Below are 56119 nucleotides of genomic sequence, written 5' to 3'. Positions count from 1 at the left end.
CATCCCGACCGCGGTGCCGAGGATGCCGGACTCGGCCAGCGGCGAGTCCATCACGCGGCGCGGGCCGAACTCCGTCTGGAGCCCGTCGGTGACCCGGAAGACGCCGCCGAGCGTCCCGATGTCCTCCCCCATCAGCACCACCTTGTCGTCCTCGGCGAGGGCGCGGCGGAGGCCCGCGTTGATCGCCTTGGCCATCGTCAGCGAGGTCATCGGTCGTCACCCCCGACGAAGGTGCGCAGGTAGCGCGAGTAGTGGTCGCGCTGGCGCGTGAGGCCGGTGTGCGGCTCGGCGTACACGTTGTCGAACACGCTGAGCGGCTCCGGGTCCTGCAGCGCGACGATGCCGGAGCGCATCTCCGCCGCCACCCTGTCCGCCTTCTCCTGGATGCGCGTGAGCCGCTCCTGGGTGAGCATCCCCAGCGCGCCGAGGTGCGCCTCCACCCGGCTGACCGGATCCTTGCCGCGCCAGGCCTCGACCTCGGCCGGGTCGCGATAGCGGCTCGGGTCGTCCGCTGTCGTGTGCGGCCCGACGCGGTAGGTCACCGCCTCGATGAAGGTGGGACCGCCGCCGGAGCGGGCGCGGTCCAGGGCCGAGCGCATCACGGCCATCACCGCGAGCACGTCGTTGCCGTCGACGCGGACGCTCGGGATGCCGAACCCGGGCGCGCGCTCGGCGATCGGGCGCTGCGCCTGCAGGCCGACCGGCTCCGAGATCGCGTACTGGTTGTTCTGGCAGAAGAAGATCACCGGGGCGGCGTACGTGGCGGCGAAGATCATCGCCTCCGTCACATCCCCCTCGCTTGTCGCCCCATCGCCGAAGTACGCGACGGCGACCGCGTCCGTGCCGTCGGCCTGGATGCCGAGCGCGTAGCCGGTGGCGTGCAGGGTCTGCGCGCCGATGATCACCTGCGGCGTCGCCATGTTGATGTCGTACGGGTTCCAGCCGCTCTGCGTGGTGCCGCGCCAGACGCGCAGCAGGTCGACGAGGCCCGCGCCGCGGCAGTAGGCCACGCCGTGCTCGCGGTAGCTGGAGAACACGAAGTCGTCGGAGCGGAGCGCACGGCCGGAGCCGATCTGCGACGCCTCCTGGCCGAGCAGCGGCGGCCACAGGCCGAGCTCGCCCTGGCGCTGCAGCGCGGTGGCTTCGGAGTCGATGCGACGGATGACGAGCATGTCCTCGTAGAGTCCGAGCAGTTGCTCGGGACCGATGTCGGAGACCCAGGCGTCGAAGCGGACGTCGCTGAGACGGTCGCCGTTCTCGGTCAGGAGCTGGACGGTGTCGGCACCGGCTGCAAGGTGCAGGTCGTTCAGGCGCACGTCGTCCAGGCGCATGTCAGGCTGATTGTCGATCGTCACGGTTCACGCAACCTTCACTCTCGCGTCCGGCCGGGTGCTTGTGGCGCCACGGACCGGCTTCCGGCCTCCTTGCCGGAATTACTCGGAAGGCTACGCTTCGGGATCAGCGCGCACAACCAACGGCGTGTCGACCGTGCACCCTGCACTATCGGACGACGCCGCGCGGTGCTAGCTTTCACACTATGCGCACGTTCGACAGCACCGACCGACGCATCCTCGTCGCACTCTCCGAGGATCCGCGATCGACCAACGTCTCCCTCGCCGACCGCCTCGGTCTCAGCCGGAACACCGTGCAGGCGAGGATGGCGGAACTCGAGCGCAGCGGAGCGTTCCTGTCGTTCGAGCGCCGCATCTCCGAGCAGGCCGCCGGCTTCCCGCTGGCGGCGTTCGTGACCGTGCACGTGCAGCAGCAGAAGCTCGCCGCGATCGTGGGGCGGCTGGCGGAGATCCCGGAGATCGTGCAGGCCTACGGGCTCTCCGGCCCGTCCGACCTGCTGCTGCGCGTCGTGTGCACGGACGCCCAGGACCTCTTCCGGATCACCGGCGCCATCCAGTCCACCGAGGGTGTCGTGCGCGCCGAGACCTCGCTCGACATGGGCGAACTCATCCCCTACCGGCTCCGACCCCTCCTCACCCGCGACTAGCGGCCGCGCGGGGCCGCGGATACGCGAGAGGCCCGCGCCGAACGAGTCGGCGCGGGCCTCCGCGAGGGGCGGGGCTCAGCCCTCCGCGGGCTCCACGGGGCCCTCGGACGCGGCGTCGCGGCCGTGCGTGTCGGCCTCGTCCGCGAGCACCGGGGCGAGCGACAGCTTGCCACGGTCGTCGATCTTGGTGATCTCCACCAGGATCTTCTGGCCGACGCCAAGCACGTCCTCGACGTTCTCCACGCGCTTGCCGCCGGCGAGCTTGCGCACCTCGGAGATGTGCAGCAGGCCGTCCTTGCCCGGGAGCAGCGAGACGAACGCACCGAACGCGGCGATCTTGACGACGGTTCCGAGGAACTGCTCGCCGACCTCCGGGTTGGTGGGGTTCGCGATCGCGTTCACCTGGGCGCGGGCCGCCTCGGCAGACGGGCCGTCGGTGGCGCCGATGTAGACGGTGCCGTCCTCCTCGATGGAGATCTCGGCGCCGGTCTCGTCCTGGATCGCGTTGATCGTCTTGCCCTTCGGGCCGATCAGCTCACCGATCTTGTCCACCGGGATCTGGACCGAGATCACGCGCGGCGCGGTCGGGGCCATCTCGTCCGGGGTGTCGATCGCGGCGTTCAGCACGCTGAGGATGGTCGTACGAGCGTCCTTGGCCTGCTTCAGCGCGCCGGCGAGCACCGACGACGGGATGCCGTCGAGCTTCGTGTCGAGCTGGATCGCGGTGACGAACTCGCTGGTGCCTGCGACCTTGAAGTCCATGTCGCCGAGCGCGTCCTCCGCGCCCAGGATGTCGGTCAGGGCCGCGTAGCGGGTCTCACCGTCGACGACGTCGGAGATGAGGCCCATCGCGATGCCGGCGACGGGGGCGCGCAGCGGCACACCCGCGTTCAGCAGCGACAGCGTGGAGGCGCAGACGGAGCCCATCGAGGTGGAGCCGTTGGACCCGAGGGCCTCGGACACCTGACGGATCGCGTACGGGAACTCCTCGCGGGTCGGCAGCACCGGCACGAGCGCGCGCTCGGCGAGGAAGCCGTGCCCGATCTCGCGACGCTTCGGCGAGCCGACGCGGCCGGTCTCACCGGTCGAGTACGGCGGGAAGTTGTAGTGGTGCAGGTAGCGCTTCTTGGTGACCGGCGACAGCGAGTCGATCTGCTGCTCCATCTTGAGCATGTTCAGCGTGGTGACGCCCAGGATCTGGGTCTCGCCGCGCTGGAAGATCGCCGAGCCGTGGACGCGCGGGATGACCTGCACCTCGGCGTCGAGCGGACGGATGTCGGTCAGGCCACGGCCGTCGATGCGGATGCCCTCGCGCAGCACACGACCGCGCATGACCACCTTCGACACCGACTTGTACGCCGCCGAGAACTGCGTGAGGACCTCGGGGTCGAGGACGCCCGCCTCCACCTTCTCGGTGAGGGCGACCTTGACGCGCTCCTTGAGGGCGTCGTCGGCGTTCTGGCGCTCGATCTTGTCGGCGATCTGGTACACGTTCACCAGCTCGTCGTAGGCGAGGCCGGCGACGTTGTCGTAGGTCTCCTGCGAGTAGGGCAAGAACACCGGGTAGTCGGCGATCGCCTTCGCGGCCTGCTCGGCGATGACGTTCTGCGCGGCGACGAGCTGGCGGATGAACGGCTTGGCCGCCTCCAGACCCTGCGCGACGACCTCCTCGTTCGGCTTCACGGCGCCGCCCTGGATGAGGTTCCAGCTGCCCTCGGTGGCCTCCGCCTCGACCATCATGATCGCGACGTCGCCCTCGGAGCCGTCCTCGTTGGTGAGGACGCGGCCGGCGACGACGAGGTCGAACACGGCCTCCTCGAGCTGCGAAGCCTTCGGGAACGCGATCCACTGGTCCTCGTGCTGGCCGTTGCCGGGGATGAGCGCGAGGCGCACACCGGCGATGGGGCCGGAGAACGGCAGACCGGAGATCTGGGTGGATGCGCTTGCCGCGTTGATCGCCAGGGCGTCGTAGAACTCGTCGGGAGCGATGCTCAGGACGGTGATGACGATCTGGACCTCGTTGCGCAGGCCGTCGACGAACGACGGGCGCAGGGGGCGGTCGATCAGGCGGCAGACCAGGATCGCCTCGGTGGAGGGGCGGCCCTCGCGGCGGAAGAACGAGCCGGGGATCTTGCCGGCGGCGTAGGAGCGCTCCTCCACGTCGACGGTCAGCGGGAAGAAGTCGAAGTTGTCCTTCGGGTGCTTGCTGGCGCTGGTGGCGCTCAGCAGCATGGTCTCCTCGTCGAGGTACGCCGCGACGGCGCCCTGCGCCTGCTGCGCGAGTCGTCCGGTCTCGAACCGGACGGTGCGGGTGCCGAAGCGGCCGTTGTCGAGAACGGCTTCGGCGAATTTGATTTCAGGACCTTCCAAGAGGTCTTTCTCCTTTGTTTAACGTCGCCACCCCGTCTGGGCGCGACTCTCCAAGGAGCGAGCAGGCAGTTCGACACGTCTGTGTACGCGGCATCCCATGCGGGTGCGTGGGCTGAGCCCGTCTGGCCATCAGTAGAAATACACGGTTGCCGCCCACTCGCGCGGGATGCATCCGGATACCACCACCGAGGACCAGCTCCTGCCAGCCTGCTCCGGCGGTCGGCGTACAACCGACCACCAGCATCCTATCAGCCGGCCTGCGTTCGAGGGCGAACGGGGCCCTCTTCCAGCTCGAGCGTCGCCCGCGCGGCCTCGGCGAGCGCGATGCCGTACGACGGTCCGTGGCCCGCCGCGTGCACGGCGAGCGGGTGCAGCTGGTGCAGCGGGATGCGTGCGCGCCAGCCGTCGCGCAGCGGATGGGTGTCGTTGTAGCCAGCGGCGATCTCCTCGAAGAACGGCACCCCGAACAGGTCGAGCATCGCGAGGTCGGTCTCGCGGTGGCCGCCGTGCGCGGCCGGGTCGATCAGCACGGCACCGCCCTCCGACCACAGCACGTTCCCCGTCCAGAGGTCGCCGTGGATGCGCGCAGGCGGCTCGTCGTCGTCGAACGCGCCCGCCTCGATCCGCTCGATTGCCCGCTCGATGACGGGCAGCTGACCGGCCGTGACCGTCCCGGCCTCGACCGCGATGTCGACGTACGGGCGAACGCGATCCCGCGCGTAGAACCGGCCCCACGATCCCTCGTGCGCGATCGGCAACGGACGTCGGCCGATGAAGATCGGCCCGTCCCAGCCGTCCGGTGCCGATCCGAAGGCCGCGGCGCCCGCGGCGTGCGTGCGAGCCAGCCCGGCCCCGAACGCGCGCGCCGCCTCGGCCGTCGGCCGCGCCTCCCGGATCCGCTCGAGCTCGATGTGCCCCGGCCCGACGCCGGCCACCCGCACGATGCGCGCTCCCCCATCCGCCTCCGCCTCGGCGAGCCAGGCGAGCCCGGCCGCCTCCGCCTCGAAGAACAGCGGCGGCGCGTCCGCGCCGTGCTTGGAGAGGGTGTCCATGGGCCTTACCATACCGACTCATATAAATGAGAATTCCTCTTTTGTCAACCATGCGGCCCGCAGTAGCCTGTGCGCCATAACGGCAGCGGAGGGGCGTTCGAGGGAGGGGTACCATGGCGACCAGCGAAGCGGCTCCCGGCGCACGAGGGCCGCGCGACCGCGCAGAGCCTGGCGACAGGACCGTGTTCGAGCTGGACCTCGGCGGGGCTTTCCCGAACAGCCTCGCGCCCGGCTCCGATCGTCCGACGCGGCCGCCACTGCGGCGGCAGGTTCCCGACCTCGACGCCCAGGCGCCGCGGGGTGACCGAGAACGCGAATTCGAGCCGGCGCACCAGCGGACGCTGAGGCTCGCGCTGGCGATGCGCGGCGGCGTCAGCCTGGCCGTCTGGATCGGCGGAGCGGTCGCCGAGATCGACCTGTGGCGCCGGCTGCGCATCCGCAGGCGCACCTCCGACGGGACGGTGGTCGCGCTCTACATCCCACCGGGCGCGGACGACGCCGAGTTGGACGAGGACGTCTACCATCGCGTGCTGATGTACGCGCGGCTGCTCGACTCCGCCCAATTCGACTCCGTCGAGGTGGATGTGCAGGCAGGCGCGAGCGCCGGCGGCCTGAACGCGGTCATGTATGCGTGCGCGCAACGAGCGGGCGCCGACGTCGACCAGCTGCTTGACACCTGGGTCGACGTCGGCGGGATCTGGAGCCTGATGCAGCGTCCGGGCTTCCATTCGGTCTCCTCGGTGCTTCGCGGCGACACCTACTTCTTCCCGAAGGTGCTCGGCGCATTGCATGACTTCTACGCCGGTCCACGGAACCCGCTCCACCGAGCCGACCGCCTTACCGTCGACCTCTCCGCCACCGTCGCCGACAGCGAGGACGCCGTCGACCGCGGGACCAAGGAGGGACGCGGCCACTTCCACTTCGTCGCGAGCCCTGACCAGCCGTCCGTGCGCGAACGGGGTCGCGCGATCCCCGCGCCCGGCAGCGCGACCCGCGATGCCGATCTGGCCCGACTGGCGCTTGCGGCGAGGACGACCTCGTCGTTCCCCGGCGCATTCGAGCCGGCACTGATCTTCTCCCGGGAGACGGGACAGCGGGAGTCGAAGATCCGCGGTGGTGACGACTCCGTGGACATGACCTACGCCTTCCACGCCCATCGCACAGGCTGGGCGCACCCGTTCCGGGTCGTCGACGGCGGTGTGCTCGACAACATCCCGATCGACAGGGCATTCCGAGCGATCAGGAACACGGCATCGGAGGTCAACACCTCCCGGGCCATGCTCTATCTCGACCCCGACCCGCCGGCGCAGCCGCTGCGCTCCGTGCGGGCGCTCCGCTACGGGCCCATCACCCAGGACGAGCCACGCGGCCCGCGCTCGCTGATGGTGCGCAGGTACACGGACCGGCAGTCCACGTTCTTCGCCGCCATTTCGGCCGGACGCGGCAAGCGCGGGATCAGCGAGTCTGGCGCCGACGAGGAGGACGCGATCGAGCAGTACCGCCTCGACCTGCTGTTGGACCGCGCTCGCACCCAGGCGCTGACCCCGATGTCCACCATGAGGCCGGGACGGTACCCGCAGGCCGCTGCGCGCAGCGCGTACCTGCAATACCGGGCGAGTTCGGATCCCCAGGTGCTCTCCGCTGTCCTGATCAACCCTTCGCTCTGGCAGCTGAGCACCAACCTGCCGACCCGCGAGGTCTGGCGAGGATGGAACGAGGAGGAACGTTCGGCGCTGCCCGACTGCTTCGCTCGCGGCTACCAACGGCTCGAGAGCCCGGCGAGCCTGTTCCCTCCCGCCGGCAGTGCGTCGCATGACACGCCTCAGGAAGGGGCGCGCGCCATCCTCATTGGTCCGCAGGCGCTCCTCGACGCCGCTCGGAGCGGCCTGGCCTGGGTCCGATCGTTGGAGGAACTCACGGGAGCCCTGAACGAGGCGCCCTTGCGGAGGCAGAGGCTCGACCGACTGTCGAAGGGAGACCCACTGCGCAGCCTCGCGGCACTCCGCCGGCGTCTCTACTCCGTCCTCTCGGCCGCCGTCGACGCACGCGACCGCTGTTTCCGCGCTGCGCTCACCGCTGCAGACCAGGTTCGCGGCACGGCCACCGAGTCGCGTCGGTCGCTGGATCGAGCGGCGGAGCATCTGCGCGACGGCTGGCTCGCCGCGTCGGTGGCGGAGGCCCCCCTGCTGCGCGCGCGATGGTCCGACCTCGATGACGCCGTCGCCGCCCTGCGCGTGCTCTCCGGGGCGAGGAAGAAGGGAGCCGCGGCCGTCGAGTGGTCGCGCCAGCCGTGGAGCGGCGTCCCTCAGCGCTACTCGGGCTTCACCGCTGTCGATCTCGCGCCGTTCGCCGCCGCCATGGGCATCCCCGAGGCGGTCCCGCAGTTGACGTACTGGAAGATCACGGCCGACGAACGTCCCGCGCACCCCGAGCGCTACGGCACACTGCACAGCCGCCGCCTGCGGCTGGCCACCTCGGCGGCGCTGACGCTGCGCAAGGAAGATCTGGATCGCGAGGTGACGGCGATGCTGTTCAGCGACCAGTCGCTGACGGCCGACGACAAGCTCGCGGGCACCTCCCTGTTCCACTTCGCCGGCTTCCTCTCCGAGGCGTGGCGGGCCAACGACTGGTGGTGGGGGCGGCTTGACGCTGCGGCAGGGATGATCCGCTTCATCTCCTCGATGATCCCGCCCGCGACCGAGGAGACACCGAGTCCCGGCTCGGACAGGACGCGGATCCGCCCCGAGCCGCGCGTCGCCTACGCGCAGGATTCCGTGCTCTGCCAAGCCGCGAACGCAACGAAGGTGCGACCATTCCGCACCAGCCTGCCGACCAACCCATCCCCCGACCGGATCCGGGAGGCGTTCACGCTCGGAGCCGACACGATGGCCGACATGCGGCCGGGCTACGTCTTCGCTGTCCTCTCGCGCGGCATCAGGGTGACGAGCCGCGCGCTCGCCGGTTCCCTCGGCTTCTGGGAGAGGGCGATCATCGTCCTACTGCGACCCCTGCTGCTCTTCGCCGCCGTCGTGCTGAACCCATTGCGCGAGGCGTTGATCGCGGCCGTGCTCGGAGTGAGCATCGCCCTGATCGGCGGGACGCTCGTGGCGACGGGGAGCGGCCCCGACGGTGCGGCGATCACAGTCGGTCTGGCACTGGTGGTGGTCGGCGCGCTGCTGCTGTTGCGCGGCGTCGTGCGTCCGATCCGCAGCTGGCGGCGTGTGAGCGGCGCGGTCGGCGACCTGGAGGACATGCCGGACGAGGCCAGGCGGGAGTTCGCGAAGTACCGGCGCTCGGCACTGACCCAGGGTTGGGCATACGCCGTCGCCTCGCTCGTCACGCTCGGCATCGCGGCCGGAGCTCTCGTCGTGGTGCCGCATCTGGAGTTGTGGAGGGCGAGTTGGAATCACGGAAGAGCAGGGATGAGCGTGTCGTTCTGGATCCTGCTCGTCTCGGGGATCGTGCTCGCATTCCGGGCGGGCGTGCGCTTCCACGCGCCCAACGAGAGCCCGCACCGCAAGGCCCTGTACTGGTGGGGGTTCGTCATCTACCTGGCGTGGATCGTCTTGGTGCTCGAGCTGCCGTGGCTCCACCCTGGTGCAGCGGCACCGGAACAATCAGTACCGGTGGACATCCGCGATGCTGGACTGCCCGTCGCGGTGATGATCGGCGCTGCGGGCGTGGCCGTCGCATTGCTGCTCACCTGGGGCTGGCTGGGGTTCCGTGGCGGGTGGAGGCCGCTGCTCATCAACAGCATCACCGTCTCACTGTTGGCAGGGGCAGGGGCGTTCCTGTCGTCATGGTTGCTGATCGACAGCGGTCTGACACACGCCGGCACTCTCGTCGCGACGCTCGTGATCGTCCTCGTCACCCTGTTCGTCTGGGGCACGCTGTTGTGGTGGATCCCGGAGATCCCGGAGGGTCGATCGCCCACCTGGCGGATCCCGGGCGCCGGCTCGGAGCTACGGAAGGGCATCGCCGACCAGGCGACGGCGGACTGACGGGCCCCTCACCCCCCGGCGCGCCGCGCTACGGCCCCCGCCCAGAGCGCGACGACACCGATGCCGACGGCCGTGCCGAGCGTGTTCGCGATGAGGTCGCTCGGGTCGCTGAACCGGGCGGGCAGGAAGAGCTGGACGAACTCGATGACGAGCGTCGTCGCGGCGCCGAGCACGAGCACCAGCCACCAGCGCCAACGGCCGAGCAGGAGCATCCCGAGCACGCCGAGCGGGACGAACATGAGCACGTTGCCGGTGAACTCCGCGACCCGGAAGTCGATCCATGCCAGTGCCGGAATGGAGGCGCACGTCTCCAGCAGCCACTCCAGCACCGGGTTCAGGCGCGGGTCGGGCGGAGCCGGGTTCAGGGTGATCCACGCCACGGCGAGCAGGTAGAGCGCGGTGGCGATGCGTAAGAGCGGGCGGCGCATCCTCCTATGCTGGCGCACATGAGCATCGCCTTCCGCATCCCGATGTCCGGACGGTCGTCCGACGAGAAGCACCGCGTCTCCAGCCCGCTGGAGCTGCTGTTCGATCTGACGTTCGTCGTCGCGATCGCCCAGGTGGCGGCCCAGCTCGCCCACGCCGGCGAGCAGGGCGACGCACTCGGGAAGCTCGGGCCGTACTTGATGGTCTTCTTCGCGATCTGGTGGGCGTGGATGAACTTCACCTGGTTCGCCTCGGCGTACGACACGGACGACGTCCCCTACCGCCTGATGACGCTGCTGCAGATGGGCGGCGTCCTCGTGCTCGCCGCCGGGGTGCCCGCCGCGTTCGACGGCACCGACTTCACGGCGATCATCATCGGCTACATCGTGATGCGGCTGGCCCAGGTCGGGCAGTGGACGCGCGCGGCGATCGAGCATCCAGACGGACGGGCCACGGCGACGCGGTATGCGATCGGCGTCGCCGTTGTGCAGGTGGTGTGGGTCGCGTGGGGGTTCCTGCCGCCGGGGGTGCGGACCTGGACGTTCATCGTCGCCGCCGTGCTGGAGCTGCTGGTCCCGGTGTGGGCGGAGCGGCCGGGGATGACGTCGTGGCACCCGCACCACATCGCGGAGCGCTACGGGCTCTTCACGATCATCCTGCTGGGCGAGTCCGTGTCGGCCTCCGCGATCGGCGTGCAGAGCGGGCTGGAGGCGCACGGCGTCTCCCCCGCCCTCGTCGTGATCGCCGCGGCCGGGCTGGTGCTGCTCTTCGCGCTGTGGTGGCTGTACTTCCTCGAGCCCGCAGGCGAGGGGCTGGCGAACCGGCGCGAGCGGTCCTTCTACTGGGGCTACGGCCACTACTTCGTGTTCGCCTCGCTCGCCGCCATCGGCGCCGGGCTCGAGGTCGCGGTGCAGCGCGGCGCCGCGCACGCGAACGCGCCCGACACCGCGGTCGAGTACGCGATCGCGATCCCGGTAGCGGTCTTCCTGCTGATGCTGTACATCCTGCACGCGCCGCTCGTTCCCGAGGTCGTCATCCGGCCGCTGAAGACCGGCATCGCGATCGTGCTGGTGCTCGTGGCGCCCCTCGCCTCCCCGCTGATCGGGCTCGTCGGGGTGACGATCGCGATCGCGCTGGTCGCGTCCGCCCTCGTCGCCGCGACGCTGATCGACCGCGCGGTCGCGGCGCGGCGCGGTGACTCAGGCGAGTGACGGCACCCGGGCGACGGCGCGCGCCCGGCGCACGACACCCCAGCAGATGATGCCCTGCGCGAGGATGTAGGTGAGCATGATCGCCGCGTCCGCCTGGGTCAGCGCGAAGCCGGGCAGGAAGCGGTCGAGGCCGAGCAGGCTGTCCGAGACCACGAAGAGGGCGGCCCCGGTCGCGATCCACGGCGAACAGGCCGACGCGGTGATGCCGAGCACCGCGAGTGTCAGGCCGTACAGCGCCAGCGGGACGAGCATCCCGCCGGCGTGCGGAGCGAGAACCGCCAGCAGGCCCGCGTACCAGAGCACGTACACCGCCGACCACCAGCGCGGTCGGCGCACCCGTAGCCTCCGCCAGAACAGCACGATGTAGGCGAGGTGGCCGAGCAGGAAGAACGCGAGCCCGATGACGAAGCCGGGACCCACATCCATCAGCGAGAGATCCCCCAGCCAGCCGAACAGGATGCCGAGCCCGGCCAGCAGCGCCGTCTCGCCCCGGCGGACGGGCAGTGCGAGCAGCAGCGCCAGCAGCAGGGCGGGCATCAGCAGCGGCTTGGTCAGCGCGACGAGCGCGTCCGCGCCGGCGAGGACAGCGATCAGGTGGACGATGCCGACGACGATGTACGGCAGGAACGGGAGTGCCACGGCGACGACACTAGCGCAGCGGGAGCGCTCCCCCGCTTGTCCTCGGGGCCGCATCGCGGGAGTGTGGTGCTGTGACAGGGAAACGCGACGACCGAGACGACCGCGCCGACCAGCTGACCACCGCGCCCAAGGCGACGGAGAAGGATGCGGCGCCGAGGATCGAGACCTCCGAGGGTGACGACGGCCGGACCCGCATCGACATCCGCGACGACGCCGAGGTGCGACCCGGCGCCGATCCCGCTGACCGCTGAGACGCGGAACGGGCCGCCACCCGAAGGTGACGGCCCGTCCGTAAGAAGATCGCGTTGTCGATCGACAAGCTGCCTTATCGACGCAGACCGAGGCGCTCGATGAGCGAGCGGTAACGGTTGATGTCGATGTCCGCCAGGTAGCCCAGCAGACGGCGACGCTGACCGACCAGCAGCAGCAGGCCACGACGCGAGTGGTGGTCGTGCTTGTGCTCCTTGAGGTGCTCGGTGAGGTCCTTGATCCGCTTGGTCAGGATCGCGACCTGAACCTCGGGGGATCCGGTGTCACCGGGGTGGGTAGCGTACTCGTCGATGATCGCCTTCTTGATGTCAGCATCCAGTGCCATAGAGGGGATCCCCTTTCTCTTCGTTGCGCGGTGCCCGGGGCCTCGTGCCTGGGCTCTCTTTGTCCGCGGCCGTTCGACGGCAACCTGAAGAGTCTACCAGACCCGCGGAGGCCGGATCGGCGCCGGGACGACCCGCTCGGGCGGTCGACGACGGGTCTTCTGCGGCCCCTCCCCCGGCGGTAGCCTCGGCCGCATGAAGGCACTCCAGTATCGCGAGATCGGTTCACGTCCCGAGGTCGTCGAGGTCCCCGACCCCGAGGTCGGCCCCGGCCAGGTCCTCCTGAAAGTCACCGCCGCCGGGGTCTGCCACTCCGACGAGTTCGTCATGAGCCTGCCCGCCGACCAGTACATCTACGGCCTCCCGCTCACGCTCGGTCACGAGGGGGCCGGCATCGTCGAGGCGGTCGGCGACGGCGTCACCGGCGTGAAGCCCGGGGATGCGGTCGCCGTGTACGGCCCGTGGGGCTGCGGCCGCTGTCTCATGTGCGCCCAGGGCAAGGAGAACTACTGCCTGAACGCCGTCGCTGAGCACATCCAGCCGCCGGGGCTCGGCGCACCAGGGTCGATGGCCGAGTACATGATCGTGGACAGCGAGCGGCACCTCGTCCCGCTCGACGGCCTGGATCCGGTGCAGAACGTGTCGCTGACCGACGCCGGACTCACGCCGTACCACGCAATCAAGAACTCGCTCCCGAAGCTCGGCGCCGGCACGACGGCCGTCGTCATCGGGACGGGCGGGCTCGGGCACGTCGGCATCCAGATCCTGCGGGCGATCAGCGGCGCGACCGTCGTGGCGCTTGACGTCAATGAGGAGAAGCTGTCCCTCGCCCGCGAGGTCGGGGCGCAGCACGCCATGCTGTCGAACCCGGACGCGGTGGATGCGGTGCGCGAGCTGACCGGCGGCCGCGGCGCGAACGCGGTGTTCGACTTCGTCGGAGTGCAGCCGACCGTCGACCTCGCCGGAGCGATGGCCGGCAGCGAGGGCGACGTCACGATCGTCGGGATCGGCGGGGGCGCGCTCCCCGTCGGCTTCGGCCGGATCGCGTACGACGTGGCTGTGCGCACGCCGTACTGGGGCTCGCGCTCGGAGCTGATCGAGGTGCTCGACCTGGCGCGCGCGGGCTCCGTGAAGGTGGAGATCGAGACGTACTCGCTGGACGAGGCGCCGAAGGCGTACGAGCGGCTGCACGAGGGCCGCATCCGCGGCCGCGCGGTCATCGTCCCGAACGCCTGACCGGAGCCGCCGAGGGGCGCTACGGGGCGAGACCGCGCAGGAGCTCGTCGATGGCGGCCACGGCCACCGCGGCCGGGTCGCCATCGTCGGTGCGCGCCCACCAGAGGAGCGACGAGAAGTTCGCCGAACTGAGGGCGTCGGCGAGCACGTGCGCACGCAGGCCGTCCGCGGGGATGGCGAGCCGCCGCGCGAGGAACTCGGCGAGGATGTCGCGGTTCAGCGCCAGGCGCGAGACCCCGAAGGCGATGAGGGCGGCGTCCGACCCCATCAGCCGCAGGCGAAGCCGCGTCGCCTCCACCGCGTCCGCATCCAGGTCCAGCGCCTCGGTCATCGCCCGCGCCAGAACGTCGCGCACCGGCTCGCTCTCCGGCGCCGCGTCGAGGACGGCGTGCATCCGCTCGACCACCGGCTCGATCCCGCCCCAGACCAGGTCCGGCTTGCTGGGGAAGTACCGGAACAGCGTCCGTCTGCCCACGCCCGCGAGCGCTGCGATGTCGTCCATCGTCACCGCGTCGTAGCCGTTCTCGGCGAAGTGGCGCAGGGCGAGCAGGGCGACGCGCTCGGGGTCGACGTCGGCGGGCCTGCCACGACGGCGGGGGGCGGATTCAGCTGGCGGCGGATTCACATCCACGATTATGGCACTGAGTGCTATAAATGCCTCGACGCCCCACATCGAGCGCCGAAGAAGTCATCGACATCAGTCAGGAGACAGCAGTATGAGCAGCACCGACTCCGCCCGTTTCGCCGGCAAGACCGCGATCGTCACGGGCGCAGGCTCCGGTATCGGCAAGGCCACCGCGCTACGGCTCGCGTCCGAGGGGGCGCGCGTCGTCGGCAGCGACATCTCGGAGGAGCGCCTCGCCGCCCTCGTCGAGGAGAACCCCGGCCTCGACATCGTCACCGTGGCCGGCGACGTGTCCAGCGAGGAGACGATCGCGAAGCTCCTCGAGGCGGCGGGCGGGCGCGTGGATGCGCTGGCCAACGTCGCGGGCATCATGGACGGCTTCCTGCCGCCCGCCGAGGTCGACGACGCCACCTGGGACCGCGTGTTCACCGTCAACGTGACCGCGATCATGCGCCTCAGCCGCGCCGTGCTCCCGCTGATGATTCAGGCGGGCAGCGGTGCGATCGTCAACGTCGCGTCCGAGGCGGGCCTCCGCGGTTCCGCCGCCGGCGCCGCCTACACCGCGTCGAAGCACGCCGTCATCGGCCTCACCAAGAGCACGAGCGTGTTCTACAGCCCGAACGGCGTCCGCACGAACGCCGTTGCCCCCGGCGGCGTCGTCACCAACGTCGACGGCGCCTTCAAGTCCCAGCTGGCGGGCGAGCGCCTCGGCCCGATCATGGGGACCACCGTCCCGCCGGTGGCGCAGCCGGAGCAGCTGGCCGCGTCGATCGCCTGGCTGCTGAGCGACGACTCCGCCAACGTCAGCGGCATCGTCCTCGCCTCGGACGGCGGCTGGTCCGCGATCTGACCCGGATCAGCCCGCCTGCTCGCGGGCGACCGCGTCCGCGAGCAGGCGCAGTCCGTCGGGGATGTTCTCCGTCGCGATCGCCCCGAAGCCGAGCAGCAGCCCCTCCCGGGGCTCGCCGTACGAGAACCGGCTGAGCGGCTGGACCGCGACGCCCGCCACGGCCGCACGTTCCGCCACGCGCGCGGATCCGAACGGCACACCGGCGGACGGGCGCAGCGCGAGGTGCAACCCCGCAGCGGACGGGACGACGTCGAGGCGCCCCGCGAGCAGCTCCGCCGCCTCCCGCTCGATGACGGTGCGACGCTCCTCGTACACCCGCGTCGCCTGGCGCACGTGCCGGGCGAACGCGCCGGAGTCGAGGAACCGCGCCATCGCCGACTGGGTGACGGCGTCGTTGTGCCAGTCCGTGAGCCGCTTGGCGCTGCGGAGGGCGGGGAGCAGCGACGGCGGCGCCACGAGGAAGCCGAGGCGGATCGTCGGCAGCATGGTCTTCGAGAAGGTGCCGACGTAGACGACGCGACCCTCCGCATCCAGCCGCTGCAGCGGATCCAGCGGCCGCGCGCCGAAGCGGTACTCGCTGTCGTAGTCGTCCTCGATGACGACGGCGTCGTTGCGGGACGCCCAGTCCAGCAGGGCCACGCGGCGCTCGAGCGGGAGCACTCCGCCGAGCGGGAACTGGTGGGACGGCGTCACGTACACCAGCCGTGCGGGAGGCAGCAGGTCGACCCGCAGCCCGTGCTCGTCAACAGGCACGGGCAGCACCCGCGCCCCCAGCAGTTCGAACAGCTGGCGCACCGGAGGGTATCCCGGGTCCTCGACGGCGACGGTGTCCCCGGGCCGAAGCAGCACCCGCCCGAGCAGGTCGAAGGCCTGCTGGGCGCCGCTGGTCACCAGCACGTCCTCGGCCAGCGCCTCCACGGAGCGCGCGAGTCCGAGGTGCCGCGCGATCCCGTCCCTCAGCCGCTCTGAGCCCGCCGGGTCCGCGTAGTGGGCGGTGCGCAGCAACCGGCCGCGCAGCTCCGAGGTCACGTAGCGGCGCCACGCATCGAGCGGGAAGAGGGCCGGGTCCGGCGTCCCGACGCTGAAGTCGTACGCGATGGGATGCGGCTCCGCCCACAGCGGGTCGTGCAGGTCACGCCAGGCGGGAGCCGGTCGGGCTGCTCGACGCGAACCGCGCCGCGGCGAGGTGATCCGCTGCGCGGTCGGCGCGGCGACGAAGGTGCCGGAGCCGACGCGGGCCACGAGGTAACCCTCGGCGATCAGTCGCTCGTACGCGGTCGTCACCGTGCTGCGGGAGACGCCGAGGTCGGCCGCGAGCTCGCGCGTCGCCGGAAGCCGCTCGCCCCTGCGCAGCCGGCCGTCGAGCACCGCGTCCCTCAGGTGCCGGTACACCCGCTCTGCGCGATCGCCGCGCCCCTCGATCGGCACATGGATGTCCACATCCACCACCTCGAATCGGTCTGTTCGGAATCGTTGGAATTGGATCTTACAACCTGCCAATACCGCACCTAGCGTTGGTGCCATGACAGACACCATGGAACGCGTTCAGATCTCCTCCCTCGTCCCCGACGGCTACCGGAAGGTCATCAACCTCGACGGCTACGTCGGCTCCGCGGTCGAGGAGCCGCTCGGCGACCTCATCAAGCTGCGCGCCTCCCAGATCAACGGCTGCACCTACTGCGTCGACATGCACTCGGTCGACCTGCAGGGTCGCGGCTTCCCCCTGCGCAAGGTCTTCGCGGTCGCCGCGTGGCGCGAGTCGCCCTGGTTCGACGAGCGCGAGCGGATCGCGCTGGAACTGACGGAGGCGGTCACCCTCATCCACCAGGGCGGCGTCGGCGACGAGCTCTACGAGCGCGCGATCGCGGAGTTCGGCGAGAAGGGCTTCGCCGACCTCATCCTCGCCATCGGCACGATCAACATCTGGAACCGCATCGCCATCCCGACCCACATGCGGCCGCCCGCGCTCTGAGCACCGTGACGACGAGAGGCGCGCCGGCAGTGCCGGCGCGCCTCTCGCGTCTGAAGGAGTGCCGCTCAGCTGACGCCGAGCAGGTCGATCACGAAGATCAGGGTCTTGCCCGAGAGCGGGTGACCGCCGCCGGCGGGACCGTACGCGAGCGCGGGCGGGACGGTGAGCTTGCGGCGACCGCCGACCTTCATGCCGGGGATGCCCTCCTGCCAGCCCTTGATCAGGTTGTTGAGCGGGAAGTTGATCGACTGCCCGCGGCTCCACGAGGAGTCGAACTCCTCACCGGACTCGTACTCGACGCCGAGGTAGTGGACCTCGACCTTGGCGCCCGGGGTCGCCTCCGGGCCGCTGCCCTCGACGACGTCGACGATCTCGAGGGTCTCGGGAGCCGGACCCTCCGGCGCGTCGACCTCGGGCTTCTGGTTGGTGTTCTCTGCCATGACTCCATCCAACCCGGCCGCGGCGGTCGGCGTCAAAGGTCTTGCGTTCCGCGCGTGGCTGAGGCACCCTAGATGCATAACTCGACGACCCGGGAGCGTTGCAGGCATCGCCGCACCACCGGGCGTCGAGTCTTTTAACGCCCGGGATCACGGACGCCCGGATCACGGACGCCCGGATCACGCCCTTCCCGGATTTCCCTACCTTCGCTCGGTTTTTGTGGCAGGCTGGCGCTGAGCACGCCAGCGAAGCGAAGGAGCCGCCGATGTCACAGGCCACCATCCCACCCGAGGTCAGCACCCGCTCCGGACGGGTGCGCGGCGTGTGGAGGGACGGATCGGCCGCCTTCCTCGGCATCCCGTTCGCGGAACCGCCCGTCGGCGCGCTGCGCTTCGCTGCCCCGGTGCCGCACCGGCCGTGGGAGGACGTGCGGGACGCCACCGCGTACGGCGCCACACCGCAGCGCACCCCGATGGCGGAGGTGACCGCCATCCCCGAGCCGAGCATCCCGGGCGCGTCGACGCTGAACGTCAACGTGTTCACCCCCGCGCCCGGCGACGCCGCCGCGCGACTGCCGGTGCTCGTCTACATCCACGGCGGCGGGTTCGTCGCCGGGTCGCCCGCGAGTCCCTGGTACGACGGGGCGGCGTTCAACCACGACGGGATCGTGACCGTCTCGGTCTCCTACCGTCTCGGCTTCGACGGCTTCGGCTGGATCGAGGACGCGCCCGCCAACCGCGCTGTGCTCGACTGGCTGCTCGCGCTCGAGTGGGTGCGCGACAACATCGCGGCGTTCGGCGGCGACCCGTCCGACGTCACCATCGCCGGACAGTCGGCGGGCGGCGGTGCGGTGCTCACGCTGCTCGGCGTTCCGCGCGCCCAGCCGCTGTTCCGGCGCGTGCTCAGCATCTCCGGTGCGACGGCGGACCTCTCGCTCGCGGACTCGGAGGCGCTCGGCCGGCGCCTCGCGGCCCTGGCCGGTGTCGAGCCGACGCGCGCCGGCCTGTCCGTGCTCGACGAGGACACCGTGCTCGCCCTGCAGGCGAAGGCGCTCGCGCCCGACGAGGCGTCCGCCGATCCGCTGGCCGGACTCGGCCAGTTGGTCACCACGGGGATGGGCTGGGGGCCGGTCATCGACGGCGACCTGGTCCCGTTCCGGGCGGTCGACGCCGTGCGCGCGGGGATCGGGGCGGACAAGCCGCTCGTGCTCGGCGCAACGGACCACGAGTTCAACGCCGTGCTGCACGGCTACCGCACGGCGTTGGCGGCCGTTCCCGCCGCGGGCATCCTCGGCGCCTTCGGCGTGCCCGGGGCGACGATCGACGCGTACGTGCGGGCGCACGCCGGCGCGGACACGGTGGACGTCGTCGGCCAGTACGTCACCGACACGCTCTTCCGCACCCCCGCGATCGACATCGCCCTGGCGCGCGTTACGTCCGGGGCGTCGACCTGGCTCTACCGGTTCGCGTGGCGGTCGCCGGTGAGCGGTACGGCGTCGCACTGCCTCGACGTGCCGTTCTGGTTCGATGGGCTCGGCCTCGAGGCGGTCGCCGCGCTCGCGGGCGAGCACCCGCCGCAGTCGCTCGCGGACGACGCACACGGCGCCGCGGTCGCGTTCATCCGCACCGGCGACCCCGGCTGGACTCCGTTCGACGCAACCGCGCGGACGGCCCGCGTCTTCGACGCGCCGTCGACGGAGGCGACGGACGCGTACGCGGACGCCGCCGTGCTGCTCCACGCGCCGGTCGCCTGACGCGGACCCCGCGCGCACCGGGCCGCGATCAGCCGAACACCTTGCCGGGGTTCAGGATGCCCAGCGGGTCGAACACCGACTTGAGCTTCACCTGCAGTTCGTAGGAATCGGGGCCGAGCTCCTCCGCGAGCCAGCGCCGCTTGAGCACGCCGACGCCGTGCTCGCCTGTGAGCGTGCCGCCGAGCTCGACCGCGACGCGGAAGAGGTCGCTCGCCGCGTCCCAGACGGTGGAGGCGACCTCCTCGCCGTCGTAGACGAAGTTCGGATGCAGGTTGCCGTCGCCCGCGTGGGCCACGGTCGGGATGGGGATGCCGTACCGCTCCGAGATCCGCTCGATCGCGTCGAACATCTCCGGCATCCTCGAGCGCGGAACCGCGACGTCCTCGATCAGGACGGTGCCGGTCGCCTCAAGCGCGGGGTGGAAGGCGCGGCGGATGGCGAGCAGCCGGTCACCCTCGTCCGCGTCGGCCGCGACGCGCACCGCTCCCCCGGTCTCCTCGATGAGCCGGCCGGCGGTCTCCGCGTCGGCGCCGGCGGTGGCTCCGTCGAACTGGACGAGCAGGTAGGCGGCGCCCTCGGACGCGCCGAACGCCTCCCGGATCGTCTCCTCCCCGAGGTAGGCCGCGATGCGCGCGAGCGCGCCCTCGTCGACGAGCTCCATGACAGCGGGCCTCAGCCGGGCGGCGGTCAGGCGGGCGGCGGCGGCCGCGCCGGCGCGAACGTCCGGGAACAGCGCGCCCAGCGTGCGCGGCTCCCCGGGCGGGATCGGCAGCGCGCGGACGGTGGCGCCGACGACGACGCCCAGCGTGCCCTCCGAGCCGACAAACAGCGCGGTGATGTCGTAGCCGGTCACACCCTTGACCGTGCGGTGCCCGGTGCTGATGAGCCGGCCGTCCGCCAGGACGACGTCGAGGGCGAGCACCGCCTCCCTCGTCACGCCGTACTTCGCGCACAGCAGGCCGCCCGCGTTGGTCGCGATGTTGCCGCCGATGGTCGAGATCGCCTTGCTGGCCGGATCCGGCGCGAAGAACAGGCCATACGGCTCCAGTGCCGCGTTCAGGTCGCCGTTCAGGACGCCGGGCTCGACGACCGCGAGCTGGTCCTCGGCGGAGATCTCGCGGATGCGGTCCATCCGGCTCAGGTCGAGCACGATGTCGCCGCCGGTGCCGTTCGCGCCGCCGGCCAGCCCGGTGCCCGCACCGCGCGGCACGACGCCCACCCGGAACTCGCTGGCCGCACGCATCGTCGCCTGGACGTGGCCGACGGTCGTCGCGTAGACGATGGCGAGCGGGACGCCGTCGGCGACCCAGCCCGACTTGTCGCCCCGCGCCGCGTCGAGCAGCTCCGGATCGGTGACGATGACCTCCGCCGCGGCCTCCGCGCCGCCCAGTGCCGCCGTGAGCCAGTCGATGACGTCCATGCTGTCACTCTGTCAGTCGCGGCCGATTCCGGGCAATCGGCCACGCCCGCGGTCATGTCCGTTTTCCGCTATCGGATGTCGGTGGCCGGTGTCAGGCTGGACGCATGACGAGCACCACCGACAAGCTGGCCGACCCGGTCTTCGCGGAGCGCTACCGGGCGATGAGCGCCCGCGACGCCCGGTTCGACGGCCAGTTCATCACCGGCGTTCACTCCACCGGCATCTACTGCCGGCCGAGCTGCCCCGCAGTGACACCGAAGCCGGGCAACGTCACGTTCTACCTGACCGCGGCGGCCGCGCACGAGGCGGGACTCCGCGCGTGCAAGCGCTGCCTGCCGGACGCCGTGCCGGGTTCCCCCGAGTGGAACGTGCGGGACGACCTGGCCGCGCGCGCCATGCGGCTGATCGCCGACGGCGAGGTCGAGCGCGAGGGCGTCCCCGGGCTCGCGAAGCGACTCGGCTACACCCCACGGCACCTCGGCCGGGTGCTCACCGCGGAACTCGGCGCGGGGCCGCTCGCGCTCGCCCGCGCGCACCGCGCGCAGACCGCCCGGCTGCTGCTGGCCGGCACCGACCTCCCGATCACCGATGTCGCGTTCGCCGCCGGGTTCACGAGCGTTCGCCAGTTCAACGAGACGATGGCGGAGGTGTACCACGTGACGCCCGGGGCCATCCGCGCCTCTGCACGCCGCCGACCCGCCGCGGCGCACGTCGAGGCGGGAGGCGCCGCGCTCACCCTGCGGCTGCCCGCGCGCGCCCCGTTCGATGGCGCATCGCTGCTCGGCTTCCTCTCGGCGCGCGCCGTGCCCGGCATGGAGACGGCGGGCGACGGAAGGACGTACTCCCGCGCCCTGCGACTCCCGCACGGTCCGGCGGTGGTGAGGCTCGCACTCTCCGGGACGCCGGAGGCCCCCGCGGTGGAGTGCGAGGCGGTGCTCGCCGACGTCGCCGACCTCGCGCCGCTCGTCGCGCGCGTCCGGCGTCTTCTGGACCTTGACGCGGACGCCACGGCGATCGACGAGGCGCTTGCGGCCGACCCGGCGCTCGCCCCCCTCGTCGCCGCGCGGCCGGGGCTCCGCGTCCCCGGCGCGGTGGACGCGGAGGAGATCGTCTTCCGAGCGCTGATCGGCCAGCAGATCTCCGTCGCCGCCGCCCGCACGGCGCTGTCACGGCTCACCGAGCAGCTCGGCGACCCGATCGACCTCGGCGGGTTCACCCGGCTGTTCCCCACCGCTGCGGCGATCGCCGAACACGGCAGGGAGGTGCTGCGCGGGCCCGCCAAGCGGATCGACGCGATCGTCGGCGTCGCCCAGGCGCTCGCCGACGGCAGCCTCGCCATCGACGTCGGCGAGTCCAGGGACGACCTGGAGAAGCGGCTGGTCGCACTGCCCGGCATCGGACCGTGGACGGCGGGGTACGTCGCCCTCCGTGTGCTCGGAAGCCCCGACATCCTGCTCACCGGCGATCTGGCGCTCCGGCAGGGCGCAGCGCGGCTGGGGCTCCCCGCGGAACCGCGCGCCCTCGCGGCGTACGGGGCGCGCTGGGCGCCGTGGCGCAGCTACGCCGGGATGCACTTGTGGAACGCCGTGGCAGCGTAGGATCGCAGTCGTGCCAACGATCACCGTCGTCATCCCCGCTCTCGACGACGCGGAGATGCTGCGGGCCTGCCTCGGCGATCTCGCCGCACAGCTGCGCCCGGCCGACGAGATCATCGTGGTCGACAACGGCAGCACGGACGACACCGCAGCGGTCGCGCGGGCCGCGGGCGCGACGGTGATCGAGCAGCCCGTCCGCGGCATCTGGCCGGCCGCCGCTACGGGGTACGACGCCGCATCCGGGGACATCATCGCCCGGCTGGATGCGGACTCCCGCCCACCGGTCGACTGGCTGCTGCACCTCGAAGCCGAGTTCGTCGACGATCCGGACATGGGCGTGCTCACCGGTCCCGGCGTCTTCTACGACGGCAACACCGTGATCGCCGGCCTCGGCCAGGTGCTGTACATCGGCGGCTACTTCTGGGCCATGGAGATCTGGCTCGGGCATCCGCCGATCTTCGGCTCGAACTTCGCCATGCGGCGCGCGGTGTGGCATGGCGTCCGCGACCGTGTGCACAGCGGGATGCGCGAGGTGCACGACGACCTCGACCTCGCATTCCACCTCGACCCCGGTGTCGTCGTCCGTTACGACGAGCGGCTCACGGTCGGGATCTCTGCCCGGCCGTTCTCGACCTGGCGCGGCTTCGGCCGGCGCCTGCGCTGGGCGTACACCACCCTGCGCATGCACCTGCCCGAGGAGTCGCCGTGGCGCCGCCGCGCCGCCCGCCGGCGCTGGGACGAGGAGCACTCCGCGGAGGCACCGGGCGTCGCCTAGCGGCTGTCCCTCGCGAAATCACGGACGGGAACGGAGGACACCTGCCTCGATGCGCTGCGGTCACTCCTCTCCCTTCCGACATTAGGCGGCGCGTCGCACGGTCGCGTCCTCCCTTCCCGCCCGCGCCGGCAACGGAGGAGTTTCGACCCCGAGACCCGCGGCTCGTCGGAAACGGAGGACATCGCGACCCGATGTACCGCGGATCTCCTCCCTCACCGTCATGGGACCGGCTCACGGGAATCAGCATCCCGGCCCGTTCACGATGGGACGAGGAAGGGGGCCTAGCGGCGGGCGTCGCCCGTGCGGAACAGGGCGACCATGTCACGACCGAGCTGGTGCGGGGCCGTCTCGCACGGGCTGTGCCCGGTGCGGTACACGGCCAGCCGGGCGCCGAGGCTCTCCGCGTTCGCCGCGTGCAGGTGGGTCGGCCACAGGTCGTGGTCGCCGGTGGCGACGAGGATCGGGATGCCGCTGGCGGCGACCGCCTCGCGCACGTCCGGCACGCGCCGCATGAGCCCGACGATGTCGTCCACGCTGGAACGGCGGGTCTTCTCGAACCGGGAGCGGACGAACGCAAGGCGGCTCGGGGGGACCTTGTTCTTGTTGGTGACGATGCCCCAGATCATCAGGCTCGCGCCCTGGCGTCCGCCCAGGAACCAGCTGAGCCAGCCGATGATCCGCACGCCCCGGAACGCCTGCCCCGGCTCCGGCGGCGTCGTCAGCAGGGTGAGGGTGCGGAACAGGTCCGGGCGCTCGACGAGGGCGAGCTGCGCCAGGATGCCGGCGAACGAGTAGCCGAGCACATGAGCAGGGCCGCCGTCGGCCAGGAACGCGAGGAAGTCGGCCACGAGGAGCTCGTAGGTGTAGTGGCCGCCCGGCACCGGGCCGGCGTCGGCGGACTCGTACTGGCCCGCGAGGTCGTAGCTCTGCACGTAGTAGCCGGCCGCGACCAGGATCGGCGCCAGCAGGTAGAAGTCCTCCTTGGACCCGGTCACGCCGGGGACGAGCACGACCCGGGGGTCGGCCGGGTCGCCAAGCGACGCGACCGCGAGCTCGCCGCTCGGCGCGCGGAAGCGCGAGAAGACGGCACCGACCGGTGCGATGGACCAGTCGATGTCGGGCAGGCCCGCATCCAGGCGCGCCGCATCGTCGTCGCCTCCCGCGACCCCGGGCCGCCGCTCGCCGATGGACATGCCTTCACGCTAGCCGACCGCGCGCGCGAATGCCGACACGAGGTCCGCGCGAGGGATCAGGTGACGCGGCAGTAGGTGGTGAGGTAGCCGATGCCGCCGATCGAGACGGTGACCGTCGAGCGGTCCTTCAGGAAGATCGGCGGCGTGCGCGAGTAGCCGGCGCCGCCGGGGCTCCCCGTCGAGATCAGGGTGCCGGGCTGGATGGTCGCCGAACGCGAGAGGAACTCGATGATCTCCGCGACCGAGCGGACCATGTCGGCGGTCGAGGCGTCCTGCAGGATCGCCCCGTCCACGTTCGTCGTCAGCCAGAGGTCCTGCGGGTCGGCGATCTCGTCGGCGGTGACCACGACCGGTCCGTTCGGTGTGAAGCCGTCGAACGACTTGCAGCGCGACCACTGCGCCTCGGAGAACTGCAGATCGCGCGCCGTGATGTCGTTGACGACGGTGTAGCCCCACACGTAGTCCAGCGCGTCGCGCACGGACACGTTGCGGGCGGGCTTGCCGATGATGACGCCCAGCTCCGCCTCGTAGTCGACCTGGGTGGTGAGGTCCTCCGGCCAGGAGGTGGTGCCGCCGTGCCCGGCGAGCGAGTTCGGCCAGAGCGAGAACACGGTCGCGGCCTTCTCGCTGCGGAGCTTCAGCTCCGAGGCGTGGGCGGCGTAGTTCGCCCCGATCGCGATCACCTGAGGCGGACGCAGCACCGCGGACGCGTGCCGGAGTTCGTGCACGGGCACCAGCGGCGTACGCGCGGCGACGGCACGGTCGACGAACGCACGCACCTCGGCGAGGGCATCGTCCCCCTGCTCGATCAGGTCCTGGAGGTCGCGCGGCGCATCGGGCATCACGTCATCCAGGAAGAGCGCCCCGTCGCCGATGACGGCGGCGAGGCGAGGGGTCGAATCGGGGGTCGTGCTCAGGTGCGAGAATCTCACATCCACCAACCTATCGGCGTCGTACGGGGGGAGTCGAAAAGCCGCCGGCGTGAGCGCGCCGCCGGACGCTGTGCGCGTCCGGCGGCGACCGTCGTGCTATTCAGCGGCCTTGTCCGGCTCGATGACCGGGATGGCCGTGGTGACCGCCTCAAGGCCGCTCAGGCGGGCCGGAGACAGCAGGTGCATGACCTCGTCGCGGCTCATCAGCTTCGCCTCGACGACGAGATCGGCCACATTGCGACCGGTCAGCAGAGCGGACTTCGCGAGCGCGGCCGCGGCGGCGTAGCCGATGTGCGGCGTGAGGGCGGTGATGACGCCGACCGAGGAGCCGACCATGGCGCCGAGGCGCTCCTCGTTGGCCGTGATGCCGTCGACGCAGTTCACGCGCAGCGTGTGGAAGCCCTGCGCCATCCAGGTGATGCTCTGCAGCAGCGAGTGCGCGATCACCGGCTCGAACGCGTTCAGCTGGAGCTGGCCGCCCTCTGCGGCCATCGTGACGGTGACATCGGCACCGGCGACCGAGAACGCGACCTGGTTGACGACCTCCGGGATGACCGGGTTCACCTTGCCCGGCATGATGCTGGAACCGGCCTGGCGGGCGGGCAGGTTGATCTCGCCGAGACCCGCCTGGGGGCCGCTGGAGAGCAGGCGCAGGTCGTTGCAGATCTTGGACAGCTTGATCGCGCTGCGCTTCAAGGACCCGGAGAACGACATGAAGGCGCCCGCGTCGCTGGTGGACTCGATGAGGTCGGGGGCGGTCTCCAGGTTCAGACCGGTGATCAGGTTGAGGTGCTTGACCGCCGCGGCGGAGTAGCCGGGGTCCGCGGTGATGCCGGTGCCGATCGCGGTGGCGCCGAGGTTGATCTCCGCGAGCAGCCACTTGGTCTCGGTGAGCCGGGCGTGGTCCTCGGTGAGCGTGGTGGCGAAGCCGTGGAACTCCTGGCCGAGCGTCATCGGCACCGCGTCCTGCAGCTGGGTGCGGCCGACCTTGAGGATGTGCCGGAACTGCTCGCCCTTGGCCGCGAAGGAGTCGCGCAGCAGCGCCAGCTCGTCGAGCAGGTGGCCGAGTGCGAAGGTGAGGGCGATCTTGATCGCGGTCGGGTACGTGTCGTTCGTGCTCTGGCTGCGGTTGACGTCGTCGATCGGGCTCATGAACCGGTACTCGCCCTTGGCGTGGCCGTCGAGCTCCAGCGCGACGTTCGCGATGACCTCGTTCGCGTTCATGTTGGTCGAGGTGCCCGCGCCGCCCTGCATGACGCCGACGACGAACTGGTCGTGGTAGCGCCCGTCGATGATGAGCTGGCAGGCGCGGTCGATGAGGTCGGCCTTGTGCGCATCCAGCACGCCGATCTCGAGGTTGGCGCGGGCGGCGGCCTGCTTGACGCTCGCCAGCGCGACGATCAGGTCGGGGTAGACGGAGATGGGGCGCTTGGCGATCGGGAAGTTCTCGAGGGCGCGCGAGGTGTGCACGCCCCAGTAGGCGTCGGCGGGGATCTCGCGGCTGCCGAGCGAGTCGGTCTCGGTGCGGGTCTGCCTGCCGTCGGCGCTGGGGGTCGGGACGTCGGAGACGTTCTCGGATGCGTCGATCACGGGGATGGGGGTCGTCTTGGGTTCGTCCATCGTTGCTGTGGATTCCACGGTTGGCACCGTTGCCTCTCGTTGTGCGTTGGCGTGCGTTCGACGGCGGTTCGTGGCTGCCGCCAATGCGACACTACCCCCGCTTGCGCCGCCCGGAATGTACGTCATGTACGGGATCCGCGACGGTGTTCGCCACCGTGTCGATTACGGGCGGACTCAGCCCAGCTTGCGCAGCAGGCCGCGCGCGAACCGGTCCTTCGCCTCGGTGTACGGCGGGTAGATCAGCTGCAGCGTGTCCGGCTTGAGCGCCTTGGACAGCACCGCCTTCTCGTGGCTGAAGGTCCGCAGCGACCGCTCGCCGTGGTACGCGCCCGCACCGCTCTCCCCCACCCCGCCGAACGGCAGCCCGGCGACCGCGAGGTGCGCGGCGGGGACGCCGAAGCCGACGGCGCCCGAGCTGGTCTCGGTCAGGATGCGGCGCTTCACCGCCGCGCGCTCGGTGAAGACGTAGAGGGCGAGCGGCTTGTCGCCGGAGCGGATGAAGCGGATGGCGTCGTCCAGGTCGTCGACGGTGACGATCGGGAGCACCGGCCCGAAGATCTCCTCGCTCATCGCCGGCGCGTCCCGGGGGACGTCGACCAGGACCGTCGGCGCGATGTAGCGGGCGGACGCGTCGCGCTCGCCGCCTGTCGCGGTCGTCCCCGACCCGAGCATCCCGGTCAGGCGCTCGAACTGGCGGTCGTTGACGATGCGGCCGTAGTCCGGGCTCTGCGCGGGGTCGGCGCCGTACAGATCCCGAACCGCGTCCGTCAGCGCCGCCGCGAGCGGACCCGCGACCGACCGCGGCGCGAGGATGTAGTCGGGCGCGACGCAGGTCTGGCCGGCGTTCATGAACTTGCCCCAGGCGATGCGGCGGGCGGTGGCGGCGAGGTCGACCGAGTCGTCGACGTAGACCGGCGACTTGCCGCCGAGCTCCAGCGTCACCGGAGTCAGGTGTTCGACCGCTGCGGCGGCGACGATGCGGCCGACCCGGCCGTTGCCGGTGTAGAAGATGTGGTCCCAGCGCTCGGCGAGCAGGGCGGTCGTCTCCTCGACGCCGCCCTCGACGACGGCGACCGCACGCCGATCCAAGTACTCCGGGACGAGCCGCGCCATCGCGGCCGACGTAGCAGGCGCGAGCTCGCTCGGCTTCAGCACGACCGCGTTGCCCGCGGCCAGCGCACCGACGAGCGGAGCGAGCAGCAGCTGGACGGGGTAGTTCCACGGCGCGATCACCAGCACGACGCCGACAGGCTCGAGCACCGTGGAGGCGCGCGCAGGCAGCAGCGCGCCGGGAACGCTCACCCGGCGCGGCCGCAGCCAGCGCCGCAGGTGCCTGCGCACGTGGTCGATCTCGCCGACGACGAAGCCGATCTCGGCGATCTGCGACTCGGTCGGATTCTTGGCGAGGTCGGCCAGCAGCGCGTCCTCGAACTCCGCAGCGCGCTCGGTGAGCATCCTGCGCAGCGCGTCCAGCTGGCCGAGGCGCCAGGAGAGCGGCTTGGTGACGCCGCGATCGAACGCGGTGCGGAGGGCGTCTGCGGTCTGCGGGATGACGGCGGCGTCGGGGCTCATGCGCCCATCCTAGGGACGGGATCAGGCGCGCGGGCGGTACTCCAGGTCGAAGATCGCGTGTCCCAGCTTCTCGCCGCGGCGCTCGAACTTGGTGACCGGCCGGGACTCCGGGCGCGGGATGAACGCACCGGCGCCCGCCGCGTTCACCAGGGCCGGCTCCGCGTCGAGCACCGCGAGCATGTGCTCGGCGTACGGCTCCCAGTCGGTGGCGAGGCGCAGCACGCCGTCGCTCGCGAGGGCGCGGACCAGCAGCCGGACGACGTCCGGCTGGATGAGCCGACGGCGGTGATGCCTGGCCTTGGGCCACGGGTCGGGGAAGAAGACGAGGATCTCGTCGATGCTGCCCGCTGCAAGGCCCCGCTCGAACACCTCGACGGCGTCGTGCCGCACGAGCCGGATGTTGCCGAGCCCGCGCTCGTTCATCGCGGCGAGCACCCGGCCGATCCCGGCGCCGTGCACCTCGATGCCGAGGAAGTCGCGCTCGGGATGCCGCTCGGCGAGTGCGAGGAGGTTCTCACCGTTGCCGAAGCCGATCTCCACGGTCCGCGGGGCGGAACGGCCGAACCGGGCGTCGAGGTCGAGGGTCGAGCCGTCGAAGTCGACGCCGAACGCGGGCCAGAACTCGTCGATGGCCCGCTGCTGCGCTTCGGTCTTCCTGCCGCGCACGACGAAGCTGCGCGGCCGGACGAGAGGGGTGGGTTCCATCCCTCCATTCTCGCAGGAGGCGGATCAGAGGAACGCGAACGGCAGGAAGGCGAGGCCGACGCCGATCCCGGCCAAGGCGAACAGCAGGCCGACGATCACGCCGGCGAGCATCACGGCGTTCAGGACGACGCCCCAGATCGCGAAGGTGCGGCCGCCCGGCTCGCGGCCGAGCGCCATGGCGCCGATCACGATGCCGGCGACGGGGGCGAGGAACGTCCAGCCGAAGACGATGGACGCGAGGCCCAGCACGAAGCTCGTGATGCTGAGCGGACGGGACGGCGCCGCCGCGGGGACGGCGCCCGGGGTGCCGGGCGCGGTGTACGGGTTCTGGTGTGCGGTGCTGGTGGTCATGCATCCAGTCAAGCCGCGACGGATGCCCGATGGCATCCGGGTAACCCCCGGATCGGATCAGGGGTCACCCGGAGCCGATGGTCAGTGCGGGAGCAGCGCCTCGATCGGACCGCGCGCGAAGTACACCAGGAAGCCGACGGCGACGATCCAGAGCAGCGGGCTGATCTCGCGCGCCTTGCCCGCGAGCGAGCGGATGAGCACCCAGCTGATGAAGCCCACGCCGATGCCGTTCGCGATCGAGTAGGTCAGCGGCATGACGATGATCGTGAGGAACACCGGAAGCGTGGACGAGAACTCGTGGAAGTCGATGTGCCGGATCTGCACCACCATCAGCGCACCGACGATGACGAGCGCAGCGGCGGCGACCTCGGAGGGCACCACCTGGGTCAGCGGGGTGAAGAACATCGCGAGCAGGAACAGCGCGCCGGTGATGACGCTGGCGAAGCCGGTCTTCGCCCCCTCTCCGATGCCGGACGCCGACTCGACGAACACCGTGTTGGAGGACGCGGACGTGCCACCGCCGACGACGGCGCCGACGCCCTCCACGATGAGCGCGGACTGCAGGCGCGGGAACGTGCCGTCCTCGTTCGCCAGCCCTGCGCTGCGGGCCAGGCCGGTCATCGAGCCCATCGCGTCGAAGAAGTTCGTGAAGACGAGCGTGAAGATCAGCATGACGGCGGCAAGGGCGCCGATCCGGCCGAACGAGCCGAAGAGGTCCACCTGGCCGACCAGGCTGAGGTCCGGCAGGCTCACGAGCGAGGTGGGAAGCTGCGGGACCGTCAGGTTCCAGCCGTTCGGGTTCTTCGGGCCGGAGCCGCCGATGTGGAAGACCGCCTCGGCGATGATCGCGACGATCGTCGCCGCCACGATCCCGATGAGCAGCGCGCCCTTGACCTTGCGGGCCATGAGCACGCCCATGATGACCAGGGCGACCAGGAAGACGAGCGTCGGCACCGTGGCGATCGACCCGGACTCGCCGAGCTGGACGGGCGGCGACGACAGGTTGGTGCTGCGCACGAAGCCGCTGTCGACGAAGCCGATGAAGGCGATGAAGAGGCCGATGCCGACCGTGATCGCGGTCTTCAGCTGCGGCGGCACCGCGTTGAAGATCAGGCGGCGCAAGCCCGTGGCCGCCAGCAGCACGATGATGAGGCCGTTGATGACGACGAGGCCCATCGCCTCCTGCCAGGTGAGCACCTTGACAACGTTCACCGCGAGGAAGGAGTTGATGCCGAGGCCGGCCGCGAACGCGAACGGCAGCCGGGCGATGAGGCCGAACAGCACGGTCATCACCCCGGCGCTCAGCGCGGTGACCGCGGCGACCTGCTGGCCCTGCAGCGAGTGGCCGGTGACGTCCGGCGTCCCCCCGAGGATCAGCGGGTTCAGGATGACGATGTACGCCATGGTGACGAACGTCAGGACGCCACCGCGAACCTCCGTCGCCCAGGTCGTGCCGCGTTTGGTGATCTCGAAGAACGCGTCGAGGCGGCCCTTGGCAGTCGGCGCGGTGGTCGGTGCGGAAATGATCGTCTCCCGTAGTATCTCTGAGGGCTTGGGCGGCGCGACGCGCCGGACACCAGCCCGATTCCCATCAATACAATACGGCCCATCTGGACACGATAAGGACGCGAATGGCCCTGCCCTGGAAGCTGCACGGAGACGGTAAGAAGGTCGGGGCCCACGAGATCGTGCTGCCCGGCGAACGGCTGACCTGGCCGCGGACGATCGGCCTGGGCGCCCAGCACGTCGTCGCCATGTTCGGCGCGACGTTCCTGGTCCCGCTGCTGACCGGCTTCCCGCCGAGCACGACGCTGCTGTTCTCCGGTGTCGGCACCATCCTGTTCCTGCTGATCACGCGCAACAAGCTGCCGAGCTACCTCGGCTCGTCGTTCGCGTTCATCGTGCCCATCGTGGCGGCGACGAAATCGCACGGGATGTCGTCCGCCCTGTTCGGCATCGTCGCGACCGGCGTGCTGCTGGCGATCGTCGGACTCATCGTGATCGCGACCGGCACCCGCTGGATCGACGCGCTCATGCCGCCGGTGGTCGCGGGCGCGATCGTCGCCCTCATCGGCTTCAACCTGGCGCCGGCGGCGAAGAACAACTTCATGCAGGCGCCCGTGACGGCGCTGGTCACGCTGGCCGCCGTCATCCTCTGCACGGCGCTGTTCCGCGGCATGCTCGGGCGGCTGTCGATCTTCCTCGGCGTCGCAGTCGGGTACGTCTTCGCCTGTCTCGTCGGCGAGGTGGACTTCGCCAAGGTCGCCGCGGCGCCGTGGATCGGCCTCCCGCAGTTCACCCTGCCGGCGAACCCGTTCACCGCTCCGGCGTCCACCTGGGGCATCCTGCCCGCGTTCCTGCCGGTCGTGCTGGTGCTGATCGCGGAGAACGTCGGTCACATCCGCGGCGTCGCCCAGCTCACCGATCCGTCGGTCAACCGCCTGACCGGCCGCGCGCTGTTCGCCGACGGCCTGGCGACGACCGTCGCCGGCTTCTTCGGCGGCTCCGGCACGACCACGTACGGCGAGAACATCGGCGTGATGGCGGCGACCAGGGTCTACTCGACGGCCGCGTATTGGGTGGCCGGCGCCGTCGCCGTGCTGCTCGGGCTCTCCCCCAAGATCGGCGCGGTGATCAACACCATCCCGGCCGGCGTGCTCGGCGGCGTCACCACCGCCCTGTACGGCCTGATCGGCATCATCGGCGTGAAGATCTGGCTGGACAACAAGGTGGACTTCTCGCGCCCTGTCAACCAGTTCACCGCGGCGACGGCGCTCATCATCGGCATCGGCGACTTCACCCTGAACCTCGGCCAGCTGACGTTCAACGGCATCGCGCTCGGCGCGATCGCGGCGATCGTGGTCTACCACGTCATGAACGGCATCGCCCGGGCGCGCAAGACCGCGTAGCCGTCACCATCCGTTCCGGAGTTCTTCACGCGCCACGCCGCGCGCAGGCGTGAAGAACTCCGGAACGGACGGCGAGGAACGGCCGCGGGCTACTGGTGGAAGTACGGGATGATCAGGTACAGGCCGTAGAGGACGGCGACGCCGCAGAGCACGAAGCACGCGTACGCGCCCGTCAGCGCGGCGCGCTTCTGGCCGTCGCTCAGCGGGTTCTTGCGGCGCGCCTTGTCCGCCTTCTTCTGCGCCTTCGCCGCCTGCTCCGGCGTGATGACGGTGATCGCGTCCGTGAACTCGACGGGCTCGACGAACAGCGCGCGTCCGGCGACGGCGAGCAGGCGCGTCCCGAGGGCGTAGAACGTCACGACGACGCAGGAGCCGATGAGCGCCGCCGCGAACACGGTCAGGAACGAGAACACGGCGCTCATGCCGACCTCCTCTTCTCGCGCTGCTTCTTCAGCGGCTTGACCTTCTTGATCTTGACCACGCGGCCGGACGCGGCGACCTCGCTCTGACCCTGGACGGGCACGGGGACCGCCGTGTCCGCGCTGGAGACGCGGTTGCGGCGCGCACGCCAGAAGATGAACGCGACGATCGCGACGCCGACGACGGTGTCGATGAGGATGCCGATCGGCCCGAGGATCGCGATCAGCGCGGCGACCGCGCCCACGATCCCGGCGGCAGGAAGCGTCAGCACCCAGCCGATCGCGATGCGGCCTGCCGTCCCCCAGCGCACCGAGGATCCGCGGCGGCCGAGCCCGGAGCCGATGACGGAGCCGGAGGCGACCTGCGTCGTCGAGAGCGCGAAGCCGAGGTGGCTGGAGGCGAGGATGGTCGCGGCCGTGCTGGTCTCCGCCGCGAAGCCCTGCGCCGGCTTGACCTCGGTCAGGCCCCGGCCGAGCGTGCGGATGATGCGCCAGCCGCCCGAGTAGGTGCCGATCGCGATCGCGAGCGCACAGGCGACGACGACCCACAGCTCGGGACCGGATCCCGCCTCCTGCATGCCGGCGGCGATCAGGGTGAGTGTGATGACGCCCATCGTCTTCTGCGCGTCATTCGTGCCGTGCGAGAGCGCGACGAGCGACGACGAGAAGATCTGGCCGTAGCGGAAGCCGCCACGGCCGTCGGGACGGCCGTCATAGCGCCGGGTGATCCAGTAGGCGAGCTTGGTGGCGCAGTACGCCACGACGCCCGCCGTGAACGGGGCGATCACCGCGGGCAGCACGACCTTGTTCAGCACGACGAGGAAGTTCACGGAGCCGAACCCGGCGCCGACGATGGCCGCGCCGATCAGGCCGCCGAAGAGCGCATGGCTGGACGAGGACGGAAGCCCGAACAGCCAGGTCACCATGTTCCAGACGATCGCGCCGACCAGGCCGGCGAAGATCATCTCCGGGGTGATCTGCACCCCGCCGGATCCTTCGTTGATGATCCCGCCGGAGATCGTCTGGGCGACCTCGGTGGAGAGGAACGCTCCGATCAGGTTCAGGACCGCCGCCAGCGCGACCGCGACCTTGGGGCGCATGGCGCCCGTCGCGATCGGCGTCGCCATCGCGTTCGCGGTGTCGTGGAAGCCGTTCGTGAAGTCGAAGAAGAGGGCCAGCGCGATGACCAGCACGACGATGAGGGTGAGATCCACCGGTTTCTTTCTCGTGTGGAAGACGGGACATCCCGATCGAATCATTCATCGGGAGTTCATGCGAGGGGGCTGGTGTTTTTAGGCGACCGAGTAGATACTCACACCTCCCCTCGCCGCACGTCAAACCGTCACAGACGATCGACAGCGGTGACCCGGACGACGGCGGTTCCGGCGCGTGCCGATGCCTCCAGGAGCACCTCCGCCGCGATCCCCCAGTCGTGATCGCCGGAGGGGTCCGAGAGGATCTGGCGCACCCTCCAGACGCCCTCGGTCGCGGCCGGAGACTCGTCCACGACGATCATCGCCGCCGACCGCGCAGCGGCGTCCGTGAGGATCTCGTCGTGCTCGGCGTAGTAGCCTTCCAGCGCCTCGTCCCACTGCAGCTCGGTGAACGACGGCGCGGGCGCCTCCGCCAGCACCGCCGCATCCGCCTCCAGTGCGCCGAGCTCCTGGATCCGGTCGAGCGCCGCGAGCTGCACCCTCCGGAACAGCTCGTTGCGCACGAGCACGAAGAACGCGCGCCGGTTCGTCGTGACGTTCCGCGGGGCGGGCGGCGCGAGCTCGGCCGTCTCGGCGTAGTGCCGAGCGGCGTCGGGATGCACGAGCTCCTCCCACTCGTCGAGCAGGCTCGAGTCGACCTGGCGCACCAGCTCGCCGAGCCACTCCACGATGTCGCGGAGCTCCTCTGTCCTGGCCTCCAGCGGCACGGTCTGACCGAGCGCGCGGTACGCGTCCGACAGGTAGCGCAGCACAACGCCCTCCGAGCGGGCCAGCTTGTAGAACGAGACGAACTCGCCGAACGTCATCGCGCGCTCGTAGAGGTCGCGGACCACGGACTTCGGGCTCAGCTCGAAGTCGGCCACCCACGGCTGACTGGCGGCGTAGGTCGCGAACGCCTCGTGCAGCAGCTCGTCGTGGGGCTTGGGATGCGTGACCTGCTCCAGCGCCTCCATCCGGTCGTCGTACTCGACGCCCTCCGCCTTCATCGCGGCGACGGCCTCCCCGCGCGCGACGAACTGCTGGGCGCCGAGCACCGGCCGCGGGTCGTCGAGGGTCGCCTCCACCACCGAGACGATGTCCAGCGCGTAGGTCGGGGATTCGGGGTCGAACAGCTCGAACGCGGCGAGCGCGAACGGCGAGAGCGGCTGGTTGAGCGCGAAGTTCGGCTGCAGGTCCACCGTGAGCCGGATGTCGCCGTCGACGACCTCCACGACGCCCGCAGCGAGCAGCGACCGGTACAGGCCGAGCGCGCGCCGGGCGAGCGCGAGCTGCCGCTTCCACGGCTCGTGGTTGTCGAACACCAGGTCGCGCACGTGGCCGAAGACGTCGCCGCCCCGGCCGATCACGTTGATGAGCATGGCGCTGGTGATCTGCATGGAGGACGTCAGTGTCTCCGGCTCGGCGTCCACGAGCTTGCGGAAGGACGGCTCCCCCCAGGAGACGAACCCCTCCGGCGCCTTCTTGCGCACGATCTTGCGCCGCTTCTTCGGGTCGTCGCCCGCCTTCTCCAGCGCCTTGAGGTTCTCGCTCTCGTGCTCCGGGGCCTGCACGACGACGGTCCCGGCGGTGTCGTAGCCTGCGCGCCCGGCCCGGCCGGCGATCTGGTGGAACTCGCGGGCGTTCAGCTGCCGCATCCTGGTGCCGTCGAACTTGGTGAGGGCGGTCAGCAGGACGGTGCGGATGGGAACGTTGATGCCGACGCCGAGGGTGTCGGTGCCGCAGATCACCCGGAGCATCCCGCGCTGCGCGAGCTGCTCGACGAGCCTGCGGTACTTGGGCAGCATCCCGGCGTGGTGCACGCCGATGCCTTGCCGCAGGAGACGGGACAGTGTTCGTCCGAAGGAGGTCGTGAAGCGGAAGTCGCCGATCAGCTCCGCGATCGCGTCGCGCTGCTCGCGGCTCGCGATCTTCGCACTGGAGAGCGACTGCGCGCGCTCCAGCGCCGCGAGCTGCGAGAAGTGGACGACGTAGACCGGCGCCTGCCCGGTGTTCAGCAGGTCGTCGATGGTCTCGTGGACCGGCGTGACCTCGTAGTAGTAGTGCAACGGGACGGGGCGCTCGACGCCGGTGACCGTGGCGGTCTCGCGCCCGGTGCGGCGGCTCAGGTCCTCGGCGAGCGCGGTCACGTCGCCGAGCGTCGCCGACATGAGCACGAACTGCGCGCGGTGCAGGGTCAGCAGCGGGACCTGCCACGCCCAGCCGCGGTCCGGGTCCGAATAGAAGTGGAACTCGTCCATGACCACTTGGCCGACGGCGGTGTCCTCGCCCTGACGCAGCGCGAGGTTCGCCAGGATCTCCGCGGTGCAGCAGATGATCGGCGCATCGGCGTTCACGGCGGAGTCGCCTGTCATCATCCCCACGTTCTCCGCGCCGAAGATGTCGACGAGCGCGAAGAACTTCTCCGACACCAGGGCCTTGATCGGTGCGGTGTAGAAGCTGCGCTCCCCGCGCGCCATCGCGGCGAAGTGCGCGGCGACGGCGACGAGCGACTTGCCCGTTCCGGTGGGTGTGCTCAGGATGAGGTTCGACCCGCCGACGATCTCGATGACGGACTCGTCCTGCGCCGGGTAGAGGGTGAGCCCTCTCCCGCCCGCCCAGGCGACGAACGCGTCGTAGACGGCGTCCTCTCCGACGGTGCCGGGGCCGGTCCAGCCGGGGAGGTCTGCGGCGCTGAGCCGGGATGCTGTGGCGTCGGACATGATGGCTCCACCCTTTCACAGCATCGCGGACCTACGCTGAGCGCTATGAGGTCCTTCTGGCGCCCGGCCGCGGCCGGCGTCGCGAGCGTGGTCGCCGGTGTCGGCGCCGCGGAGCTGGTCAGCGCCTTCGTCGTGCAGGACGGCAGCCCTGTGCTCGTGGTCGGCGCCCTGGTGATCGACCTCACGCCCGCCTGGCTGAAGGACGCCGTGATCGGCGTCTTCGGCACCGGGGACAAGGCGTTCCTCATCGTCTCGCTCGCGGTGGCGCTGGTCGCCGGCGGCGCTCTCGCGGGCTGGCTGGAGGCACTGCGCCCGCCGGTCGGCCGCATCCTGATCGGCTTGGGAGGCGCGATCGGCGTGCTGGCGGCACTGACGCGCGCGGGCTCCGGGCTCGTGAACGCGCTTCCGTCGGCGCTCGCGGCCGTCGCCGGCATCCTGTTGCTCGGCTGGCTGGTCGGGCTGCTGCGCGGAACCGCGCCGACGAGGGCCGCGCCGCGCGGGAGCGTGTCGCGGCGGCGGTTCGTGTCGGCCACCGCGACGACGGCCGTGGCGGGTGCTCTGGCCGCGATCGCCGGGCAACTGGTCGCGTCCGGCTACCGGGCCGCGTCGGCCGCCCGCGCCGCCTTCCGGCTGCCGAAGCCCGCGGTGGCCGCTGCTCCCATCCCTGCGGCCGCGTCCTTCGACATCGCCGGGCTCTCGCCGATCGTCACGCCGAACGCCGACTTCTACCGCATCGACACCGCCCTGCAGATCCCGGGCATCCAGCCGCAGGACTGGCGGCTTCGGATCACCGGGATGGTGGAGCACGAGGTCAAGCTGACCTTCGCCGAGCTGCTCGCCCTGCCGCTGGAGGAGTCGACGACGACGCTCACCTGCGTCTCCAACGAGGTGGGCGGCGACCTCATCGGCAACGCGACCTGGCTCGGCTACCCGGTGCGGCACCTGCTCGCGAGGGCCGTTCCGAGCGCCGACGCGGACATGGTGCTCTCGCGCAGCCAGGACGGCTGGACCGCGAGCACGCCGCTGGAGGCGCTCACCGACGACCGCAACGCCATCCTCGCCGTCGGGATGAACGGCCAGCCGCTCCCCCTCGAGCACGGCTACCCGGTGCGGATGGTGGTCCCCGGCCTCTACGGATACGTGTCGGCGACGAAGTGGGTGGTCGAGCTGCAGGTCACGCGGTTCGACAGGGTCACCTCCTACTGGACCGACCGCGGCTGGTCGCAGCGCGGCCCCGTCAAGCTGTCCTCGCGCATCGACGTGCCGGCCGACGGCAGGACGGTCCAGCGCGGGACCGTCGCCGTGGCCGGGGTGGCGTGGTCGCAGCACGTCGGGGTGAGCGCCGTGCACGTGCAGATCGACGACGGACCCTGGCAGGAGGCGACGCTCGCGGACGCGATCTCGGCCGACACCTGGCGGCAGTGGCGGTTCGCGTGGGACGCCGCCACCGGCCACCACCGCATCCGGGTCAGAGCGACCGACGCGCACGGCACCGTGCAGACCGCGCGCGTCCAGGACGTCGTCCCCGACGGCGCGACCGGCCTCCACACCATCGACGTGACCGTCTCCTGACCCCTCGGCCGCCCGCCGGACCGCCGGCCGCCGGGCGGGGGTGGTTAGCTGGGCGCATGACCCTTCCTCCGCTTGTCGAACCGGGCCCGGAGCTCTCCCCGGAGCGGACGGCGCGCTACGCCCGCACGACGCAGCTGCCCGGGTTCGGGGCCGACGCGCAGCGCCGTCTCCGCGCCGCCCGGGTGCTGGTCGTCGGCGCCGGCGGTCTCGGCTCCGCCGTGCTGCCCCTCCTGGCGTCCGCCGGGTTCGGGACGATCGGGATCGTCGACGACGACCGCGTCGAGCTCAGCAACCTGCCGCGGCAGACCGTGCACACGCCAGCCGACGTCGGCAGGGGCAAGGCCGAGTCCGCCGCAGAGACGGTGCTGGCCATGGACCCGGAGACCGACGTGGTCGTCATCCCGGAGCGGCTGACCTCCGCCAACGCGGAGCGGATCCTCGCCGGGTTCGACCTCGTGCTCGACGGCAGCGACAATTTCCCGACGCGATACCTCGTCAACGACGCCGCGCTTCTCGCCGGCCTCCCCGTCGTGTGGGGCGCCGTGCACCAGACCGGCGGCCAGGCGGCCCTCAGCTGGGCGGCGCACGGACCGCACTACCGCGACCTGTTCCCCGTCCCACCGGAGCCGGGGAGCATCCCGAACTGCGCCGAGGCGGGGGCGCTCCCCAGCGTGTGCGGGGTCATCGGCTCGATCATGGTCGGCGAGGCGATCAAGCTCGTCACGGGGACGGGCGAGCCGCTGCTCGGCCGCGTGATCGTCCACGACGCGCTGCGCGGCACCTTCCGCGAGCTCGCCTACGAACGCGACCCTGCGGGCGCCCCGGTGACCGAGCTGATCGACTACGACCTGTTCTGCGGCGTCGCGGACACGGTGTCGGCGGGCGAGCTGCGGGCGCGGCTGGAGGCCGGCGAGCCGCACATCCTGCTGGACGTCCGAGAGCCGTGGGAGGCCGACATCGCCGAGATCCCGGGGTCCCTGCTCGTCCCGCTGGATGTGGTGGTGCGGGATGCGTCCGGCGTCGCCGCCCGGCTCGGCGACGACCCGCTCGTGATCGTCTGCCACCACGGCGTGCGCGCCGAGACCGCGCGCCGGCTGCTGGCGGACGCCGGGACGCCGGGACTCGTGCTGGCGGGCGGCATCGACGCGTGGGCGAGGGACGTCGATCCGTCCCTCGCGCGCTACTGACCCGAGCGGGATACTGAACGCATGACACCCCCGCGCAGCGCCGACGAGCACGCCGAGACCGTCGCGAGGCTGCTCGCGCCCCTGACCGCGGAGCCGGCCGTCGAGTCGCTCCCGCTGGCCGCGGCTTCCGGCAGGATCAGCGCGGGCGACATCCGCTCCGAGGTGGACCTGCCGCTGTTCCGCAACTCGCAGATGGACGGCTTCGCCGTGCGCGCGGCGGACATCCGCAGAACGCCGGTCGCCCTGGAGGTCGCTGGCGACATCCCCGCCGGCCACGAGACCCCGGTCGCCCACACGCCCGGCACCGCGATCCGGATCATGACGGGCGCTCCGGTCCCCGCCGGCGCCGACGCCGTCGTTCCCGTCGAGGACACCGAGCTCATCCTCGGTCGCGACGACGACCTCGCCGGCGCGATCGTGGAGATCCGCCGGTCGCGCGAGCGCGGCGAGTACGTGCGCGAGCGCGGCAGCGACCTGCGCAGGGGCGAGGTGCTCGTGCCCGCCGGCACGCGGCTCGCCCCTCGGCATCTGGCGGCGCTGGCCGCGGCCGGGGTGGAGTCGGTCCTCGTCCGATCGCGGCTGAAGGTCGGCATCCTGACGACCGGATCCGAGCTCACGACGCCGGAGTCGCCCGCGCGCTTCGGCCAGGTGTTCGACGCGAACGGCGTCGCGCTGGCGGCCCTCGTCGAGGAGGCGGGGGCCTCGGTCGCCGTCCGCCGGACCAGCGACGACGACCCCGCCACCTTCGCCCGGCTCTTCGACGAGGCCGTCGCCTCCTGCGACCTGGTGATCACCTCCGGCGGCATCTCGAAGGGCGCCTACGAGGTGGTCAGGGAGGTGCTCGCGCCGCGCGGCGCCGAGGTCACCACCGTCGCGATGCAGCCGGGCGGCCCGCAGGCGACCGCGGTCGTCGACGGGGTGCCGGTGCTCTGCTTCCCTGGCAACCCCGTGAGCACGCAGATCTCGTTCACCGTGTTCCTGCGCGCACCGCTGCGAGCGGCCTCGGGCCTCGACCCGCTCCCGCTGTCCACGGCCAGGCTCGCCGAACCGGTGCGGTCGGTGCCCGGCAAGCGCCAGTTCCTGCGCGGACGGCTGACCGACGGCGAGGTCTCCCCCGTCGCAGGACCCGGCTCGCACCTGGTCGCCGCGATGGCGCGCGCGGACGTGCTGCTGGACATCCCGGCGCACGTCGAGAGCGTCGATGCCGGATCGGACGTGACAGTGTGGACGCTATGACAGAGCTCAGCCACCTGGACTCCGACGGCCGCGCCCGCATGGTCGACGTCGGCGAGAAGCCGGAGACCGAGCGCGAGGCCGTCGCGCGCGGTCACCTGCAGACGACCCCGGACGTGGTCCGGCTGGTCGCCGCCGACGGGATGCCCAAGGCGGACGTGCTGGCGACCGCCCGCATCGCGGGGATCACCGGGGCCAAGCGCACGAGCGACCTCATCCCGCTCTGCCACCCGCTGCCGCTGACCTCGGTGCGCGTCGACTTCCGGCTCGACGAAGCGGCCGGGCGCATCAACATCGAGACCATCGCGAAGACGCGCGGGCGCACCGGGGTGGAGATGGAGGCGCTGACCGCCGTCGCCGTCGCCGGGCTGACGCTGCACGACATGGTCAAGGCGGTGGATCCGGCGGCCGTGCTCACCGAGGTGCGGCTCGTGGAGAAGCGCGGGGGCAAGCGCGGCGAGTGGCGACGGGACGGCGAGACCGCGGAGCCCGCGGTGCTGGAGGCGGACGAGGCTGCGGGCTCGGCCGCCCCGCGCGAGGACGCCGCGGTCGTGCTCGTCTCCTCGACGCGCGCCGCGGCCGGAGCCGCGGAGGACGCGACCGGCCCCGTGATCGCGGAGTGGCTCTCGCGCCACGGGTTCCGCGCGGAGGTGCGCGTGGTCGCCGATGCCGCGATCGCGGAGGCGGTCCGCGCTGGGACCGCCGAGCATCCCGCCGTGCTGATCACCACGGGCGGCACCGGCGTCTCCCCCGACGACCGGACCCCCGAGGCAACCGCGGCGGTGCTCGACCGCGAGCTGCCAGGGGTCGCAGAGGCGCTGCGCGCCCGCGGCGCCGCGGCGACGCCGCTCGCGGCGCTCAGCCGCGGCAGGGCAGGCATCGCCGGCCGCACGATCGTGGTGAACCTGCCCGGCTCGCGCGGCGGAGTCGCCGACGGGCTCGCCGTGCTGGACGACCTGCTCCCGCACCTGATCGACCAGCTCCGAGGGGGTGACCACGCGTGAGCGGCACGGAGACGGTGCTCGCCGCCGTCACGGATGAGCCGCTGGACCCGGCGGTCGTCGACGCGTTCGTGTGGCGCGCCGACGCCGGAGCCGTCGTGTCCTTCCAGGGCATCGTCCGCGACCACGACGGAGGGCGCACGGTCACCGCGCTCGACTATCGCGCGCATCCCGACGCGGAGGCGTTCCTGCGCGCCTGCTGCGCGGAGGTCGCGGAGCGCACCGGACTCCGCGTCGCCGCTGCGCACCGGGTGGGTGCGCTGACGATCGGGGACATCGCGCTCGTCGCCGCGGTCGCCGCGCCGCACCGGGCGGAGGCGTTCGCCGCCTGCGCCGAGCTGGTCGAGACGATCAAGGCACGGGTGCCGATCTGGAAGCGTCAGCGCTTCGATGATGGGGCCTCCGAGTGGGTGGGTCTCTGAGCCGAGCGCGGTGACCCGCACTGCGCGGTGAGAGGAACGGCCCTGCGCCGAGGCCGGGACCGACGCACCCCACACGGAGCGGCGTCGGGCGCGGCACGCAGTGGAACGAGCTGTCCACGGAGCAGAGCGTCCCGGGCCCGAAGGCCGCGGTCGCGCACTCTAGCGTTGCCACGAAGCGGCCCCGGCCGTTCCGATTCCACCGACACGCGTCCGCCTTCCGTGACGCCTGACTTCTGTAGAGGACACAGATGCTCTCCACTCGATCCGGGCGCGCCGCGTCCGTCCTGGCCGCCGCCGCACTCGTCGGCGGCGGCCTCTTCGCGACGATGCCGGCCTACGCCGACGACGCGACGCCGACCGACCCGCCCGCCTCGACCGAGACCCCGGCCCCGGCCGACCCGGCCGCGCCCGAGACGCCCGAAGCGGCAGCGCCGACGTTCACCGCGACTCCCACGTCCTTCACCCTCGGCGCGTGGAACGGCACGGACTTCGGGCCCGTCTCCCTGGGCGATGGCCTGAGCATCGCCGGCACCGGGTTCGCCGCGTCGACCGCGGTCACCGTCACGCTGACCGGCTCCTACGACGGCGTGGAGATCACCACGGAGGCCACCACCGTCACCACGGACGACACGGGCGCCTTCGACACGACCTGGATCCCCGAGCACGGGCTCTCCTCGGGACTGTCGTACGCGGTCACCGCCGCCGACGGAACGACCACGGCGGACGCCGTCGACCTCACGGTGCTGGCACCCGCGGGGGCCGTCGCCATCCCGAGCACGCTCACCACGCAGCAGCTCCACGACACCGGTGTCATCGTCATCGCCGGTGGCTTCACCCCGGGCGAGGTCGTCACGGTGACGAGCACCTACGCAGGGGCCGTCGAAACCCACAGCGGCACCGCGAACGTGAACGGCGCGGTCGCCTACGGCGAGTCGTGGTACGGCACCCTGCCCGCCGGCACCATCTCCTACACCCTGACGGGCGCCGACAGCGGCCACGTCGAGACGACAACGGTCACGGTGACCGGTGACACCGTCACGACCGACCCCGGCCTCCCGACCCCGAAGGGCAAGGTCACTCCGACGACGCCGAACCTCCCGAAGGTCTCCGGCTGACCGAGGACCCGTGACCGAGAGGGTCGGCTGCATCCCCTGCGGCCGGCCCTCTCGCCGTCCCTCGAAGGAACCATGACGTCCCGACTCCCCGTCGCCGCCCTCTGCATCGCCGCCCTCGCCGTGCTGGCGGGGTGTTCGACCACCGACTCCCGGCCCACCGCCTCCGCGTCCGCCACGTCCGCCGCGTCGTCACCGTCCGCATCGACGACGGAGCCGCCATCGCTCACCTCCCGGCAGGTCATCGTGCTTCCCGCCGCGGTGTACAAGGCGGTCGTCCACGGCCTGCTCACTGCCCCCGCGGACATCTCGGACGTGACGGCGTATACCCTGCGGAAGGACGCCCCGCTGTACGGCGCCGACCGCAGCACGCCCATCGCCCGCCTGCCGATGCTCGACTTCCTGGCCGAGCCGACCGTGGTGGATGTCGTCCGCACCGACGGCCCGTGGGCGCTCGCCCTCACGCCGGCGCGCAGCATCCTGCCGTCGAAGGCGACGGCGACCGCTCCTGCCACCGCACAGACGGCCGCGTGGCTGCCGACCTCCTACCTGCAGGAGCCCCGGAAGCTCACCGGCCGCGTCGAGATCTCCGTCTCCGCCCGGACGCTCTCCATCCTCACACCCGGGTCGGCCGCGCAGACGTTCACGGTGGGTGTCGGAACGCCCGAGACGCCCACCCCGACCGGCGTGACCGGGTACCTGCAGGCCCGGTACACCGACGCCGACCAGGACCAGACCGACCACCGCATCCAGCTGACGTCGCTGCACGCCACCGGCGCAGACGAGCCGTACGGCGGCCACGACGGCGGCCTCATCGGCATCCACTTCCAGGAGACGTCGAGCGGCGCGGTCTCCCACGGCTGCATTCGAATGGATGCCGCAGGCGTCCAGGCGGTCGATGCGCTGCCGCTGGGCACACTGGTCACCGTCGTCCCCTGAGCACTCCTAGAAAGTCGCGTCTGCGGTCCTAGACTAGGCACCATGCCGCAGATACGGATCAAAGACGCCGCGCTCTACCTCGGGGTCAGCGACGACACCGTGCGCAGGTGGATCGAGGCCGGCATCATCGGCAGCGCAAGGGACACCGCCGGCCGCACGGTCGTCGACGGGCTCGAGCTCGCGCGGCTGGCCAAGCAGCAGGCCGTGCTGCCCGCGGACCCGGCCGGCGTCGGCCGGTCGGCGCGCAACCGGTTCGTCGGCATCGTCACCGACATCGTGATGGACCGTGTCATGGCACAGGTGGAGCTGCAGTGCGGGCCGCACCGCGTCGTCTCCCTCATCAGCAGCGAGGCCGTGCGCGAACTCGGGCTCGAGCCCGGCTCCGTCGCCGTCGCCGTCGTCAAGGCCACCAACGTCATCGTCGAGACCGCAGGAGTCCCCGAATGAGGCCGTCCCGCGCCCCCTCCCGCTCACGCCGCCGCCCGGTCTCCGTGGTCGCCGCAGGCGCTGCGCTCGCCGCCGTTCTGCTCGCCACCACGGGATGCTCGGCGGCGTCGCCGTCCGCCAGCGGCTCGACGACGACGACCGGCGCAACGGGCACCATCACCGTCTTCGCGGCGGCATCTCTGACGAAGACCTTCACCGAGCTCGGGAAGGACTTCGAGGAGGCGAACCCCGGCAGCACGGTGACGTTCAGCTTCGGCGGCTCCTCCGACCTGGTCAGCCAGCTGAGCGCCGGAGCGCCCGCCGACGTGTTCGCCTCCGCCGACGAGGCGAACATGAAGAAGGCCGTGACGGCGAGCGTCACCTCCGGCGATCCGGTGGACTTCGCGACGAACATCCTCGCCATCGCGGTCCCACCGGGCAACCCGGCGCACGTCACGTCGTTCGCCGACCTGGCGAAGCCGGGGGTCAAGACCGTGGTCTGCGCCCCGCAGGTGCCGTGCGGCACCGCCACCGCGAAGGTGGAGGCGAGCTCCGGTGTGACGCTCAAGCCGGTCAGCCAGGAGTCGTCCGTCACCGACGTGCTCGGCAAGGTGATCGCCGGCGAGGCCGACGCGGGCATCGTCTACGCGACCGACGTCACGGGCGCGTCAGGCAAGGTCACGTCCGTGCCGTTCCCCGAGGCGAAGGATGTCGTCAACACCTATCCGATCGCGACGGTCGGCCAGGGCGCGAACGCGGAGGGCGGGAAGGCGTTCCTCGCCTACGTCACCGGACCGGAGGGCCGCGCGGTGCTGAAGGCGGCCGGCTTCGGGGCGCCGTGAGCTCGGGCGTCCCGCGCTGGGTGCTGGTGATCGCGGGACTGGGTGCGCTCTTCGTCCTGCTACCGCTCGCGGCGATGGTCGTCCGCGTCGACTGGGCGCACTTCCTCGCTCTGGTCACGTCGCCGTCGTCGGTGGATGCGCTGCTGCTCAGCCTGCGCACCTCGCTGCTGGCCACCGCCGCCTGCCTGGTGCTCGGCATCCCGATGGCCGTGGTGCTGGCCCGGGTGCCGTTTCGCGGTCGCGGCCTGCTGCGCGCGGTCGTGCTGCTCCCGCTGGTGCTGCCTCCCGTCGTGGGCGGCCTCGCGCTCCTCGCGCTCTACGGCAGGCGCGGCCTGCTGGACGGCGCGCTGAATGTGGCCTTCTCGACGCCCGCCGTTGTCATCGCGCAGACCTTCGTCGCCCTGCCTTTCCTGGTCCTCAGCCTCGAGGGCGCGCTGCGCACGGGCGGCGAGCGCTACGAGGCGGTGGCGGCGACCCTCGGCGCCCGCCCCTCGACCGTGCTCCTCCGGGTGACGCTTCCGCTGGTCGCCCCGGCCATTCTGTCCGGGGCGATCCTGTCGTTCGCCCGCGCCCTCGGCGAGTTCGGCGCAACACTCACCTTCGCCGGCAGCCTGCAGGGTGTGACCAGGACGCTGCCGCTGGAGATCTACCTGCAGCGTGAGACGGATCCCGACGCCGCCGTCGCCCTCTCGCTGGTGCTGATCGCGGTGGCGATCGCCGTCGTCGCCGTGGCGCACGGCGCGGGCGAACCGCTGCGGAGGAGGACCGCATGACCCTCCGCCTCCGCGCCTCCCTCGCCGAGCGGGGCGTCGACGTCGACCTCCGGCTGGCCGCGGGCGAGACGCTCGCACTGCTCGGGCCGAACGGCGCCGGAAAGTCGTCGGTGCTCGCGATTCTCGCGGGACTGTTGCGGCCGGACACCGGAAGCGCCGCGCTCGGCGATGATGTGCTGTTCGAGCTCCCGGCGTCCGGTCCCGCCCGATGGCTGCCCCCGCACCGCCGCGGCATCGCCCTGCTCGCGCAGGACGCGCTGCTCTTCCCGCACCTCAGCGTGCGCAGGAACGTCGAGTTCGCCCCGCGATCGGCCGGTGTCCCGCGCACCGAGGCGAGGGAGCGGGCCGACCGGTGGCTCGAGCGGACGGGGTGCGCCGCCTTCGCCGACCGCCGGCCAGGCGACCTCTCCGGCGGGCAGGCGCAGCGCGTCGCGATCGCCCGAGCCCTGGCGGCCGAACCCCTGCTCACGCTCCTGGACGAACCGCTCGCCTCGCTCGACGTGAGCGTCGCCGCCGAGCTGCGCGGGATGCTCTCCGACGTGCTCGCCGCGCGGACGGCGGTGATCGTGACGCACGACGCCCTCGACGCCTACCTGCTCGCCGACCGGGTCGCGGTGCTGGGGGCCGGGCGCGTCGTGGAGGAGGGACCGACCGCGCGGGTGCTCGCGCATCCCCGGCACCCGTTCACCGCAGAGCTCGCCGGGCTGACCCTGCTGACCGGACGCCGGACCCGGGATGGACTGGTGACGGACGACGGCTTCGCCCTGGCGGGGACGACGGCCGCGCCGGTCGCCGAAGGCGCGCGGGTGACCGCGGTGGTGCGTCCGTCCGCGGTCTCCGTGTCGATGCCGCGGACCGGCGGCCGCGAGCCGGACGCCGACGGCATCCCGGCCACGGTGACCGCGCTCGAGCCGCGCGACGACCTCGTGCGCATCCGCACCGATCGCCTCACCGCCCTGACCCCCGCCGCCCTGGTCGCCGAGCTCCGCCTCGCCCCCGGCACGCGCGTCCGGCTCTCGGTGCCCGAGTCGGACGTGCACATCACGCCCGTCTGAGGCGCGAGCGGGCAGGGGTCAGTGCGAGCCGAGCTGCGAGTCTACGAGCGCGAAGCCGCCGTTCGGGTTCTTCGAGGGCTGCGGCTCGTCGAACGCCGGGTTCGCCTTGCCCGGCAGGCTCTGAGGGGCGATGCGGCCGTGCGCGCGCACGGCGACGATGATGGCGGCGACGCACAGTCCGAGCAGCAGCACGCCCGCGGCCACGAGCAGCCAGCCGGCGGCCTCGCCGCGGGTCAGCTGCACGATCCCGAACGGGGCGGTGAGCCACGCGCCCGCACCGGTGACGACCGCCAGCACGATCAGCCAGGCGAACCGGACCCTGCTGCGGTGCACCCGATCGAATTCCGTCATGTACGCGCTCATGGCGACCCCCTTTTCGGAAGGCTACCGGACGATCATCCGCCCGCGAAAGGAGGCAGGACGTCGACACGCGAGCCGACAGGCCGGGTCACGTCGCGGGCGACGACCCCGTCGACCAGGAACGAACCGCCCGCGAGCACCTTCTCCATCGGGGCTCCGTACCGGGCGACCAGCTCGGCACGGAGCGCGCCGAGCGTCGCCTCCGGGATCGCGATGATCTCCTCCTCGCGGCCGGCGGCCTCCTCGGCCGCGGCGAAGTAGCGCACCAGGACGTCAGCCACCGATCGCCCCCATGCTCCGCACCGGAGGGCGGAAGCCCGCCCGCTCCATGCCGTGACCGCTCTGCTTGCCCCACATCGCGCCCCGCCACCAGCGCGCGATCTCGCCATCGTCCGCGCCGCCGCGCAGCAGCCCGCGCAGGTCCGTCTCGTCGTCGCCGAACAGGCACGAGCGCACGGTGCCCTCCGCGGTGATCCTGGTCCGGTCGCACGCGGAGCAGAACGAGCGGGTCACCGAGGCGATGATCCCCACGGTGTCGGGGCCGCCGTCCACCAGCCACTCCTCCGCCGGGGCGGACGGGTCGTCCGGGCGCCCGACGGGGGTGAGCGCGAAGCGGGTGCCGAGCACCTCCAGCAGCTCCGCCGCATCCACCATGTTCTCGCGCAGCCAGGCGTGATCGGCGTCGAGCGGCATCTGCTCGATGAAGCGCAGCCGGCAGCCGTTCGCGATCGCCCACGCCAGCAGCTCCGGCGCGTGGCCGACGGTCTGCCGCATCATCACGGCGTTCAGCTTGAGCGGGGTCAGCCCGGCCGCGTGCGCGGCGGCGACGCCGGCGAACACGGCGGGGAGGCGGTCGCGGCGGGTCAGCGCGGCGAAGTGCTCGCGGTCGACCGTGTCCAGCGAGATGTTGACCCTGGTCAGGCCCGCGTCGACGAGCGACCGCACCCGGTGGTCGAGGCCGATGCCGTTGGTCGTGATGCTGAGGTCGATGCCGGGCGCCGCCTCGGCGGACAGCCCGATGATCTCGGCGAGGTCGGCGCGCATCAGCGGCTCGCCCCCGGTGAAGCGCACCTCGCGGATGCCGAGGTCGCGCACGCCGATCCGCACCAGCCGCGCGATCTCGGCGGGCGTCAGCAGGTCGTCGCGCGCGATAGCAGGCAGGCCCTCCGCGGGCATGCAGTACGTGCAGCGCAATGAGCACTTCTCGGTGACGGACACCCGCAGGTCGCGTGCGACACGCCCGAACCGGTCGATCAGCCCGGGATGGTCGGGCCGGCCCGCGGTGTCGGGAGCGCCCGTGCTGCGTGCACGCGGCATCCCGAGGTCGACGGCGGTCATGTCCTCACCATAGACCTCCGGTTCGCCGCCCATTAGGCTCCCGCCATGGGAATCATCTCCTCCGGCTTCATGGGCCGGCGCAGGACGGACGACACCCGGCTCCCTCCCGGCCAGTACGAGACCCAGGGCTTCCCTGTGCTCTCGGCCGGGCCGACGCCGCGGGTGGCCAAGGACGCGTGGGCGTTCACCATCACGACCGAGACCGGCGTCGTGCACCGCTGGAGCTGGGACGAGTTCCTTGCGCTCCCGCAGGAGGACGTCGCCACGGACATCCACTGCGTGACCAGCTGGTCGAAGCTGGGCACGTCCTGGCGCGGTGTCGCCCTCGACACCCTGTTCGACGGCGTCGACACGAGCTACGAGTACACGATGGCGCACAGCTACGGCGGCTACACCACGAACGTGCCGCTGAAGGACCTGCTCGACGGCAAGGCCTGGATCGCGCACTCGTTCGACGGCTCCGACCTGCCGCCGGAGCACGGCGGTCCCGCGCGCCTGCTCGTGCCGCACCTGTACTTCTGGAAGAGCGCCAAGTGGGTGAGCGGCCTCCAGATGCTGCCGAACGATCAGCCGGGGTTCTGGGAGCAGAACGGCTACAACATGTACGGCGACCCCTGGAAAGAGGAGCGCTACTGGTGACGACCGCCTGGCGCGTTGCCGACGTCGTCGGCGCGAGGCAGGAGACCGCGAACGCGCGGACACTGCGCCTGCGCATCCCCGGACTCACCGGCCACCTTCCGGGACAGCACGTGGACGTGCGGCTGACCGCACCGGACGGCTACCAGGCGGTGCGCTCCTACTCGATCGCGTCCGCCCCGGGCGCCGGGGACATCGCCCCCGACGAGCTCGAGCTGACCGTCGAGGAACTGCCGGACGGCGAGGTCTCCCCGTACCTGGTGGAGGGCGTCTCCGTCGGCGACCAGCTGGAGGTGCGCGGCCCGGTCGGCGGCTGGTTCGTCTGGCGCCACGGCGACGCCGGCCCTGTGCAGCTGATCGCGGGCGGGTCGGGCGTCGTCCCCCTGATGTCGATGGCGCGCGCGCACGCCGCAGCTCACAGCACCGAGCCGTTCCGGCTGCTGTACTCGGTGCGCACTCCGGCGTCCCGCTTCTACGCGGACGAGCTGGAGCGGCTCGCCGCCGGCGCAGCGCCGCTCCGGCTCGACTACGTCTACACGCGCGAGACGCCTCCGGGATGGCCGCAGCCGCCCGGACGTCTCATGCAGGAGGCGCTCGCGGAGCTCACCCTCCCGGCGGCCGACTCCCCCACCTTCTACATCTGCGGCTCCACCCCGTTCGTCGAGACGGTCTCCGGCTGGCTCGTCGACGCCGGCCACGACCCGGCCCGGATCCGCACCGAGCGCTACGGCGGCATCGGAGGCGCGCAATGACCGGCCACGATCTCGACTACCTCGACGGCAACGCGGCCGCGGGACTCCTCGACGAGGTGTTCGCGGTCGACGTGACCACCGCGCGCGGCCGCTGCGCGAGCTGCGGGGACGAGGCGGTCGTCGCCCGGGCGCACGTGCGCCCTGTCTCCGGCGGGCTCGTGCTGTGCTGTGCGGTGTGCGAGGGGATGCTGGCTCGGGTGACCGAGGGCGCCGGCCGCGTCCGCATCGACCTGCGCGGGATGGTCTGGCTGGAGCTGAGCGCCGACGACCTCGACGCCACGTAGAATTCTCCGGTGCCTCCCGAAACCCCCGCCGACACGCCCGTCGCGCCCGGACTCGATCCGGACGATCTCGCCACCACCCTCCGCGTGCTCGCGCAGCTCCACGAGCTCGACAACGACCACCCCGATTTCGTGCGCGTGCGCCGGGCGACGGGCCACATGTTCAAGGCCGTCAAGCAGGCACGGCGACGCGAACTGCGGGATGCGGTGCTCGAGGCCGACCGCGCGGTGGTGGCAGCGACGGCCACCGGCGCCCCCGATCGGATCGACGACGAGACCCGCGGCCGCGAGCTCACCTCCTCCGTGACCGGGTCGGCGACCGCCGGCACGCTCCAGCGCGCCCAGGCCTGCTACATCTGCAAGCAGCCGTACACCGAGGTCGACTGGTTCTACCACCAGCTCTGCCCGTCCTGCGCCGCGTTCAGCCACGCCAAGCGGAACGCGCGCACCGACCTCACCGGTCGCCGCGCGTTGCTCACCGGGGGGCGCGCCAAGATCGGGATGCACATCGCGCTGCGGCTGCTGCGCGACGGCGCCCACCTGACCATCACGACCCGGTTCCCGCGGGACGCCGTGCGCCGATTCGCCCAGCTCCCCGACGCCGGCCAATGGCTGCACCGGCTGCGCGTGGTCGGCATCGACCTGCGCGACCCCGCCCAGGTGATCGCGCTCGCCGACTCGGTGGCGGCGAAGGGCCCGCTCGACATCCTGATCAACAACGCGGCACAGACCGTCCGCCGCTCCCCCGGCTCGTACGCCCTGCTCGCCGAGGCGGAGTCGCAGCCGCTGCCGGACGGCCCGCTGCCCGAACTGGAGACGTTCGGCCACACCGCGGACCCGCACCCGAAGGCCCTGGAGGCGTCGGTCGCCGCCCACCCGCTGCTCTCCGCCGCGGACGTGTCCGGCACGATCGCCGAGCTCGCGGGCGCGGGCGCCGCCGCACTGACCGCGGACGACCTCGCCTCCCTCGCGATGGCTCCCGGCTCGTCCTCCCTCGCCAAGCACGCCGACGGCTCCGCCATCGACGCGGGCGGCCTCGTCCCCGACGTCGCGCACGTGAACACGTGGACGCAAGGCGTCGGCGGAATCGACCCGCTGGAGCTGCTCGAGGTGCAGCTGTGCAACACGACGGCGCCGTTCATCCTCATCGACCGGCTGCGCTCGCCGCTCGCCGCCGCGGCCACAGCGGTCCCCGGGCGACGGTCCTACGTGGTCAACGTCTCGGCGATGGAGGGCGTGTTCGGCCGGGCGTACAAGGGTCCGGGTCACCCGCACACCAACATGGCCAAGGCGGCGCTCAACATGCTGACCCGCACCAGCTCCCGGGAGATGTTCGAGACGGACGCCATCCTGATGACGAGCGTCGACACCGGGTGGATCACCGACGAGCGCCCGCACTACACGAAGGTGCGGCTCGCCGAGGAGGGCTTCCACGCCCCTCTCGACCTGGTGGACGGCGCCGCGCGGGTCTACGACCCGATCGTGCGCGGCGAGGCGGGAGAGGACGTGCACGGCGTGTTCCTCAAGGACTACCGTCCCTCCGCCTGGTGACCGTACAGTGAGCCACGAAGGCACGAACGAAGGGTCCTCGATGGCCAGCTCCACACCGTCCGGCGGCGAGGGCTCCGAAGCCCGGGATCCCGCAGAGCTGACCGGCCAACGACCGGCTCGCGTCACGCCGCGGGAGCCGGTGCCCGTCCCCGGGCAGGCGATCCCGCTGCGTCCCGCCGATCCGGGAGGCTCCCGCTTCAAGCACTGGCTGCTGCGCGGCATGATCGACGAGCGCGGCACCCAGCAGGGCCCGCACGGCCGCAACCCGGAGCGCACGCACTCGTGGTGGCAGGTCATGTGCCTCACCGGTGTCGACTACTTCTCCACCCTCGGCTACCAGCCGGCCATCGCGGCCCTCGCCGCCGGGCTGATCTCGCCGTTCGCGACGCTGGTGCTCGTCGCGCTCACGCTGCTGGGTGCGCTGCCGGTCTACCGGAGGGTCGCCCGCGAGAGCTTCCGGGGATCCGGCTCGATCGCCATGCTGGAGCGGTTCCTGCCCTGGTGGGCCGGCAAGCTGTTCGTCCTCGTCCTGCTCGGCTTCGCCGCGACGGACTTCATGATCACGATCACCCTGTCCGCGGCCGACGCCTCGGCGCACGCGATCGAGAACCCGTACGCGCCATCCTGGTTCCACGGCAACAATGTCCTGATCACGCTGTTCCTGCTGGTGCTTCTCGGCGCCGTGTTCCTGAAGGGGTTCCGCGAGGCGATCGGCATCGCCGTCGTGCTCGTCGGCGTCTACCTCGCGCTCAACGTGGTCGTCGTCACCACCTCCATCATCGAGGTCTTCCAGCACCCCAGCGCCATCGACGACTGGTGGAGCGCGCTGTTCGCCTCGCACGGCAACCCGCTGCTGATCGTCGGCGTCGCCCTGCTGGTGTTCCCGAAGCTCGCCCTCGGCCTCTCCGGCTTCGAGACCGGTGTCGCCGTGATGCCGCAGATCACGGGCAAGCCGGACGACGACCCGAACCACCCCGAGGGCCGCATCCGCGGCGCAGGACGGCTGCTGACCACGGCCGCGATCATCATGAGCGTGTTCCTGATCACCTCCAGCTTCACCACCACGCTGCTGATCCCGCAGAAGGAGTTCCAGCCGGGCGGATCCGCCAACGGCCGTGCCCTCGCCTACCTCGCCCACGAGTACCTCGGCAACACCTTCGGGACCGTCTACGACATCAGCACGATCCTCATCCTGTGGTTCGCCGGCGCGTCCGCGATGGCCGGACTGCTCAACCTGGTCCCTCGCTACCTGCCGCGGTACGGCATGGCGCCGCAGTGGGCGCGGGCCGTTCGCCCGCTGGTGCTCGTGTTCACCGCCATCGCCTTCCTGATCACGCTGATCTTCGACGCGGATGTGGATGCGCAGGGCGGCGCGTACGCCACCGGTGTCCTCGTGCTGATCACCTCTGCGTCGCTCGCGGTGAGCCTGTCCGCGTGGCGCAAGAAGCAGCCGAAGCGCACGCTCGTCTTCGGGATCATCACCGCGATCTTCGTCTACACGACGATCGACAACATCATCGAGCGGCCGGACGGACTGCGGATCGCGACGCTGTTCATCCTCGGCATCCTGGTGGTCTCGATCGTCTCCCGCGTCGGCCGGTCCTTCCAGCTGCGCGCGACCAGCGTCACGCTCGACGTCTCGGCGCTCGACTTCGTGCTGGAGGACGCCGAGGAGGGCGAGATCCGCATCATCTCGCACGAGCCGGACGTGGACACCACCAAGGAGTACGCGGACAAGAACAAGGACGAGCGCCGGTTCAGCCACATCCCGCAGCGCTCGCGGACGATCTTCCTGGAGGTGCTGCCCTCCGACTCCTCCGACTTCGAGGAGGACCTGGTGGTGCACGGGGTCGTGAAGTACGGCTACCGGGTGCTGCAGGTCACGAGCGGCAACGTGCCGAACACGATCGCGGCCATCCTGATCGAGATCCGCGACATCACGGGCGTCGTGCCGACGATCTACTTCGAGTGGACGGAGGGCAACCCGATCTCGAACATGTTCCGCTACCTGATCACCGGCGTCGGAGAGGTCGCCCCGGTGACGCGTGAGGTGCTGCGCGAGGCCGAGAAGGATGTGAAGCGCCGACCTGCCGTCCACGTCTCGTGACGCCGCCGTGCCCTGTGCCACGATGAGCGCATGCAGACGCACGCCGTGTTCGAGTGGATCGGTGTGGCCTTCGAGTTCGTCGGGGTCGCCGCACTCGCGCTCGGGTTCCTCGCCGCGCTGGTGATCTCCGCCGTGGTGCTGGTGCGACGGCGGGACGGCGCGGCCGCGTTCCGCACGCTGCGCGAGGTGTTCGGCGGGGTCATCCTGCTTGGCCTGGAGATCCTGGTCGCCGCGGACCTCATCAAGACGGTGACCTCGAATCCGACGCTCACGGACGCGCTGGTGCTCGGGATCATCGTGCTGATCCGCACCATCCTGAGCTTCTCACTGCAGATCGAGATCGACGGCGTCGCCCCGTGGCGCCGTGCGCTCGTGACCGGCCCCGAGGTGCTGGCGCACTCGGTGCGGAAGGCGCGCGCCGACGCTACGGGGACCACCGCCGGTTCCTGAGTTGTTCACGCGTGGACGCGGCGTGTTGCGTGAAGAACTCCGGAAGCGATGGCGGTGCGGATGAACAGGACGCTCGAGGGCGGCGGGCGAGAAGGGACTGCCTAGTCCTCGGACGCGCGGCGGGCGGCGCGCTCGGCGTCGCGCTGCTTGACGCGCGCGTTCTCGGCGCGCACCTGGGCCTGCGTCGCGCGCTCGGCCACCAGCCACTCCGGCGGGGACGCGAGCAGCTCCTTGATCTCGGCGGTCGTCAGCGCCTCCGTGACGCCGCCGCGGGCCAGACCCGAGTTGCTCACGCCGAGCTTGCGGGCGACGACGTCGCGCGGGTGCGGGCCGTCCGCGCGCAGGGCGCTCAGCCACTCCGGCGGGTTCGCGGTCAGCTCGTCCAGCTCGGTGCGGCTGATGTCGCGGTCGCGGAACTCCTCCGGGGCGGCCGGCAGGTAGATGCCGAGCTTCTTGGCCGCGGTGGCCGCCTTCATGGTCTGGGGCTTCATGGATTCCAGGGTACCGTTCGCTACCCTGGCGTCATGACCTCGCGCTTCGTCCTCGCCTTCCCGCCCGGGGTCACGATCGGCAAGTGGACGCGGCTCTTCGCCGAGCGCCGACCGCGCGACGAGCTGGTGGTGCTGCCGAGCGCCGACCCGCTCGCCCTGCTGGCCGCAGGCGAGGCGGACATGGTGTTCGCGCGGGATGCCGAGCCGGACGACGAGCGTCACCTCATCCCGCTCTACAGCGAGGATGTCGTCGTCGTGATGCACCACGAGCACCTGCTGACCCTGGAGGAGAAGCTGCACCTGGCCGATCTCGAGGGCGAACCGCGGGTCGCCGGCGAGCCGTCGGAGGCGCTGATGCGCAGTGTCGCGAACGGAGACGGCATCGCCCTACTGCCGGCCTCGATCGCGAAGGCGCTGCGCCGCAAGGACGTGACGGCGATGCGCCTGGAGGACGGACCGGTGTCGCACGTGGGCCTCACCTGGCCGCGGGAGGGGCAGCATCCCCTCGTCGACGAGTTCATCGGCATCGTCCGCGGCCGCACCGCACACAGCTCGCGGAACGCCGACGTCGCCGCTGCGCAGGCCGCGACCGCCAAGCGCCCGCGTCAGGCCCCAGCCGCCAAGCGCCAGCGCCGGAAGCGCTGACCCGCTCCACCCCGTGCGTCCGGCGAGCGGACACGAGAGGATGGGGGCATGACGGCCAGCGTGGGCACGGCGGACAGGATCGCGACGAGCATCGGGAGGGCGGCGCAGAGCGCCGTCTACCGCGCGGGGGTGAGCGGCCGGAGGCCGGCCGTCCCTGTCGGCTTCCCCGAGCTGGAGCGGCTCGCCGAGCGGCGGATGTCCCGGGCCGGATTCGCCTACATCGCCGGGTCGGCGGGGCTCGAGCGGACCGCCGCGGCGAACCTCGACGCGTTCGCCCGGCGACGGATCGTGCCGCGGGTGCTCAGAGACGTCGCCGAGCGCGACCTCGGCATCGAGCTGTTCGGGCGACGCCGCGCGACGCCGCTGCTGCTGGCCCC

Annotated in this window: 55 protein-coding genes (2 of these 55 running past the window's edge); 30 read left to right on the top strand and 25 right to left on the bottom strand. The window is 71.6% G+C overall.

Features of this window, described 5'->3' with window-relative positions; all coding sequences use genetic code 11:
• Positions 1–210, bottom strand: the 5' portion of a protein-coding gene (locus AAME72_RS14410; RefSeq protein ID WP_348787242.1) for an alpha-ketoacid dehydrogenase subunit beta. The gene continues 801 nt to the left of window position 1, outside the view; only the first 210 of its 1011 coding nucleotides appear in the window; its start codon is at positions 208–210; the stop codon falls past the left edge of the window.
• A complete protein-coding gene (pdhA, locus tag AAME72_RS14405; RefSeq protein ID WP_348790142.1) occupies positions 207–1331 on the bottom strand; it encodes a pyruvate dehydrogenase (acetyl-transferring) E1 component subunit alpha in 1125 nt (374 codons plus the stop codon). The genes AAME72_RS14410 and pdhA overlap by 4 nt, the downstream gene beginning before the upstream one ends.
• 206 nt (positions 1332–1537) lie before the next feature.
• Here pdhA and AAME72_RS14400 point away from each other — a divergent pair, with 206 nt between their 5' ends.
• Positions 1538–1999 carry an Lrp/AsnC family transcriptional regulator gene (locus tag AAME72_RS14400; protein ID WP_348787241.1) on the top strand — a complete coding sequence of 154 codons (462 nt, stop codon included), beginning with the start codon at positions 1538–1540 and terminating at the stop codon, positions 1997–1999.
• Positions 2000–2074: 75 nt separating this feature from the next.
• On the opposite strand, the gene AAME72_RS14395 is transcribed toward AAME72_RS14400, so the two are convergent.
• Both AAME72_RS14395 and AAME72_RS14390 read right to left on the bottom strand, forming a co-directional pair.
• Positions 2075–4369, bottom strand: coding sequence for a polyribonucleotide nucleotidyltransferase (locus AAME72_RS14395; protein WP_348787240.1), 2295 nt, complete (start codon positions 4367–4369; stop codon positions 2075–2077).
• Positions 4370–4617: 248 nt separating this feature from the next.
• Complete coding sequence (locus AAME72_RS14390; protein ID WP_348787239.1) at positions 4618–5421, bottom strand: fructosamine kinase family protein; 804 nt, start codon at positions 5419–5421, stop codon at positions 4618–4620.
• Positions 5422–5534: 113 nt separating this feature from the next.
• On the opposite strand from AAME72_RS14390, the gene AAME72_RS14385 reads away from it, so the two are divergent.
• Complete coding sequence (locus AAME72_RS14385; protein ID WP_348787238.1) at positions 5535–9422, top strand: DUF3376 domain-containing protein; 3888 nt, start codon at positions 5535–5537, stop codon at positions 9420–9422.
• A gap of 8 nt (positions 9423–9430) precedes the next feature.
• Here AAME72_RS14385 and AAME72_RS14380 read toward each other — a convergent pair whose 3' ends face one another.
• On the bottom strand, positions 9431–9850 hold the full coding sequence (locus AAME72_RS14380; protein WP_348787237.1) for a VanZ family protein: 420 nt from the start codon (positions 9848–9850) through the stop codon (positions 9431–9433).
• An 18-nt stretch (positions 9851–9868) separates the two neighbouring features.
• On the opposite strand from AAME72_RS14380, the gene AAME72_RS14375 reads away from it, so the two are divergent.
• Positions 9869–11059 (top strand): low temperature requirement protein A, encoded by a 1191-nt coding sequence (locus AAME72_RS14375; RefSeq protein WP_348787236.1) that lies wholly within the window; start codon positions 9869–9871, stop codon positions 11057–11059.
• Here AAME72_RS14375 and AAME72_RS14370 read toward each other — a convergent pair.
• Positions 11048–11698 (bottom strand): lysoplasmalogenase, encoded by a 651-nt coding sequence (locus AAME72_RS14370; protein WP_348787235.1) that lies wholly within the window; start codon positions 11696–11698, stop codon positions 11048–11050. The genes AAME72_RS14375 and AAME72_RS14370 overlap by 12 nt on opposite strands.
• Before the next feature lie 71 nt (positions 11699–11769).
• Here AAME72_RS14370 and AAME72_RS14365 point away from each other — a divergent pair, with 71 nt between their 5' ends.
• On the top strand, positions 11770–11949 hold the full coding sequence (locus tag AAME72_RS14365) for a multidrug transporter (RefSeq protein ID WP_348787234.1): 180 nt from the start codon (positions 11770–11772) through the stop codon (positions 11947–11949).
• Positions 11950–12023: 74 nt separating this feature from the next.
• On the opposite strand, the gene rpsO is transcribed toward AAME72_RS14365, so the two are convergent.
• Entirely contained in the window at positions 12024–12293 is a 270-nt protein-coding gene (gene rpsO / locus AAME72_RS14360; protein WP_348787233.1) for a 30S ribosomal protein S15, read from the bottom strand.
• 193 nt (positions 12294–12486) lie between these two features.
• Here rpsO and AAME72_RS14355 point away from each other — a divergent pair, with 193 nt between their 5' ends.
• A complete protein-coding gene (locus AAME72_RS14355; protein WP_348787232.1) occupies positions 12487–13527 on the top strand; it encodes an NAD(P)-dependent alcohol dehydrogenase in 1041 nt (346 codons plus the stop codon).
• Between the two features lie 19 nt (positions 13528–13546).
• Here AAME72_RS14355 and AAME72_RS14350 read toward each other — a convergent pair whose 3' ends face one another.
• Positions 13547–14152, bottom strand: coding sequence for a TetR family transcriptional regulator (locus tag AAME72_RS14350; RefSeq protein ID WP_348787231.1), 606 nt, complete (start codon positions 14150–14152; stop codon positions 13547–13549).
• A gap of 91 nt (positions 14153–14243) precedes the next feature.
• On the opposite strand from AAME72_RS14350, the gene AAME72_RS14345 reads away from it, so the two are divergent.
• Positions 14244–15002: an SDR family NAD(P)-dependent oxidoreductase gene (locus tag AAME72_RS14345; protein WP_348787230.1), complete on the top strand. Its 759-nt coding sequence runs from the start codon at positions 14244–14246 to the stop codon at positions 15000–15002.
• Between the two features lie 6 nt (positions 15003–15008).
• Here AAME72_RS14345 and AAME72_RS14340 read toward each other — a convergent pair whose 3' ends face one another.
• Complete coding sequence (locus AAME72_RS14340; RefSeq protein ID WP_348787229.1) at positions 15009–16442, bottom strand: PLP-dependent aminotransferase family protein; 1434 nt, start codon at positions 16440–16442, stop codon at positions 15009–15011.
• A gap of 82 nt (positions 16443–16524) precedes the next feature.
• Here AAME72_RS14340 and AAME72_RS14335 point away from each other — a divergent pair, with 82 nt between their 5' ends.
• Positions 16525–16974, top strand: coding sequence for a carboxymuconolactone decarboxylase family protein (locus AAME72_RS14335; RefSeq protein ID WP_348787228.1), 450 nt, complete (start codon positions 16525–16527; stop codon positions 16972–16974).
• Positions 16975–17039: 65 nt separating this feature from the next.
• Here AAME72_RS14335 and AAME72_RS14330 read toward each other — a convergent pair whose 3' ends face one another.
• Positions 17040–17414 (bottom strand): FKBP-type peptidyl-prolyl cis-trans isomerase, encoded by a 375-nt coding sequence (locus tag AAME72_RS14330; protein WP_348787227.1) that lies wholly within the window; start codon positions 17412–17414, stop codon positions 17040–17042.
• 263 nt (positions 17415–17677) lie between these two features.
• Between AAME72_RS14330 and AAME72_RS14325 the strand changes: the two genes are divergently transcribed.
• Positions 17678–19165, top strand: coding sequence for a carboxylesterase family protein (locus AAME72_RS14325; RefSeq protein ID WP_348787226.1), 1488 nt, complete (start codon positions 17678–17680; stop codon positions 19163–19165).
• 28 nt (positions 19166–19193) lie between these two features.
• Here the strand turns inward: AAME72_RS14325 and AAME72_RS14320 are convergent, their stop codons facing one another.
• Positions 19194–20585 carry an FAD-linked oxidase C-terminal domain-containing protein gene (locus AAME72_RS14320; RefSeq protein ID WP_348787225.1) on the bottom strand — a complete coding sequence of 464 codons (1392 nt, stop codon included), beginning with the start codon at positions 20583–20585 and terminating at the stop codon, positions 19194–19196.
• Positions 20586–20689: 104 nt separating this feature from the next.
• Between AAME72_RS14320 and AAME72_RS14315 the strand changes: the two genes are divergently transcribed.
• Both AAME72_RS14315 and AAME72_RS14310 read left to right on the top strand, forming a co-directional pair.
• Entirely contained in the window at positions 20690–22183 is a 1494-nt protein-coding gene (locus AAME72_RS14315; RefSeq protein WP_348787224.1) for an AlkA N-terminal domain-containing protein, read from the top strand.
• Between the two features lie 10 nt (positions 22184–22193).
• Positions 22194–22955 (top strand): glycosyltransferase family 2 protein, encoded by a 762-nt coding sequence (locus AAME72_RS14310; RefSeq protein WP_348787223.1) that lies wholly within the window; start codon positions 22194–22196, stop codon positions 22953–22955.
• 281 nt (positions 22956–23236) lie between these two features.
• Here AAME72_RS14310 and AAME72_RS14305 read toward each other — a convergent pair whose 3' ends face one another.
• From AAME72_RS14305 to AAME72_RS14275, 7 genes are all read right to left on the bottom strand, one after another.
• Positions 23237–24148 (bottom strand): alpha/beta hydrolase, encoded by a 912-nt coding sequence (locus AAME72_RS14305; RefSeq protein ID WP_348787222.1) that lies wholly within the window; start codon positions 24146–24148, stop codon positions 23237–23239.
• A 56-nt stretch (positions 24149–24204) separates the two neighbouring features.
• Positions 24205–25080 (bottom strand): fumarylacetoacetate hydrolase family protein, encoded by an 876-nt coding sequence (locus AAME72_RS14300; RefSeq protein ID WP_348787221.1) that lies wholly within the window; start codon positions 25078–25080, stop codon positions 24205–24207.
• Positions 25081–25176: 96 nt separating this feature from the next.
• Positions 25177–26700 carry an aspartate ammonia-lyase gene (locus AAME72_RS14295; protein ID WP_348790141.1) on the bottom strand — a complete coding sequence of 508 codons (1524 nt, stop codon included), beginning with the start codon at positions 26698–26700 and terminating at the stop codon, positions 25177–25179.
• Positions 26701–26874: 174 nt separating this feature from the next.
• The gene (locus AAME72_RS14290; protein WP_348787220.1) at positions 26875–28272 is read right to left on the bottom strand and encodes an aldehyde dehydrogenase family protein; all 1398 of its coding nucleotides are present in this window, start codon (positions 28270–28272) and stop codon (positions 26875–26877) included.
• Between the two features lie 21 nt (positions 28273–28293).
• The gene (gene trmB, locus AAME72_RS14285; RefSeq protein ID WP_348787219.1) at positions 28294–28977 is read right to left on the bottom strand and encodes a tRNA (guanosine(46)-N7)-methyltransferase TrmB; all 684 of its coding nucleotides are present in this window, start codon (positions 28975–28977) and stop codon (positions 28294–28296) included.
• Between the two features lie 24 nt (positions 28978–29001).
• Positions 29002–29328 (bottom strand): hypothetical protein, encoded by a 327-nt coding sequence (locus tag AAME72_RS14280; RefSeq protein WP_348787218.1) that lies wholly within the window; start codon positions 29326–29328, stop codon positions 29002–29004.
• 81 nt (positions 29329–29409) lie between these two features.
• Positions 29410–30870 (bottom strand): NCS2 family permease, encoded by a 1461-nt coding sequence (locus AAME72_RS14275; RefSeq protein WP_348790140.1) that lies wholly within the window; start codon positions 30868–30870, stop codon positions 29410–29412.
• Positions 30871–30959: 89 nt separating this feature from the next.
• On the opposite strand from AAME72_RS14275, the gene AAME72_RS14270 reads away from it, so the two are divergent.
• Complete coding sequence (locus AAME72_RS14270; RefSeq protein ID WP_348787217.1) at positions 30960–32237, top strand: solute carrier family 23 protein; 1278 nt, start codon at positions 30960–30962, stop codon at positions 32235–32237.
• Between the two features lie 89 nt (positions 32238–32326).
• Here the strand turns inward: AAME72_RS14270 and AAME72_RS14265 are convergent, their stop codons facing one another.
• The 3 genes from AAME72_RS14265 to AAME72_RS14255 form a co-directional block, all read right to left on the bottom strand.
• Positions 32327–32659: a peptidase gene (locus tag AAME72_RS14265; RefSeq protein ID WP_348787216.1), complete on the bottom strand. Its 333-nt coding sequence runs from the start codon at positions 32657–32659 to the stop codon at positions 32327–32329.
• The gene (locus tag AAME72_RS14260; protein WP_348787215.1) at positions 32656–33870 is read right to left on the bottom strand and encodes an inorganic phosphate transporter; all 1215 of its coding nucleotides are present in this window, start codon (positions 33868–33870) and stop codon (positions 32656–32658) included. The genes AAME72_RS14265 and AAME72_RS14260 overlap by 4 nt, the downstream gene beginning before the upstream one ends.
• A gap of 128 nt (positions 33871–33998) precedes the next feature.
• Complete coding sequence (locus tag AAME72_RS14255; RefSeq protein ID WP_348787214.1) at positions 33999–36569, bottom strand: DUF3516 domain-containing protein; 2571 nt, start codon at positions 36567–36569, stop codon at positions 33999–34001.
• 45 nt (positions 36570–36614) lie between these two features.
• Here AAME72_RS14255 and AAME72_RS14250 point away from each other — a divergent pair, with 45 nt between their 5' ends.
• From AAME72_RS14250 to AAME72_RS14200, 11 genes are all read left to right on the top strand, one after another.
• Positions 36615–38141 (top strand): molybdopterin-dependent oxidoreductase, encoded by a 1527-nt coding sequence (locus tag AAME72_RS14250; protein ID WP_348787213.1) that lies wholly within the window; start codon positions 36615–36617, stop codon positions 38139–38141.
• A 56-nt stretch (positions 38142–38197) separates the two neighbouring features.
• Complete coding sequence (locus AAME72_RS14245) at positions 38198–39328, top strand: ThiF family adenylyltransferase (RefSeq protein ID WP_348787212.1); 1131 nt, start codon at positions 38198–38200, stop codon at positions 39326–39328.
• A gap of 21 nt (positions 39329–39349) precedes the next feature.
• Positions 39350–40564, top strand: coding sequence for a gephyrin-like molybdotransferase Glp (gene glp / locus AAME72_RS14240; protein WP_348787211.1), 1215 nt, complete (start codon positions 39350–39352; stop codon positions 40562–40564).
• Positions 40561–41565 (top strand): bifunctional molybdenum cofactor biosynthesis protein MoaC/MoaB, encoded by a 1005-nt coding sequence (gene moaCB / locus AAME72_RS14235; protein WP_348787210.1) that lies wholly within the window; start codon positions 40561–40563, stop codon positions 41563–41565. The genes glp and moaCB overlap by 4 nt, the downstream gene beginning before the upstream one ends.
• Positions 41562–41984 carry a molybdenum cofactor biosynthesis protein MoaE gene (locus tag AAME72_RS14230; RefSeq protein WP_348787209.1) on the top strand — a complete coding sequence of 141 codons (423 nt, stop codon included), beginning with the start codon at positions 41562–41564 and terminating at the stop codon, positions 41982–41984. The genes moaCB and AAME72_RS14230 overlap by 4 nt, the downstream gene beginning before the upstream one ends.
• Before the next feature lie 248 nt (positions 41985–42232).
• Complete coding sequence (locus AAME72_RS14225) at positions 42233–43099, top strand: hypothetical protein (protein ID WP_348787208.1); 867 nt, start codon at positions 42233–42235, stop codon at positions 43097–43099.
• A 72-nt stretch (positions 43100–43171) separates the two neighbouring features.
• Positions 43172–44035: a L,D-transpeptidase gene (locus tag AAME72_RS14220; RefSeq protein ID WP_348787207.1), complete on the top strand. Its 864-nt coding sequence runs from the start codon at positions 43172–43174 to the stop codon at positions 44033–44035.
• 42 nt (positions 44036–44077) lie between these two features.
• Entirely contained in the window at positions 44078–44482 is a 405-nt protein-coding gene (locus AAME72_RS14215) for a TOBE domain-containing protein (RefSeq protein ID WP_348787206.1), read from the top strand.
• On the top strand, positions 44479–45303 hold the full coding sequence (gene modA, locus AAME72_RS14210) for a molybdate ABC transporter substrate-binding protein (RefSeq protein WP_348787205.1): 825 nt from the start codon (positions 44479–44481) through the stop codon (positions 45301–45303). Before AAME72_RS14215 ends, modA begins: the two co-directional genes overlap by 4 nt.
• Positions 45300–46076, top strand: coding sequence for an ABC transporter permease (locus AAME72_RS14205; RefSeq protein ID WP_348787204.1), 777 nt, complete (start codon positions 45300–45302; stop codon positions 46074–46076). Before modA ends, AAME72_RS14205 begins: the two co-directional genes overlap by 4 nt.
• The gene (locus AAME72_RS14200; protein ID WP_348787203.1) at positions 46073–47131 is read left to right on the top strand and encodes an ABC transporter ATP-binding protein; all 1059 of its coding nucleotides are present in this window, start codon (positions 46073–46075) and stop codon (positions 47129–47131) included. Before AAME72_RS14205 ends, AAME72_RS14200 begins: the two co-directional genes overlap by 4 nt.
• A gap of 18 nt (positions 47132–47149) precedes the next feature.
• Here AAME72_RS14200 and AAME72_RS14195 read toward each other — a convergent pair whose 3' ends face one another.
• Genes AAME72_RS14195 through moaA form a run of 3 tightly spaced genes read right to left on the bottom strand, consistent with a single transcriptional unit; the run spans position 47150 to position 48829 of the window.
• The gene (locus tag AAME72_RS14195) at positions 47150–47494 is read right to left on the bottom strand and encodes a hypothetical protein (protein WP_348787202.1); all 345 of its coding nucleotides are present in this window, start codon (positions 47492–47494) and stop codon (positions 47150–47152) included.
• Positions 47495–47526: 32 nt separating this feature from the next.
• On the bottom strand, positions 47527–47772 hold the full coding sequence (locus tag AAME72_RS14190) for a MoaD/ThiS family protein (protein WP_348787201.1): 246 nt from the start codon (positions 47770–47772) through the stop codon (positions 47527–47529).
• Positions 47765–48829: a GTP 3',8-cyclase MoaA gene (gene moaA, locus AAME72_RS14185; RefSeq protein ID WP_348787200.1), complete on the bottom strand. Its 1065-nt coding sequence runs from the start codon at positions 48827–48829 to the stop codon at positions 47765–47767. The genes AAME72_RS14190 and moaA overlap by 8 nt, the downstream gene beginning before the upstream one ends.
• A gap of 45 nt (positions 48830–48874) precedes the next feature.
• Between moaA and AAME72_RS14180 the strand changes: the two genes are divergently transcribed.
• The 6 genes from AAME72_RS14180 (at position 48875) to AAME72_RS14155 (ending at position 54606) form a co-directional block, all read left to right on the top strand.
• Positions 48875–49468 (top strand): sulfite oxidase-like oxidoreductase, encoded by a 594-nt coding sequence (locus AAME72_RS14180; protein ID WP_348787199.1) that lies wholly within the window; start codon positions 48875–48877, stop codon positions 49466–49468.
• Entirely contained in the window at positions 49465–50217 is a 753-nt protein-coding gene (locus AAME72_RS14175) for a ferredoxin reductase (RefSeq protein ID WP_348787198.1), read from the top strand. The genes AAME72_RS14180 and AAME72_RS14175 overlap by 4 nt, the downstream gene beginning before the upstream one ends.
• Entirely contained in the window at positions 50214–50501 is a 288-nt protein-coding gene (locus AAME72_RS14170) for a DUF6510 family protein (protein WP_348787197.1), read from the top strand. Before AAME72_RS14175 ends, AAME72_RS14170 begins: the two co-directional genes overlap by 4 nt.
• 9 nt (positions 50502–50510) lie before the next feature.
• The gene (locus AAME72_RS14165) at positions 50511–52049 is read left to right on the top strand and encodes an SDR family NAD(P)-dependent oxidoreductase (RefSeq protein WP_348787196.1); all 1539 of its coding nucleotides are present in this window, start codon (positions 50511–50513) and stop codon (positions 52047–52049) included.
• A 220-nt stretch (positions 52050–52269) separates the two neighbouring features.
• Positions 52270–54156 carry an amino acid transporter gene (locus AAME72_RS14160; protein ID WP_348790139.1) on the top strand — a complete coding sequence of 629 codons (1887 nt, stop codon included), beginning with the start codon at positions 52270–52272 and terminating at the stop codon, positions 54154–54156.
• A gap of 30 nt (positions 54157–54186) precedes the next feature.
• On the top strand, positions 54187–54606 hold the full coding sequence (locus AAME72_RS14155) for a DUF1622 domain-containing protein (RefSeq protein ID WP_348787195.1): 420 nt from the start codon (positions 54187–54189) through the stop codon (positions 54604–54606).
• Between the two features lie 101 nt (positions 54607–54707).
• On the opposite strand, the gene AAME72_RS14150 is transcribed toward AAME72_RS14155, so the two are convergent.
• On the bottom strand, positions 54708–55097 hold the full coding sequence (locus AAME72_RS14150) for a DUF5997 family protein (protein WP_348787194.1): 390 nt from the start codon (positions 55095–55097) through the stop codon (positions 54708–54710).
• Between the two features lie 33 nt (positions 55098–55130).
• On the opposite strand from AAME72_RS14150, the gene AAME72_RS14145 reads away from it, so the two are divergent.
• Both AAME72_RS14145 and AAME72_RS14140 read left to right on the top strand, forming a co-directional pair.
• Positions 55131–55742 carry a LysR substrate-binding domain-containing protein gene (locus tag AAME72_RS14145; RefSeq protein WP_348787193.1) on the top strand — a complete coding sequence of 204 codons (612 nt, stop codon included), beginning with the start codon at positions 55131–55133 and terminating at the stop codon, positions 55740–55742.
• A gap of 48 nt (positions 55743–55790) precedes the next feature.
• Positions 55791–56119, top strand: the beginning of a protein-coding gene (locus AAME72_RS14140) for an alpha-hydroxy-acid oxidizing protein (RefSeq protein ID WP_348787192.1). Its footprint extends 985 nt past the window's final position; 329 of the gene's 1314 nt are visible here — the first part of the coding sequence; it begins with the start codon at positions 55791–55793; its stop codon lies off the right edge, out of view.

The sequence above is a fragment of the Leifsonia sp. NPDC080035 genome (genome assembly GCF_040050925.1).
Lineage (GTDB): Bacteria > Actinomycetota > Actinomycetes > Actinomycetales > Microbacteriaceae > Leifsonia.
This window is presented reverse-complemented; position numbering and strand designations above follow the sequence as displayed.

Bases quoted from the DNA above. Each gene is read 5' to 3' on its own strand.
- pdhA (WP_348790142.1), bottom strand. From the start codon at position 1,331: ATGCGCCTGGACGACGTGCGCCTGAACGACCTGCACCTTGCAGCCGGT.
- AAME72_RS14400 (WP_348787241.1), top strand. From the start codon at position 1,538: ATGCGCACGTTCGACAGCACCGACCGACGCATCCTCGTCGCACTCTCC.
- AAME72_RS14390 (WP_348787239.1), bottom strand. From the start codon at position 5,421: ATGGACACCCTCTCCAAGCACGGCGCGGACGCGCCGCCGCTGTTCTTC.
- AAME72_RS14385 (WP_348787238.1), top strand. From the start codon at position 5,535: ATGGCGACCAGCGAAGCGGCTCCCGGCGCACGAGGGCCGCGCGACCGC.
- AAME72_RS14380 (WP_348787237.1), bottom strand. From the start codon at position 9,850: ATGCGCCGCCCGCTCTTACGCATCGCCACCGCGCTCTACCTGCTCGCC.
- AAME72_RS14375 (WP_348787236.1), top strand. From the start codon at position 9,869: ATGAGCATCGCCTTCCGCATCCCGATGTCCGGACGGTCGTCCGACGAG.
- rpsO (WP_348787233.1), bottom strand. From the start codon at position 12,293: ATGGCACTGGATGCTGACATCAAGAAGGCGATCATCGACGAGTACGCT.
- AAME72_RS14355 (WP_348787232.1), top strand. From the start codon at position 12,487: ATGAAGGCACTCCAGTATCGCGAGATCGGTTCACGTCCCGAGGTCGTC.
- AAME72_RS14345 (WP_348787230.1), top strand. From the start codon at position 14,244: ATGAGCAGCACCGACTCCGCCCGTTTCGCCGGCAAGACCGCGATCGTC.
- AAME72_RS14335 (WP_348787228.1), top strand. From the start codon at position 16,525: ATGACAGACACCATGGAACGCGTTCAGATCTCCTCCCTCGTCCCCGAC.
- AAME72_RS14330 (WP_348787227.1), bottom strand. From the start codon at position 17,414: ATGGCAGAGAACACCAACCAGAAGCCCGAGGTCGACGCGCCGGAGGGT.
- AAME72_RS14325 (WP_348787226.1), top strand. From the start codon at position 17,678: ATGTCACAGGCCACCATCCCACCCGAGGTCAGCACCCGCTCCGGACGG.
- AAME72_RS14320 (WP_348787225.1), bottom strand. From the start codon at position 20,585: ATGGACGTCATCGACTGGCTCACGGCGGCACTGGGCGGCGCGGAGGCC.
- AAME72_RS14315 (WP_348787224.1), top strand. From the start codon at position 20,690: ATGACGAGCACCACCGACAAGCTGGCCGACCCGGTCTTCGCGGAGCGC.
- AAME72_RS14305 (WP_348787222.1), bottom strand. From the start codon at position 24,148: ATGTCCATCGGCGAGCGGCGGCCCGGGGTCGCGGGAGGCGACGACGAT.
- AAME72_RS14295 (WP_348790141.1), bottom strand. From the start codon at position 26,700: ATGGACGAACCCAAGACGACCCCCATCCCCGTGATCGACGCATCCGAG.
- AAME72_RS14290 (WP_348787220.1), bottom strand. From the start codon at position 28,272: ATGAGCCCCGACGCCGCCGTCATCCCGCAGACCGCAGACGCCCTCCGC.
- trmB (WP_348787219.1), bottom strand. From the start codon at position 28,977: ATGGAACCCACCCCTCTCGTCCGGCCGCGCAGCTTCGTCGTGCGCGGC.
- AAME72_RS14280 (WP_348787218.1), bottom strand. From the start codon at position 29,328: ATGACCACCAGCACCGCACACCAGAACCCGTACACCGCGCCCGGCACC.
- AAME72_RS14270 (WP_348787217.1), top strand. From the start codon at position 30,960: ATGGCCCTGCCCTGGAAGCTGCACGGAGACGGTAAGAAGGTCGGGGCC.
- AAME72_RS14265 (WP_348787216.1), bottom strand. From the start codon at position 32,659: ATGAGCGCCGTGTTCTCGTTCCTGACCGTGTTCGCGGCGGCGCTCATC.
- AAME72_RS14255 (WP_348787214.1), bottom strand. From the start codon at position 36,569: ATGTCCGACGCCACAGCATCCCGGCTCAGCGCCGCAGACCTCCCCGGC.
- AAME72_RS14250 (WP_348787213.1), top strand. From the start codon at position 36,615: ATGAGGTCCTTCTGGCGCCCGGCCGCGGCCGGCGTCGCGAGCGTGGTC.
- AAME72_RS14245 (WP_348787212.1), top strand. From the start codon at position 38,198: ATGACCCTTCCTCCGCTTGTCGAACCGGGCCCGGAGCTCTCCCCGGAG.
- glp (WP_348787211.1), top strand. From the start codon at position 39,350: ATGACACCCCCGCGCAGCGCCGACGAGCACGCCGAGACCGTCGCGAGG.
- moaCB (WP_348787210.1), top strand. From the start codon at position 40,561: ATGACAGAGCTCAGCCACCTGGACTCCGACGGCCGCGCCCGCATGGTC.
- AAME72_RS14225 (WP_348787208.1), top strand. From the start codon at position 42,233: ATGCTCTCCACTCGATCCGGGCGCGCCGCGTCCGTCCTGGCCGCCGCC.
- AAME72_RS14220 (WP_348787207.1), top strand. From the start codon at position 43,172: ATGACGTCCCGACTCCCCGTCGCCGCCCTCTGCATCGCCGCCCTCGCC.
- AAME72_RS14215 (WP_348787206.1), top strand. From the start codon at position 44,078: ATGCCGCAGATACGGATCAAAGACGCCGCGCTCTACCTCGGGGTCAGC.
- modA (WP_348787205.1), top strand. From the start codon at position 44,479: ATGAGGCCGTCCCGCGCCCCCTCCCGCTCACGCCGCCGCCCGGTCTCC.
- AAME72_RS14200 (WP_348787203.1), top strand. From the start codon at position 46,073: ATGACCCTCCGCCTCCGCGCCTCCCTCGCCGAGCGGGGCGTCGACGTC.
- AAME72_RS14195 (WP_348787202.1), bottom strand. From the start codon at position 47,494: ATGAGCGCGTACATGACGGAATTCGATCGGGTGCACCGCAGCAGGGTC.
- moaA (WP_348787200.1), bottom strand. From the start codon at position 48,829: ATGACCGCCGTCGACCTCGGGATGCCGCGTGCACGCAGCACGGGCGCT.
- AAME72_RS14180 (WP_348787199.1), top strand. From the start codon at position 48,875: ATGGGAATCATCTCCTCCGGCTTCATGGGCCGGCGCAGGACGGACGAC.
- AAME72_RS14170 (WP_348787197.1), top strand. From the start codon at position 50,214: ATGACCGGCCACGATCTCGACTACCTCGACGGCAACGCGGCCGCGGGA.
- AAME72_RS14160 (WP_348790139.1), top strand. From the start codon at position 52,270: ATGATCGACGAGCGCGGCACCCAGCAGGGCCCGCACGGCCGCAACCCG.
- AAME72_RS14155 (WP_348787195.1), top strand. From the start codon at position 54,187: ATGCAGACGCACGCCGTGTTCGAGTGGATCGGTGTGGCCTTCGAGTTC.
- AAME72_RS14150 (WP_348787194.1), bottom strand. From the start codon at position 55,097: ATGAAGCCCCAGACCATGAAGGCGGCCACCGCGGCCAAGAAGCTCGGC.
- AAME72_RS14145 (WP_348787193.1), top strand. From the start codon at position 55,131: ATGACCTCGCGCTTCGTCCTCGCCTTCCCGCCCGGGGTCACGATCGGC.